The following is a 57671-nucleotide window of genomic DNA, read 5'->3' as shown; positions in this document are numbered from 1 at the left end:
AGGCACCCGCCGACAGGTGCGAGCGGTGACGCGTCGCGCGGTCACTCCCGCATGCGTCGAACGGCCTCGTGCGACTCGCCGTCGAAGACCACGCGACCTTTGCTGAGCAGGATGCCCCGTTCGCAGAGGTCTGCGACCATGTTGAGATCGTGGCTCACGACGACCAGCGTCTTGCCCTGCGCGTGCAGTTCGCGGATCCGAGCGAGGCACTTCTTCTGGAACGGCTCGTCGCCGACGGAGAGGATCTCGTCGATCAGCAGCACATCGACTTCGGTGTGGATCGCCACGGAGAAGGCGAGACGCAGGAACATTCCCGAGGAGTAGTGCTTCACCTCGGTCTCGATGAACTGCTCGATCTCGGAGAATGCCACGATGTCGTCGAATCGGTCATCGATCTCGGCCTTCGTCATCCCGAGGATCGCGGCGTTGAGATAGATGTTCTCCCGCCCTGACAGATCAGGATGGAAGCCGGCGCCGACCTCGATGAGGCCGGCGACACGGCCTCGAGTGGCCACCGTTCCCTCATCCGGCTGCAGCACGCCCGAGATGAGCTTGAGCAGCGTCGACTTGCCGGATCCGTTGAACCCGAGCAGAGCCACGGACTGGCCCTCGGGAATCGTGAAATCCACGCCGTCGAGGGCGTTGAACGTCGTGCTGAGCTCCTTGCGTCGGAGCGCCGCGATGAACGTCTCCTTGAGCGAATGAGTGTGACGGAGCTTGAAGGTCTTCCGAACGCCTTCCACGCGGATGCGTGAACGCGGATTCGAATCAGAGGTCTTGGGCAAAGCGGCCCTCCAGCTTGCGGAACACGATCTGTCCGATGACGAGCATCGTCAATGAGATGCCGAGTGCGATCAGGCTCGTGAACCAGAGCCCGGGGCTCATCGCGTCAGAGTGTTCGGTGGTCGGGAACCAGAATCCGGCATGCATCAGCTCGACGCCGGCGGTCAACGGGTTGATCTGATAGAGGAAGAGCAGCCAATCGGGCAGGACCTTCTCGACCATCGACATCTGGTAGAGGACGGGGGACGCCCAGGTCGCGACCAGCACGATGAGCTCGACGAAGTTCTGCGCGTCGCGGAACGACACGTTCACCGCGCCGAACAACAAGCCGAGGCCGATGGCGAGCGAGAGGACGATGAACGTCCCGAGCAGGATGCCGAGGATCTGGAGCGGTTCGGGACGCCAGCCGACGACCAGGCACACGACCAGCAGCACGACGAGCTGGGGGAGGAAGTTCACGAACGCGACGAAGGTCGACGAGACCGGGAAGAGCTCGCGTGGCAGGTAGATCTTCTTGATCAGCGCAGCATTGTCGACGAGCGATCTCGTGCCGTTGCTGAACGCCTCGCTGAAGAGGTTCACCATGACGAGCCCGCTGAAGATGTAGATCGGGTAGTTCTCGATGGCGCGGTTCTGCTGGAGGAAGACGCCGAGCGCGAGGTAGAAGACCGCGAACTGCGTGAGCGGCTTCACGTACGACCACAGCCAGCCGAGGACCGAGCCGCGGTAGCGGACCCTGACCTCCTTGCGGACGAGGAGGCTCAGCAGGTAACGGCGACCGAAGACGTCGACCAGCCCCGCGCCATGTCCGGGGCGCTCGAACGTGTCCGAGTCGGTGCTGCCCGTACTCATGCCGAGCGTCGATCGAACATCGGCTTGAGCTTGTTCTCGAACATCGAGAGCGCCGATCCGATGGCCATGTGCATGTCGAGGTACTGGTAGGTGCCCAGCCTGCCGCCGAAGAGCACGTCGGGCTCGCCCTGCTGGAGCTCGCGATAGGCGAGGAGTGCAGCGCGGTCGTCTTTCGTGTTCACCGGGTAGTACGGCTCGTCGTCGTGGCTTGCGAATCGCGAGTACTCGCGCATGATGATCGTCTTGTCGCTCGGATACTCCGTGCGCTCGGGGTGGAAGTGACGGAACTCGTGGATTCGCGTATACGGGACGTCGGCTCCGGCGTAGTTCATGACGGGAGTGCCCTGGAAGTCGCCGACCGGGAGCACCTCCCGTTCGAAGTCGAGCGTGCGCCAGGCGAGTTCGCCGCCGGCGAAGTCGAAGTAGCGGTCGACCGCTCCGGTGTAGACGATCGGAATGCGTCCGACGGTGTTCGACTTGGCGGTCTCTTGAGCCGCGTCGAAGAAGTCCGTCCCGAGTCGCACCTCGATGTTGGGATGGTCGGCCATGCGCTCGAGCCACGCCGTGTAGCCGTCGACGGGGAGGCCTTCGTAGGTGTCGTTGAAGTACCGGTTGTCGTAGTTGTAGCGAACGGGGAGCCGGCTGATGACCTCGGCGGGCAGCTCCGTCGGAGGCGTCTGCCACTGCTTCGCGGTGTAGTCGCGGATGAACGCTTCGTAGAGCGGGCGCCCGATGAGGGAGATGCCCTTCTCCTCCAGGTTCGCGGCATCGGAGGTGGAGAACTCTCCGGCCTGCTTCGCGATCAGCTCGCGAGCTTCGCTCGGCGAGTGGGCGGCGCGGAAGAACTGATTGATCGTGCCGAGGTTGATCGGCAGCGGGTAGACCTCGCCCTGGTAGTTCGTGTACACACGGTGCCGGTACGACGTGAAGTCCGTGAAGCGGTTGACGTACTCCCACACCGTGGCGTTCGACGTGTGGAAGAGGTGCGCGCCGTACTCGTGGACCTCGATGCCGGTCTCGGGATCGGGTGCGCTGTACGCGTTGCCGCCGATGTGCGAGCGTCGGTCGATGACGAGCACCTTCAGGCCGAGCTCGTTCGCGGCCCGTTCCGCGATGGTGAGCCCGAAGAACCCCGAGCCCACAACGAGCAAATCGATCGCCACGCAACCACATCCTTTCGAGCGGCGGGCCTGCGAGCCCGACCAACGTTCAAGAATAGCCGATCGGACATGGTCGCTGAACCGGCCGTCGTCGGCAAGATGTGCCAGCATGGATGGTCGTCCCCGGCGCGTTCGCGCGCCCATCGAGCAAGGATTCGCGTGACCATCGACATCATGATGCCGTTCTACGGGCGCATCGATCACTTCAAACTCGCCGTCGAGAGCGTGCTGGCGCAGACCAGCGACGATTGGCGACTCGTGATCCTCGACGACGTCTATCCCGATCTGTCGGCGGGGGAGTGGGCCGCGGCGATCGACGACCCGCGGGTGACCTACATCCGGAACGAGGTGAACCTCCGTCCGAGCGGCAACTACCGGAAGGCCGTCACGCTCATGCAGACGGAGTTCGCCGTGATCATGGGATGCGACGACATCATGCATCCTCGGTACGTCGAACGCGTCTCCGAGCTGATCGCCCGGTTCCCCGACGCCGACGTCATCCAGCCGGGCGTCGACGTGATCGACGAGGACGGGCACCCCCACCGTCCGCTCGCCGATCGCGTCAAGCGCGTGTACCGGCCGCGCGGCACGAGGCCGCGCGAGGTGTCGGGAGAGGAACTCGCGCTCGGCCTGCTGCGCGGCAACTGGACCTACTTCCCGTCGCTGTGCTGGCGGGTCACCGAACTGTCGGAGCACGGTTTCCGGCTCGACCTCGACGTCGTCCAGGACCTGGCGATGCTCCTCGACATCACGACGAACGGCGGATCCCTCGTCGTCGACGAGGATGTCGTGTTCTCGTATCGTCGTCATTCCGGAAGCGTCTCGGCGAAGACGGGCCCCGACGGGTCGAAGTTCGCGCAGGAACGCCAACTGTTCGGCGACGCAGACCGTGCGATGCGCGCCCGCGGATGGAACCGTGCGGCGCGGGCGGCCCGAGTGCACCTCTCATCGAGGCTGAACGCGTTGAACGAAGTGCCGAAGGCCGTGCGTGCGCGGAGCCTCGATGGTGGCAAGGCCCTGGCACGTCACGTCTTCGGCGGCAACTGATCGCTCAGTCGGACTGAGCCAGCCCCGCGACGTACTCGGCGAGTGCCTCGTCGCCGTCACGGGGGGTGAAGCCCGCTCCGACGATCTTCCCGAGATCGAGCGCGCTGTTGGCCGGTCGAGGAGCGATGACGCGATCGGCACCGCTGAAGTACTCCGCGGTGGTGACGTCGCTGACCCGAGCGGGATCATGTCCGGCGAGCCGGAACACCTCGCGTGCGATCTCGGCCCACGACCGCACCGGCCCGGTGCTCGAGAGGTTGTAGACACCGGCCTCCGGACGGGTCTCGAGCAGGTACGCGATCGCGTCCGCGATGTCCGCCGTGAACGAGAGCCGCCCGCGCTGGTCCGACACCACTGCCGGGTCGATCCCTCGCCCCGCGAGCGAGTGCATCGTCCGAACGAAGTTCGCGCCCTCTCCGATCACCCAGCTGGTGCGGAGGATGTAGTGGTCGCGCACGCTCGACGCAGCCAGGTCTCCGGCGGCCTTCGTCTGGCCGTACACGCCGAGCGGCGAGAGGGGAGCGTCCTCACGGTACGCCGCCTCTTCGGTGCCGTCGAACACGTAGTCGCTCGACACGTGCACGAACGTCAGGTTGAATGCTCGGGCGATGTCGGCGAGGCGCGCGACCGCGCTGGAATTCGCGGCCCATGCGTCACGTCGGCCGTCGATGGTCTCCGCCGCATCGACGGCGGTGTAGGCGGCCGCGTTGATGATGGTGGAGTACTCGCGCCAGGGACGGGCGGTCGCAAGATCGGACGCCGTGAGGTCGAGGCTCGAGCGATCTGCGAACTCGACGTCGGCGCGCCCCGCGAAACGTCGGGACAATGCGCGGCCCAGCTGGCCGCCGGCACCGACCACGAGGGTGCGCCGCGGAGCGAACGGCTCCACGTCGGCGAGGCGCGGGTGTGCGGCATCCTTCGCCGACAGCTCGGCCTGGTCCAGCGGAACCGGCCAGGGGATCGCGACGGTCTCGTCCGCCAGGTTGAGGAACGTGTAGTGCGCCTCAGGTGACCAATGGTCGTTCACCAGGTACGAGTACGCCGTGTCGTCCTCGAGGGTCTGATACGCGTTGCCGACACCACGGGGCACGAAGACGGCCCGTGAAGGGTCGATCTCGACGGTGAAGACCGCACCGAAGGTCTCACCCTCTCGCAGGTCGACCCAGGCGCCGAAGATGCGCCCGGTCGCCACCGAGACGAACTTGTCCCATGGTTCCGCGTGGATGCCCCGCGTCGTGCCGCGCGCATCGTTGAAGGAGATGTTGTTCTGGACGGGCCCGAAGTCGGGCAGCCCGGTGGCGAGCATCTTCTCGCGCTGCCAGTTCTCTTTGAACCACCCGCGGTTGTCGCCGAAGACGGGGAGTTCGTAGACGAGGAGGCCGGGAATCGGCGTCGTGGAAGCCGTGAGCTGCTTCGAGAACTCCATGCTGCTACTGCCCCCGAGCCGCGTAGAAGGCCTCGGTGCCGGCCTTGGCGGGCGCCCACCAGTCCTCGTTGGCGCGGTACCAGTCGATGGTCGAAGCGAGACCGGCCTCGAAGTCCTCGAATCGCGGCTCCCAGCCGAGTTCCGTCCGGAGCTTCGTGGAGTCGATCGCGTAGCGGAGATCGTGCCCGGCGCGGTCGTTCACGTGGTCGTACGCGTCGGCGGGGAGGCCCATGGTCGTGAGGATGAGCTCGACGACCTCCTTGTTGTTGCGCTCGCCGTCGGCGCCGATGAGATACGTCTCGCCGATGACACCGCGGTCGAGGATGGTCAGCACCGCCGAGGAGTGGTCGTCGGCGTGGATCCAGTCGCGGACGTTCACGCCGCTGCCGTAGAGCTTGGGGCGTTCTCCGCGCAGGACGTTCGTGATCTGCCGGGGGATGAACTTCTCGACGTGCTGGTAGGGACCGTAGTTGTTCGAGCAGTTCGAGATCGTCGCCTGGACTCCGAAGGATCGCGCCCACGCGCGGACGAGGAGATCGCTGCCGGCCTTCGTGGAGGAATAGGGCGACGACGGATTGTACGGCGTGGCCTCCGTGAAGCGCTCGGGATCGTCGAGTTCGAGATCGCCGTACACCTCGTCGGTGGAGATGTGGTGATAGCGGGTGCTGTGACGGCGAACCGCCTCGAGCAGCGTGTACGTGCCGATGATGTTGGTGTCGAGGAACGGTCTCGGGTTGTCGAGCGAGTTGTCGTTGTGCGACTCGGCGGCGTAGTGGACGACCGCGTCGGCGTCGGCCACCAGGCCATCCACGACCTCGGCATCGGTGATGTCGCCGTGCACGAACGTGAGGCGCGACTCGGGCAGCCCGTCGAGGCTGCGCCGGTTGCCGGCGTAGGTGAGTGCATCGAGCACCGTCACCTGGTGGTCGGTGTGTTCCACGACGTGGTGCACGAAGTTGGAGCCGATGAATCCGGCCCCTCCGGTCACGAGAAGTCGGCCCATCGTCAGCGTCCTCTTTCCAAAGTCTCGAGCAGGTAGGCGCCGTAACCCGACTTGACGAGCGCTTCGGCTCGTGATCGCAGTTCGTCGTCGGAGAGGAAGCCCTGTCGCCAGGCCACTTCTTCAGGCACGCCGATCCGGAGCCCGGTGCGACGTTCCATGGTGCGAACGTAGTCCGCGGCATCCGTCATCTGATCGAAGGTGCCGGTGTCCAGCCATGCGGTGCCGCGGGGCAGCACCTCGACGCTGAGGGCGTCGCGCTCGAGGTAGACACGATTCACATCGGTGATCTCGTACTCGCCCCTGGCCGACGGCGCCAATCCGCTCGCGATCTCGACGACGTCGTTGTCGTAGAAGTAGAGGCCCGGTACGGCGAAGTTGCTCTTCGGCGAAGCCGGCTTCTCCTCGAGCGAGATCGCTCGACCGGATGCATCGAACTCGACGACGCCGTACGCGCTCGGTTCGGCGACCCAGTAGGCGAAGACCGCGCCGCCTCGGACGTCGGCGAATCTCTTGAGCTGCGAGCCGAGGCCGGGCCCGTAGAGCAGATTGTCGCCGAGTGCGAGCGCCACCTTGTCGTCGCCGATGAACGGCGCGCCGATCGTGAACGCCTGCGCGAGGCCGTCGGGCGACGGCTGCACGGCGAAGGTCAGCTCGATGCCGAACTGCGAGCCGTCACCGAGGAGCCGCCTGAAGCCGTCGGCGTCATGCGGCGTGGTGATGACGAGGATCTCCCGGATGCCCGCCAGTATCAGCGTCGACAACGGGTAGTAGATCATCGGCTTGTCGTACACCGGAACGAGTTGCTTCGAGACGCCCAGCGTGATGGGGTGCAGTCGCGTACCGGATCCGCCAGCGAGAATGATGCCTTTCACCCCTCAATCGTGCCATGCGGTCCCCTACGTCGGCGACCGCATGGCGGATGACTGGGAGACGACGCTGAGAATCGACGCGGTTTCGGATGCGGCGACGTCCCTCGCGTACAGTTGGGAGGTCCCGGAGCGGGATCGATTGCGGTGCGAAGGGTGGATGACAGGGTGGCGTGGATCGAATTCCTGGTGCCGATCGGTGCGACGCTGGCGATCCTGATCGGGCCCGGAGCGCTGATCGCCTCGATTCTCGGTCTCCGAGGTCTCTGGCTGTGGGCGAGCGCTGCGCCGATTTCGTTGGGCGTCTTCGCTGTCGCGAGCTTCCTCTCCCCGTTCCTCGGCATCCGCTGGTCGATCCTGCCGTGTCTCGTGCTGACCATCGTCGTGGCGGCCGTCGCCTTCGGTTTCCGCGTCCTGTTCCGCCGTTATCGGCCCGAAGCGCCGCCCATCGGTCCGCGCTGGCCCTTCTTCGTGGGGTTCGCGGTCGGCGCCGTCGTGCTCGTCATCCGCATGGTCATGATCCACGGCACCCCGGATGCGATCTCGCAGTCGTTCGACAACGTGTTCCACCTCAACGCCGTGAGGTACGTGCTGGAGACCGGGAGCGGTTCGCCCCTCGATGTCGGCGGCATGACGGAGATCCCCTTCTACCCGTCGCTCTGGCACGCGACCGTTGCGCTGGTCGTCGACATCACCGGAGCGTCGATCCCCGCCGCGGTGAACGCCCTGACGTTCGTCGCGGCCTCGATCGTGTGGCCGCTCGGCGCCATGCTGCTCGTTCGAACCCTCATCGGCACCGCCCCTGCGGTCACGATCGCGGCGGGCGTGCTGTCGGCCGCGTTCCCTGGATACCCGATCCTGCTGCTCCACTACGGAGTGCTCTACCCGCTGTTCCTCGGTGTCGCGGTGCTGCCGGTGGCGCTCGCGGCGACCCTCGTCATCCTCCGGCTCGGCTCGACGGCGAGCGGGATGACTCGAACGGCGGCGTTCATCGTGCTCGCGCTGCTCATGCCGGGCATGTCGCTCGCCCACCCCGGTGCACTCGTGGCGTGGCTCGCCTTCACGGTGCCGATGGCAGTGGTGCTCCTGGTCCGCTCGTTCCGACGACGTCGATTCCTCGTACCGGTGGTCCTCTTCGCCGTGTACTCCGTCGTCGGAGTCGTCGCCCTCAACGTGCTGCGTCCGCCGGCGAGCCAGATCGTGTGGCCGACGTTGCAGACGGTCGGACAGGCGGTCGGCGAGGTCCTCACGGTTTCCGCGTACTTCATGCCGGTCGCAATCGGCCTGACGGTCTTCATCGCGATCGGCATCCTGACCGTCGTGCTCCGGCGCAGCGAGGCGCTCTGGGTGGCGTTCGGAATCTACGCGATGGCGGCCTTGCTCTTCATCGTGGTCTCCGCGAGCCCGTTCGAGTCGATCCGGCATTTCCTCACCGGCCCCTGGTACAACAACACTCCCCGTCTCGCTGGACTGCTGCCGGTGGCGATGCTCCCGATCGCCGCACTCGGCGTGGGTGCCATCGTCGAATTCGTGGTCGGCCGATCCTGGTGGCAGCAGGTCAGGACTCGAATCCCCAAGGGGTGGGCGATCGCCGGCGTGGGAGCGTCGGTCGTCCTGCTCACGCTCGGAACCCAGGGTTTCGCCATGGCCTCGGCGACGGCTCCGGCGCAACGGGTCTTCCTGCTCGCCGATGACGCCTGGCTGCTCACACCCGATGAGCTCGAGCTGCTCGAGGAGGTTCCCGAGTTCGTTCCTGAGGGGGTCACGATCGCCGGAAACCCGTGGACGGGTGCGGGATTGGCGTTCGCCATCTCCGATCGCCCCGTTCTCATGCCCCATCTGCTGATGGAGACCTCGCCCGACATGGCTGAGATCAACGAGCACCTGCGCGACGCGGTGCCCGGCAGCGACGTCTGCGACGCCGTTGAATCGACGAACACCGGATACGTGATCGATTTCGGTCGACAGCAGGTCAACAACGAGGAACGGCGTATGCCCGGCATCGAGAACCTCGCCGGCTCCGACGCCGTCGAGGAGGTCGCTCGCGTCGGTGACGCGGCGTTGTACCGCATCGTCGCCTGCACCGACTGAGGGAAGTCCTCCGCAGGATCCCGCGCAGCCGCGAGCCTTCCCGGATCCGAGTGGATCGTGCACCATGATGAATGGGTTGCACGCTTGGGGGGAAATAGTCATGTTTGCACGGGGGAAATTTCGATCGCGTGGCGTCACGGCGGTCTTGGCGGCGTTGTCGTTGGTTGCGGTCGCGCTCGTCGGCATCGACGCGACGGTCGGTGACCGCGCTCCGGCTGAAGCCGCGGACCTATCCCAGTTCCGCGCGGGCAACATCATCAGCAACAACGTCTTCTTCAACTCGGGATCAATGGGAGAGGCCCAGGTCCAGTCGTTCCTGAACTCCCGGGTCTCCGCGTGCTCGAGTGGTGCCGTGTGCCTGAAGAACTACGCGCAGTCGACATCGTCGCGCGGTGCCGACTCGCATTGTTCGGCGTATGCCGGTGCCGGCAACGAGCCGGCCGCGCGGATCATCGTCAAGGTCGCGCAGGCGTGCGGAATCAATCCGCAGGTGCTCATCGTCATGCTTCAGAAGGAGCAGGGCCTCGTCACCTCGACGGCGCCGTCGGCGACGAGATACCAGATCGCCATGGGGTACGCCTGCCCGGACACCGCCGCTTGCGACTCCCAGTACTACGGCTTCTTCAACCAGGTCTACTCCGCCGCGCGCCAGTTCAAGGTGTACGGATCGAGTTCGAACTTCACCTGGTACGCACCTGGGCGTACTGCCAACGTGCGGTACCACCCGGATGCATCGTGCGGGTCGAGTCCGGTGTACATCGAGAACCAGGCGACGGCCAACCTCTACTACTACACGCCGTACCAGCCGAACGCGGCGGCGCTCGCCGCAGGATACGGAACCGGGGATCGATGCTCCGCCTACGGCAATCGGAACTTCTTCAACTACTTCACCGACTGGTTCGGAAGCACGCAGACGTCTTCGGGTTCCATCGTGCAAGCTGCCGGACGTGGCGAGATCTACCTGGTGGCCGGTGGTGTCAAGCACCACATCGTCGACTGGGCGGAATACGTCGTCCTGGCTTCGCGGCTCGGCGGGGCGAGCACGGTCGACGTGCGATACGTCGACGGACTTCCGACCGGCCAACCTGTCACGCGGTACGTGCACGAGCCGAGCACGGGCACTCTCTATCTGCTCCAGGGCGATGGTACGAAGCACCGGTTCACCAGCCCGGAGCAGATCGCGCAGTTCGGGTACTCGTTCTCGAGCTACACGAATCTGGATCAGTATCAACTCGACGCGTTCCCGACGGGACCCCAGGTCGGGCCGTTCATGCGGGTGGAGTACCGGCCGGAGTACTATCGCATCTCCGGTTCCGAGCGCAGGTACATTCCCAACACCGTGGCCTGGTTGTACGTCTCGGCTTCAACCAATGGATTCGTGGCGCAGATGTCGGAGAGCGGCGCGAGGGCGCTGACCGAGGGACCCGCCCTGCTGAAGCCGAACAGCCTCGTCAAGGAGGCGAGTTCGGGTGACGTGATGCTGGCCGCCGGCGATCGATCGATCATCCGGATTCCGTCGTTCAGCCTCGCCGGTGAGTTCGGAGCGGGCGAGTATCGCGTCGTCCCCGATGGTGTGCTCGCGCGCAGCACGCGCACCGCTGGCAGCCTTTCGCCGTTCGTCCAATGCGACACTTCCGTGTTCTTCGGGGCTGGGGGGCAAGTCTTCCCGTACACCGGAGCCGTCCCCTCCGGATGGAACGTCACGGTGCTCGCCGCCGACGCGTGCCAGGCGTTCGTGAAGTCCCCGAGCTCGCTCAGTGGATCGGTGTTCGTCCAGCCACGGGGTGGCGGTGCCGTGTACCACCTCTCGGGCGGCGTCCTTCGCCATGTCCGTGCGTACGCCGATCTGATCGCGTTGAACGGCGACCGTCCGCTGAAGGTGCTCAGCTGGGATCCGTCGACCATCAAGGACGTCGGGATCGGCGCGCCGATCCTCGCTGAGGGCTCATTCGTCCAATTCGTCGGCACCGGCGAGGTCTACACGATGAGCGGCGGTCAGCTCCACCACGTTCAGAGCTATCAGTCGTTGGTTCGGCTCGGGGGAGGCCGGGTTCCGCCGATCGAGAGTCTTCCTGCGGCCTTCCTGTCGTCGTACCAGGTGGGGGATCCGATACCCTGATCTAGCCCCGGCCACCTCGACTATGATTGCTTTCACCCATGAGAACTGCTTCAGGCCGCGTACTGGTCATCGTCCCGGCTTGGAATGAAGAGCGAAATGTCGGCGACGTCGTGCGCGAGATCCGCGACGCTTCATCGAACTACGACATCGTCGTGGTCGACGACGGGTCGACCGACACGACGCACGAGGTAGCCACGGCTGCCGGTGCGGTCGTATTGCCGCTCCCGTTCAACATGGGGGTCGGCGGCGCGATGCGCACTGGATTCACCTATGCGAGCCGCCTCGGCTACGAGTCGGCGATCCAGGTGGATGCGGACGGCCAGCACAATCCACAGGACATCGCACAAGTGCTCGCCGCGCTCGAACACGCAGACATCTCGATCGGTGCCCGGTTCGCAGACCAGGGCGACTACGAGGTCCGTGGTCCGCGGAAGTGGGCGATGAAGTTCCTCGCAGGCACCGTTTCGAGGTTGGCGAAGACACCGCTGACCGACGTCACCTCCGGATTCCGCGCGGCGAATTCCCGAGCGATCGAACAATACGTCCGGTACTACCCGGCTGAATACCTGGGAGACACCATCGACTCGCTGGTCGCGGCGATCCACGCCGGGTTGACCGTCACCCAGGTGCCGGTTGCGATGCGCGTGAGAGCCCACGGAAAGCCCAGCCAGAATCCACTCGGAGCCACGGTGTACCTGCTGCGCAGCGTGTTCGCTCTCGGTCTGGCGATGCTCCGGCAGCCTCGTTCCCGTTCAATCGAGCGTCACGCATGATCGTCTTCTTCTCCATCGTCCTCGCGGTCACGCTCCTCGGCCTGGTGCTCACCATGCTGTTGAGGCGACAGCTTCGCGAGAAGTACGCCGTCCTGTGGATCGTCGTCGGACTGCTCGTGCTCATCCTCGGGCTGTTCCCCGGACTGCTCGAGTGGGCGACGCGGATCCTCGGTGTCCAAGTCCCCTCGAACCTTCTGTTCGCGCTGTCGATCATCCTGCTGCTCGGAGTCAGCCTGCATCTTTCCTGGGAGCTGTCCCAGGCGGAGGAGGAGATCCGGCGCAACGCGGAGGAATCGGCGATCGGTCGTGCCGAGATCGACCAGCTGCGAGAGCGCGTCGGGCGCCTCGAGTCCCGGTCGGCGCCGGAAGACTCCGACTCCGCCGCGGACCAGGGAGACGCCGGTTGACCGACCGGACGATCGTGGTGGTGTCGGCGTTCCGTCCCGACGATGGACTCCGCCGAAACCTCGTTCAACTCATGGACGCCTACTCCGTCATCGTCATCGACGACGGCAGCGGTTCCGAGTACGACGACGTCTTCGAGCGACTCGCGGGGCGCAATACGGTCGTGCATCGACTCGACCGGAACAGCGGTATCGCGCGCGCATTGAACGTCGGGGTCAGGGCCGCGCTCGCTGATGCAGCGGATTACGTCCTGATGCTCGACCAGGATTCCGCAGTGGAACCGGCCCTCGTCGATGAACTCATCGCCGCGCATCGCCGTGCGACGACCGCGGACTACACACCCGGCTTCGCCGTGCCGGAGTACTTCGCGGGCGTTCGGCAGGTGTTCCGAGAGCAAGCGGACGGGACGCTGACGACCCGCCACGCGATCCAGTCCGGAATGCTCGTTCCGCGCGTCACCTTCGAGCGCGTCGGTCTGTTGCGTGAAGATCTGTTCATCGACCTCGTCGACACCGAATTCGAACTGCGATGCAGCTGCGCTGGAATGGACGGCGTGGCTGCGCCGGGTACTGCTATGCAGCATCGGCTCGGAACCGCATACCGTCGACCGGGCATTCTCGGCCGGCTGCCGTTCATCCCCGATGAACTGACACTGAGCACGCCGTTCCGTTACTACTACCGTGTCCGCAATCGGATCGTCGTGAATGCTCGTTTCGGCCTCCGCCGCCCAGGATGGATCATCCGGGACTCGATCCTCGAGCTCCTGCACTTCGCCAACGCAGCTTCGGTGGCCCGGCCGCGGCGCGCATTGCTCGCCGTATACCGGCAGGCGATCGCCGACGGCGTGCGAGGTCGAATGGGCCGAATTCCCGATGCGGCTGCGAAGCGCGCCGCGACGGTGCGGTGGGCCGCGTCGGAGCTCGTGCCGCTCCACGAGGCCGGCTGACCGTCGGGATCGAGGCGCAGGGGAATCCGGCTATCCTCATCAGGACGGATTTCATCGGCCATCGTCTACGTGGCGCTCCGTTCGCAGCCGACCACAGGGAGACCATGCAGATGAACGCGCGATCCGCACGCGTCAGCGTGTGCATGGCGACCTACAACGGCGCCGCATACCTCGCCGAACAGATCGACTCCGTGCTCGAGCAGCTCGGCCCTGCTGACGAGCTCGTGATCACGGACGACCGCAGCACCGACGAGACGGTTGCGATCATCCAGTCCTACGCGGATCCGCGGATCGTGCTGCACCGTTCGGGCCGGAATCAGGGCTACGTCCGTGCGTTCGAGGACGCGATCGGGCGTTCGAGCGGTGACGTCGTGCTGCTCGCCGACCAGGATGACGTCTGGCTCCCCGGCAGAGTCGACGTGATGGTCGCCGCCCTCGACCGCAGCGCCGTCGTCGCTTCGAACCTCTCGCTGCTCGGAAGCGGCGCACCACTGAAGTCGCCGATATCGGGCAGACCGTGGCGACTCCGCTCGTCGACCGCCGATCATCGTCGACGGAATCTGGCGAGGATCATCGCGGGGGACGCGCCGTACTTCGGGTGTGCGATGGGCGTGCGGCGGGATGCCTTGGCCTTGGCCGTTCCGTTCCCGGCGTTCCTCACGGAGTCGCATGATCTCTGGATCGCGATCGTCGGGAACGTGTCGCGTTCGATGGGCCACGTCGATGCCGACACACTGCTCCGTCGCGTTCACGAAGCGAACGCGTCGAGTCCGCGCCCGCGAGGGCTCGCAGCGGCCGTCCGCTCACGTTGGATGCTCCTCCGCGCCATCCGCGTCGCGCGTACGCGCGTTCGAGCAGGACACCCGCTGTGAGGTGCATTGATCGGGTCCGGCCTCATGGAGCTTCAGCGTGCCCGGGCTTCCGAGGTCGGAGAGCTACGTCATGACGACGGTGACGACCGCACCCGCGACGACTCCGCCACGAGTCACGACGGAGGCGACGCGCGGCTTCCGTCCGGACATCCAGGCGCTGCGCGCACTCGCGGTCACCCTTGTCGTCCTCAACCATCTCTGGCCGCAGCGCCTCGCAGGCGGCTACGTCGGGGTCGACGTGTTCTTCGTGATCTCCGGATACCTCATCACCTCGCATCTCGGTCGCGAGTTGTTCGCGACGGGGCGTGTCCGGCTCGCGGCATTCTATGCACGACGAGCGAGACGGCTGCTGCCCGCAGCCCTCCTCGTTCTCGTAGTCGGGGTCTTCGTCACCTGGCTGTTGCTCCCTGCCGCGAGTTGGCAGCGAGCTGCCGGTGAGGTCGCGGCCGGCGCGTTCTACGTCGAGAACTGGGTTCTCGCCGCCCTTTCGGTGAACTACTCCGCCCAGAGCGATGCCGCCACCGTGGCCCAGCACTACTGGTCGCTCTCGGTCGAGGAGCAGTTCTACCTGGTGTGGCCGCTCGCGATGATGCTCGCATGGCTCCTCGCCGCCCGATTCCTGCCGAATCGACCCCGGGCAGTGGTGGCGGCGACGCTCCTCGTCATCGCGGCCGCCTCGCTGCTCGCAAGCGTGATGCTCACTGCATCCGAGCCGGCGCAGGCCTACTTCGTCACTCCTACGCGAGCCTGGGAGTTCGCGGCCGGGGCAGTGCTCGCGCTCCTGGCTCATCGCATTCGCCTGCAGCGCGCGATCGCAGAGGTCTCGGCGGTCGCCGGGTTCGCGCTCATCGTCGTCGCGGCGTTCTGGTTCGACCATCTCACGCCCTTTCCCGGCATCGCCGCGCTCGTGCCCGTCGTCGGCACATTGCTCGTGATCGGCGCGGGAGGCGCCGGATACCGGCTGCTCCACGAACGGGTCACGGGACTTCGACCGGTCCAGTGGCTCGGTGATGTCTCGTACTCGGTCTACCTCTGGCACTGGCCGCTGATCGTCATCGCACCATTCGTGCTGCTTCGTCCGGCGACTGCCCTCGACAAGTTGCTCATCGTTGCGGTGACGCTCGCCCTGGCTGCGCTCACGCGGCGGTTCGTCGAGGGTCCAGGGCAACGATCAAGCTGGCTTCGAGCGTCGACCCGGCGCACCTTCCTCGCGATGGTCGCAGGCATGGCGCTCGTCGGCCTCCTCTGCGCCGGCCTTGCCTGGGCGGCCGCCAGAGAAGAGGTCGCACTCGCGGTCCCCATCGCAGTTCCGGAGGCCGGATCGTGCGAGGGGCCGAACGCCGTCGCAGACGGGGCCGACTGCACCGCCCCGTTCGGCATGCCGGCGGAACAGCCTGAGATGGGCGAGCGCAACGCGTACCACCAGACGCCGAAGCCGTGTGCGCTCACCGAGCGGCTCATGGTCGGCGATGCGATGACGACGAGCGTCTGCGACTTCAGCGACGGATCCGGTGAGGCGACCGAAGTCTGGCTCGTCGGCGACTCCCACGCCCAGCAATGGCAGTGGGCCATCTTCGACATGGCTCGGGAGCGCGGCTGGCGACTGACGATCAGCTTCCTCGGCGGCTGCCCGCCGGCCGATGTCGCATTCGTCGGCTACTACGGTGATCGCGCCCCGGACGCCCGTGACCAGTGCCGTGAATGGAGCGCTGCGTCGGTTGCGGAAGTCGAGCACGAGGGGCCGGATATCGTCTTCACGTCCGCCTTCTCGCGTGCGGAGGTCGTCGATGACGGTACGGGGCGCTCTGCGGAGGAGCAGTACGCCGACGGCTTCGGTCGGTCTTGGAGTCGATGGACCGGCGCGGGCGCAACCGTCGTCGTCCTGGGAGATCCGCCGTTCAACGCCGGAGTCCGTGATCCGAATTGCGTCATTCTGAATCCCGACGATCCGCTGCGCTGCGCCAGCGAGCGCGGCCGGGCCCAACCTCCCGACCCGATGATCATGGCCGCACAGGCGAGCAGCGACCCACGGGTGGTGGCGTTCGACCCGACCCGCTACTTCTGCGATGACGCATCCTGCTATGCAGTGGTCGGAGCCGTTCCGGTCTACTATGACGCCAATCACCTCAACGTCGATTTCGTACGTCTGCTGCGCCCGTACCTCGAGCAGGTCGTGCCAGGGCTCGGCGCGGCGCCAGACACGCTCGAACGGTAGGTCCACGAAGGATGTGAGAGCATCGAGACTGGAACCGAATCCGGCCGCATCGGTCGAATCGGCATCTGATCGGCTGGTGAGTCACAAGTCGTGATGCTCTGCGTCGAGTCCCCTCGGAGGCGAGATCGCGTATGCTCGGCCAGTCACTGACGTCGAGCCGGCGCCACAGCGCGTCCGGCGTATCCCCAGAACCGCTATTCAGAGAGACCAGCATGTCATCTTCACCCGCGCTCTCCGCGTCGACGGTCGCACCCGGAGCGCTCCGGCCGACGAAGGATGCTTCGAAGGTGATGCGCGATGTGCAGGGGCTTCGCGCCGTCGCGGTCGCCGCCGTCGTGATCTACCACTTCTGGCCAGAGCGGCTGCCCGGCGGTTACGTTGGCGTCGACGTGTTCTTCGTCATCTCGGGCTTCCTGATCACGGGTCATCTCCTCCGCGAGTTGGAGCGTTCGGGCGGGATCGACGTCTGGAAGTTCTGGGCGCGGCGCGTACGTCGGTTGCTGCCGATGGCGTTCGTCGTGCTCGCCGTCACCGTGGTGCTGGTGCTCACCCTCGTGCCGGGCGCGCAACGCACCGACAATCTCATGCAGATCGTCGCATCGGCGTTCTACTTCGAGAACTGGCTGCTCGCGTCGAACTCGGTCGACTACCTCGCCAGCACGAATCCGCCGACTCTCGTCCAGCACTACTGGTCGCTCTCGGTCGAGGAGCAGTTCTACATCGTGTGGCCACTGGTGCTCCTGGGAGTCGCCTGGGTCGCGGGGCGAGGCCGGCAGCTTCGCACGAAGCGGGTCGTCGTCATCGGAGTCGTGATCATCGCTGCAGCCTCGTTCGCCTACAGCATGTGGGTCACGAGCGCTTCGCCGTCGTGGGCGTTCTTCGTCACGCCGGCCCGAGTGTGGGAGTTCGCCGCCGGAGCCCTGATCGCAGTCTTGGGCCTTCGAGTCCGTGCAGCGCGTTGGTCCGACGGACTGCGGATCGCCGTGAGCTGGATCGGTCTTGCGGCCATCATCGTGTCATGCTTCGCGTACAACGCGGCGACCCCGTTCCCAGGCGCCGCCGCGCTCCTTCCTGTCGTCGGCACTGCACTGGTCATCGTGGCCGGCCAGGTCGACCGGGTCGGCTCGACCACCTGGATCGCGAGCGCTCCCGCCATCCAGTGGGTGGGCGACGTCTCGTACTCCCTGTACCTCTGGCACTGGCCTCTGCTCCTCGTCCTTCCGGCATTGGTGGGCGATCGGTCGGGCGACTCCGTCGTGCTGGTGGTGTTGCTCGCAGTGGTCGTGCTGCTGTCCGCATTGAGCAAGCGATTCATCGAGGATCCGATGCGCGGCTCCGGCGGCCGGCGGCAGCGCAGCGCACCGGTCTTCGTCTCGATGGCGGTCGTCATGGCGCTGCTGAGCATCGTCTGCCTCGGCGCGGTGCGAGGCATCGCGGCGGAGGGCCAGGCCGAGGAGCAGCGCGCGACGGAACTCAGTACCTGCCTCGGTGCCGCTCGCGAGTTCGCGCCGGATGACGCGGACTGCGCATCGCTCGTGGACGATGACGACCTCTTTCCGCTCCCGGCGGCCCGCCTCGATGACACGGAGCTCTACGAGTGCTGGAGCGATGAGCACGAATTCGGGCCCGTCTCGTGCCAATTCGGACCCGAGAACGCCGAACTCAGGGTGGCGCTCATCGGTGACTCGCATGCGGCATCGTTGGTGCCTGCGCTCTCTCCTGCGGCCGAGGCCGGTGGCTGGCGGCTGGACACGTATCTGGGCATCCAGTGCCAGCCGGGCCAGACCGGATGTCGGTACACAGACCATTTCTCCGAACAGGTGCGCGACGGGCAGTACGATGCCGTGATCGTGAGCGGGTACAACAACGACCAGCCGACGCAGGAGCAGCTGACGACGGCGTGGAGCGAGTACCTCGACCAGGGGATCTCGGTGATCCCCGTGGTCGATGTTCCTCATATCAGCGGTGCCGCCTACACCTGCCTGGACCAGGGCACGACCGCGCGAGAGCTGGCGGCGTGTGTGACGCCTCGCGCAGAGGCACTCGAGGACCCCGAGTTCCAGGACCGCTATGGGAGTGCCGCCGAAGCGCTCGGACTCCCCGCGATCGACCTCACGTCGTGGATGTGCGGACCCACCGATTGCCCCGCCGTCATCAACAATGTCATCGTGTACCGGGACTGGCCGGTCTCGCACCTCACAGCGACGTTCGCCCGGAGTCTCGCCCCGGCGATGCAGAGCCAACTCGAGCCCGTCCTCGACGGGCTTCGAACGGAGTGACGCGAACGCCCGGCCGCTCTCGCGGTGCCGGGCGGCACGAGAATCAGAAATCCGCGCTGCGGACCGCTGTCACTTCAGGAGGCGGCGTTCGGACATCTCATCGAGCGAGCGCTGGTAGGAGTCGCCTTCGACGGGCTCCGTCTTCACCCACGCGACGAACTCGGCGACGCCCGCTGCAAACGACGTCTGCGGTGTGAACCCGAGGACGTCCTGGAGCTTGGTCGTGTCGGCGAAGTTGTGCCGGATGTCGCCAAGGCGATAGTTGCCGGTGACCGTCGTGGGCACGGAGACGCCGAATGCTGCGAAGAGTGATTCGACGACCTCCGTCACGGTGGTCGCGACACCGCTGCCGACGTTCATCACGTTGCCGCCGGCCGTTTCGACGGTCGAGGCGAGGAAGGTCGCCGTGACGACATCGTCGATGTAGACGAAGTCGCGGCTCTCTTCGCCGTCTTCGAAGATGTTGATCGGCTTGCCCTGTCGGATGAGCGTCGAGAAGATCGAGAGGATGCCCGTGTACGGGTTCTTCAGCGACTGGCCGGGGCCGTAGACGTTCTGGTATCGCAGCGCTACAGGCTCGATGCCGAGCGTGGGAGCCGTCGTCATGATCAGCTGTTCCTGCGTCAGCTTCGTGATGCCGTAGACCGACGACGGGTGCAGCGCGGCGGATTCCGGAGTCGGGATGACCGCGAGCTCGCCTTCGACGCCCGGCATGTGCACGTCGAAGTCGCCCGATGCCATCGCGGCATCCGCTCGGTGCGGGGGGAACACCGTCGTGCCGTCGGGAGCGCGGTAGGCGCCTTCTCCGTAGATGGAACGAGATGAGGCGACGACGATGCGACGCACCTCGTGCGGGGAGTTGGCGAGGAGGTCGAGCAGGAGCGCCGTGCCGCCCACGTTCGCCGAGACGTAGCGGTCGATCTCGTACATCGACTGACCGGTGCCGGTCTCGGCGGCCAGATGCACGATGGTGTCGATGCCGACGATCGCCTGCTCGAGGTCGTTGCGGGACGTCACGGTGCCCTGGACGAGCTCGACCTCTGCTGGCAGCGACCTCACGAGTGCGCTCGTCTGGGCGGGATCGTCGCCGTGCACCTGCGGGATGAGACTGTCGAGCACGCGCACGCGGTGACCGTGGTCGACGAAACGTTGCGCGAGGCGGCTGCCGATGAATCCTGCGCCGCCGGTGATGAGAATGCTGTTGCTCAAGGGATCCTTCTCCGACATCGTTGGCCGTTGGGACACGGCGTGCCGCGTGCGTTCGGGCATGCGGCGACACCCCAGTGTATCCGGGACGATGCCGGTGCACCGTTCCCCGAAGTCCGCCTCGGGTAGGATCGAGAGTCGCCCTTTGCCGGAACGGGAGCGTCCAGGCCCGAACAGGCGTGGAGCTCTTCCGTGCGAACGGCGGGTTCCACTGTCCCAGAACGGAAGGCACCGCATCTTGTCGCCGAGTACGATCGCCGGGGTCGTCGCGTGCTTCGAGCCGAACGACCTCGCCTCGTTCATGGCCGTCGTCGACCGACTCTCGCTTCGAGAGCAGCGGCTCGCGATCGCCGCTGCGAATTTCCGCGCGCTCTGCCATCCGGCAACGGAGATCGAGCTGATCCTGCACCGCGGCAACGGTGGAGAACGACCGCGGCTGACGAGCGCGCCGGTGCACCGGCACGATGACATCAGGTCCCGGCCCGTCATCGGGACGCTGCGTTTCCGCGCGCATTCCGCAGTTGCGCCCGTCGTCGCGGGTTCGAACGAGACGTTCCACGCCCTGATCAGCCCCGATACCGCGATGGCGGAGGATGACGGCACGCCGATGTCGGCGTACTGGCGGCTGCGCCAGCGCATCGAGCACCGGTTCCCGCTGCAGTACGACCTGTTGCGACAACGAGTGCTCGCTCGTCGCGAGCGGGGACTGCACTCGCGACCGCTGATGCGGCGTCCGCTCACTGACGAGGAACGCGCCGCAGCAGCACTTCCCGTCGTCGACGGGCAGCAGCGCGCGGTCCTCGTCGGTCTGCACTGGCTCGACCTGGGGGGTGCGGAGCGATGGGCCGTCGAGACGGTGAAGCTCGTGCGCGATGCAGGGTTCCTCCCGATCGTGGTGACGGATCGGGAATCGCACCAGCCGTGGATCACCCGGCCGGAGTTCGACGGCGCCGTCGTGATCCCGCTGAGCTTCCCCCTCGACGAACCCGGCGATGAGTCGTTCCTCCGAGCGATCCTCGGCGACTTCGACATCGCCGGCGTGATCGTCCACCATTGCGCCTGGCTGTACGATCGGCTGCCGCTCATCAAGACCTGGTGTCCGGGAGTCCCGGTCGTCGACTCGCTCCACATCATCGAGTACGCCGGCGGTGGCTACCCCGCGAGCGGTGTACACCTCGATCCGTACATCGACCTGCACCATGTGATCTCTCCGCAGCTGGCCGACTGGCTGACGGGCCCGCAGCAGGTCGCCTCCGAGAAGGTGGTGCTGGCGCCGTTGGTCGGGCTGACCGTCGAGCAGCAGCACTCCGGCTTCGTCGACACCGCCGGGGACACGCTTCGGCTCGGTTTCGTCGGTCGCCTGGTGCGACAGAAGCGGCCGTACCTCTTCCTGAAGCTGCTCAGGCGCCTTCACGACGACGGCGTGCCGATCCGGGCCATCATGCACGGCAGCGGTGAGCTCGAGGGCACGGTGAGGCAGCGCATCCACGACTACGGCCTCGACGGCCTCGTGGAGCTTCGCGACCACGAGGCGCCGGTGTCCGAGACACTCGCCGAGATCGATCTCCTCGTCGTGAGTTCGCAGAACGAGGGGATCACGCTCACGACCTTCGAAGCGCTCGCCGCGGGGGTGCCGGTGCTGAGCGCGGATGTGGGTTCCCAGGACACGATCGTGCATGACGAGATGCTGGTGCCGAGGGCACCGCACGGGTTCGTCGACGATGCTGCAGCGGCGATCGCGCACCTCGCGACCGATCCCGAGGCCCGCCGCGAAGCATGGGAACAGGAGATGGCGCGCGCGCGCGCCTTCTCGGCGCAGGAGAGCGCCACCGAATGGATGAGGAGAACCCTGCAAGCATGGAACGCGTAGCCGCAGTCGTCGTGACGTTCAATCGTCTCGAGAAGCTCAAACGGGTGATCGCCGCGATCGAAGCGCAGGACCACGCGCCCGAGTGGCTCGTCATCGTCGACAACGCATCGACGGACGGGACCGGGGAGTACCTGGCAACGCTGAAGTCGAAGCTCCAACTCGAGATCGTGTCCCTGCCGACGAACACCGGTGGGGCGGGTGGATTCTCCACGGGCATGTCGGCCGGCTACGCGGCCGGAGCCGATTTCGTCTGGATCATGGACGACGACTGCTACCCGAATGCCGACGCGCTCTCGAAGCTCGTCCGCGGATTCTCATCGGCCGTCGACGAGCTCGGTCCCGACGTGCCCTTCGCATGTTCGGTCGTCGAGTTCATCGATGGCAATATCTGCGAGATGAACAACCCGGCGCCGACGTGGGACTGGGCACGCCTCATGGTGAAGGGGCAGAACTCCGTCATGGTGAAGTCGTGCTCCTTCGTCTCAGTGCTCTTCCCGCGCTGGGTCCTCGAGCGATTCGGACTTCCCTACTCCGAGTACTTCATCTGGTTCGACGACCATGAGTACACGCTGCGCGTGACCGGAACCTGCCCGGGCATCCAGGTCATGGACAGCGTCGCGGTCCACGACATGGGCGACAACAAGGGCGTGAACTTCGGCATGATCGACGAGCGCAACGCCTGGAAGTTCGCCTACGGGATCCGGAACGAGGGATCGTTCCGTCTGCACCACCAGAGCCTCCTCGCCTACGTGATGTTCGTCGGTCGAGTCAACGTGATGATGCACCGCGGGCGGGTGGCCGGAGGCCTTCGCTGGCGAATGCGGAAGCAGCTTTGGAAAGCGATCGGGTTCAATCCTAGAATCAGGTACCCCGAGGGAGCAGCACGACCCCCGCAATGACCCCGGCGCGTTCTGGTGCAGCGCAGCAGGTGACCTTCTGGGAAGAAACGGAAGTTGTGAAACCCGAACAGAACGGCGGCGATGGTGCCGCGGTCGACGGCATCGACGCTGCCGGCATCGTCTTGTCGACTCCCTCGCAGCCGACCGGCATCCCGATCGACGTCGAGGTCGACGGTCATCGAGTCTGGTCGTTCGTGACGAAGCCCGCCGAGCGGGCGCGCCTGCATGCGTGGCCCGATCAGCTCGCACGGCACATGGACGGGACCGGGACGATCACGGTTCGACGGTCGCAGGATCGGCGGGTCATCGACGAACGATTCGTTCGCATCGGATCCGTCGATACCCCCCGGCGGGTGGTCGACAACAAGGGTCGCTGGATGGCCGTCAACAAGTGGGGCAACCTCGGCGTGCCGCTCGACGGGCATGACGGCCAGTTCGCATCGCGGCTGCTCGAACGCACCGAGGTGCTCATCCGCCATCTCCGGGAGTTCGGCGTGGAGCCGTTCGTCTGCAGCGGGTCGCTCCTCGGGGCCCTTCGCGGAGGGAAGCTGCTTCCCCACGATGACGACGTGGATCTCGGATTCGTGGCACCCACGGAGCATCCGGCCGATCTGAACCTGGTCAGCTATGAGATGCAACGGGCGCTCGAGCGGCTCGACTACACGATCGTTCGGCACTCCGGGAGCCACCTGCAGGTCACGTACCTGCTCGAAGACGGCGGCGTCGATCACTACATCGACATCTTCACCGGCTACTTCCGTCACGAGGAGTACAGCCAACCGTTCGCGATGCGCGGTCCGATGGCGACGAGCTCCATCCTCCCGCTGGGCACGGTCGAGCTCGAGGGTCACCGCTTTCCTGCCCCGGCTCGCGCCGACGACTGGCTGGCGATGTGCTACGGACCGGACTGGCGCGTCCCGGATCCCTCCTTCACGTTCGACGTGCCCCGCTCGACCACGCGACGGTTCGAGGCCTGGTTCGGCTCGTTCAACTACGGTCGAGACCACTGGGAGCAGGTGTACCGCGACCGCCGATCCCTCGACGCCGGGCTCTCGGGGCTCGAATCACTCGTCACCGACGACGAGTTCCTCGTCGACGTGGGTGCGGGGGCCTCGAGCCTCGCACGGAACATCCTCGATCGGGGCGGTCTCGCGTTGGCGGTCGACTACAGTGTCGAGGCGCTCGCGCGCCAGACGGCGGCCGGGGTGCCGAATCGGTATCGCAATGCCAACGATCGACGGGACATGCTGCACCTCGTCGCCGACATCGCCCAGCTCGGACGATCAGCGGTCATCGTCCTCGACGGCGTGATCGAGTGGATGCGCCCGGAGACCAGGGAGAACATCGAGCTCTTGCTCCGCGGAGTGTTCGCCGCGGGCGGGCGGGTGCTCGTTCGAGTGCGGCAGGAGACTGCTCCGACAGGCCAGACGCCGTACTTCGACGGCGCCGCAGACTGGATCACGGCACTGGCCGAACCGTACTCGGTGCGCGAGGTGGCCGACGGCGTGTCCGAGATCCGCGATCCTCGAAAGGGAATGTGACGATGAAGCGTGCAATCGGAAATGCGGCCAGGAGGCTCGCCCCCAAGACGATCGACGGGCTCCACGACCTCGACATGACACGGCAGCGGTTCGGCGACCTCGAGGAGGTCGTCGCCCGGATGGAGCAGGCGAACGCCGATCTCTGGTCGCGGGTCGTGGCGCTCGAGGAGGAGATCGACGAGCTCCGACGTGATGCGCCGCGAACCGCCGAGCTCTACGACGTGGTGCTGACGCGACTCGCGCAGCCGAACTAGCCCGCCTGCGCGACTCGGACGTCGATGACCTGACCGGTGGTCTCGGTCGCGAGCACATCGAGGCACGCCTCTGCGACGGTCTGCGCGGTCAGCAGCGACCCGCTCGGCTCGTCGCCGAAGGCCCGCCGTCGCATCGGCGTGTCGGTGCGCTGGGGGTTGATGCAGTTCACACGGACGCCGTCCTGGTGCCATTCGTCGGCCAGCGCTTGGGTGAGATTGACGATCGCAGCCTTCGTGGCGGAGTAGAGGCTGTAGTTGGCGCGTCCCCGCGTGTACGAACTCGACGTGAAGAAGACGAGTTGGCCGCGGGTCTCCGCGAGGGCGGGGAACGCCTCCTGTGCGATGATCGCCGGACCGGTGAGATTCGTCTTGATGATCGAGCGCAATCGCCTCGGCGACATGCGGAGGAGCGGTCCGATCGTCAGCTCCCCGGCCGTGACGACGACGTGGTCGATCGCCCCGTTGCGACCCGCTTCGTCCATCGCGCGACGAACCTGCTTCCGCGACCGGATGTCGGTCCCGGTCGCAGCACGACTGAACGCGTGCACGTCGGCGCCCCGTTCCCGAGCCAGCTTCACGATGCTCTCGCCGATGCCCGAGGTGCCGCCGAAGACGACGATGGTCTTGCCCTCGAGCGACTCGCGGTGGGCGAGTTCCGAGACGGGGGTGCTGGCGAGCTGGAAGAGTTTGTCGGCGATGTGGACGTCGACGGGATCGGTCACCTTCATGTTCTCGGCGGAGCCCTCGACGACGTAGATGGGGATCTCGGGCAGGTAGTGCCGGACCACGCCGCAATCGTCGGTCGCGACGAAGTCGGGGTCGAGGGACGCGGCACGGTACGCCGCCATCAGCACAGCGCTCCGGAACGCCTGAGGAGTCTGGCCTCGCCGAAGGCGCGAGCGGTCCGGGATGTCGGAGATCGTGCCGTCGTCGTTCAGCGCGATGATCGTGTCGGCGGAGGGGATCGCAGTGTCGACGGCATCGTACGTGTCGAGTGCCCGGATGCAGTCGCGGATGATCCGATGGTCCACGAACGGCCGCACAGCGTCGTGAAGCAGGATGTTGACGTCCTCGTCGAGCCAATCGAGCGCGAGCTGCGTCGTGGCCGCCCTCGTCGGTCCGCCCGCGAGCACAGCGCGCACCTTGGGATGCGCGGACGGCTCGGCATAGATCCGCGAGTCATCGAGCGAGTCGGGATGCATCATGAGGATGATGTCGTCGATCTCCTCGCATGTCTCGAAGACCTCCAGCGTGTGCTCGACGATCGGCTTTCCCGCGATCCTCAGGAACTGCTTCGGAATACCGGCGCCGACGCGTGTTCCGGTGCCGCCGGCGAGGATCACGGCGACGGTGCGCAGCGCTGAGGGCATGGGCTCTCTTTCGTGGGGATTCGAGGGCGGAGACGGATCCTCATGAGCCTACCCATGCGGAGCGGACGAGCCGTATCTCAGCGTCCTCGGCCTCCGGCGTCCGACAGTGCGTCGCGCCAGCTCATGTCGCGCGCCGCCTTGACCGCGCACACCACGAGCAGCATCCAACCGCCCTCGAAGAGCGCGAAGCTCTCGGCGAACGAGGTCACCGCGATCGCGACGAGCATGAGCGCCGGCCACACGTACACGACGCTTCGACGTGTCGAGGCGAGCAGCCACGCGCGGACGAGCGCGAGGCCGAGCAGGCCGATGAACAAGAGGGCGCCGATCACGCCGACCTGGAAGTACACGTCGATGTACGCGTTCAGGCCGGAGCCGTGGGCGCGGCCCGTGGCGAGATCGATCCACGTGTACGGCGGGGCATCCGGCCATGGCCCCACCCAGCCCCAGCCCTGCAATGGATTCAGGTTGAGGTACCGCGACATCTCCCGCCAGACCTCGAGGCGAACGTCGAACTCGTCACGCGCGTCGATGATCTCGATGATGCGGATGCGGAAGATCCATCCCGCGACGATCGTCACGACGCCGGTGACGAGCAACGCGATCTGCCAGCGCCACCTCGTCGGTGCAGAGGCCTTCCGCAGTCCGTAGAGGGCCACGAGGGCGACGAGTGCGGCGCCGAGCGCGAACCAGGTCGTCGGCGATCCGGAGAAGACGAGGCACAGCCCGGCGAGCGTGAGGGAGAGGATGGCGCGAGTGCGCTGCACGATCTTCATGCGCCACTCGACGAGGAAGGTGAGGAGGGCGATGAGCGCGACGAAGCCGAGCATGTTCCGCGAGCCGAAGATGCCCTGGATCGGTCCGAACTGCGCGATGCCGCCCTGGATTCCGAGCACGCGGATCGGGATGTCGAGGATGATGCCGGACAGCACCTCGAGTGCGAGGGAGGCGCCGAGGAGCGCGCGCATGACGTCGCCGAAGGCGCGAACGATCTGGATGGTGTCGCGCATGAGGGCGATGTACACGCCGATGAACGCGAACGCGATGAGGTAGAAGAGACGAGCGAGCGAGGTGAGCGCCGGCAGGCTGCTCCAGAGCACGGACGCCGCACACCACCCGATGAACACGAGGATCGAGAGCGGCAGGATGCCGTACCACTCGACGGCCCTCCATCGGGCGACGAGCGACGCGCTGCAGAGCACGAGGAGACCGGCGATCGCGGCGACGAGACCGGGTGTGCCGATGATGCTCCGCACGGCATGCGTCGAGAACGCGAGGCCGACGGCGAGGAGGGTGAGTGCCTGGGCGAACCGCGCAGATCCGGCGAAGTCGCGCAGCGCAGCGCTCAGCTGCGAGCCACGGGTGCTGCCGTCGCCTCGACCGGCGCCGGCCCCGGGAACGCTCATCGGTCAGCGACCTCGGCGCGCGAGGCTCGGTTCATCGAGCGACCTCGGGCGGCGGCATCCGCGATGCCGGTATCGGCACCGGTTCGGCCGGCAGCGGCTCGTGCTCCCACTGCCGTCGCTTCGTCGACCAAGCGATCGCGATGAGCAGGAGCCATCCGCTCTCGATCAGGAGCCGGCTCTCGGCGAAGCTCTGTCCGATGAGCGCCACGAGCAGGAGCAACGGCACGAGCGCGGCGGCCGAGTGGGGGAGCGGTCGCCCTGACGCGTCCATGGGTCGATCGACGGCGAGGAACCAGGAACGCCACAGTGCACCGATCACGATCGAGGCGAAGGCGATCACTCCGATCACGCCGAGCTGCATCCAGACGTCGAGCCATGCGTTGTGAGCCTGCAGGTAGGTGACGCCCTTGCGCACTGCGAGGCCCTGGAACGGCTCCACCCACGGCACCCAGTAGCCGACCCAGCCCCAGCCGAACCACGGCCGTTCCGTGGCGAGGCCGATCACCGAGTTCCAGATGTCGAACCTGCCGGTCAGGTCCTCGCTCTTGCCGAAGAGGTCGAGCAGCCGGTCCCACAGGCCGATCAGCAGGGCGACGGATGCCACGAGCGTCGCGCCGGCCGTCCAGTAGACGCCGCGACGGCGGTCGGGGCCGACCCTCCGAGCCCAGAGGGCGAAGCCGAGTGCGACGAGCACGATGACGGCGACGAGGACCACCGTCGCCGATCGGGTGAGCGCGAAGACAACACCGGCCACGACGATCCAGACGATGCCCGAGGTGCGCCGCACGCTGCCGGCCGCGAGCATCGCGCCGAACACGACGAGTCCGAGCAGCGCGGCCATCGCGAGGAGGTTGCGGCTCGCGACGATGCCCTCGATCGGGCCGCCGTCGAAGAGGAGTCCGCGCGACCAGTAGAAGGCCATGGGCAGTTTCTCGGCCGTGGTATCGAAGTCGGGGAAGTTCGGCAGCAGCGGCCCGCCGACGAAGAGGGCGACCCAGAGCTCGAATGCGAGCGAGAGTCCGAGCACCCATTTGAGCGCACCGCCGAGGCATCGGACGAACTGCGTCCAGCTCAGGCACAGCACGAGGGCGATGGCGGTGAAGGTCGTCGCGAGCGTGATGCCGACGCCGAGCGCGGATGCCCCGGGGTAGTACGACCAGGCGATCGAGGCCGTCGCGAGCAGCACGAAGACGAGGGTCGACTTCGGCACGCGGCGCCAGATCCATGTCGGCCGCACCTGCGCGACCATGACGACGGCGCCGATCAGCACGAGCGCCGCGATGATGCCGAAGCCCCACCAACCGAGGAGGTTGCGCCAGAACTGGCCGGCGAGCACCGTGAACAGGGCGAATGTCGCGTACGCCGTGATCCAGCGTCGTCGATCGGTGCTCATGGGGTACAGGCTATCGCGGGCTCCATTGCGAACAGATGACGGATGCGGCGTCGGGCTCGATCCCGCGGCCTTGGTAGCTTGGACGCAGACGACCGAGAGGACCCCTCGCACATGTTCACGGCGATCGGCAACACCCCGCGCGACTACGCGTGGGGCTCCACGACGGCGATCGCGGGATTCCGCGGGGTCGAGGCATCCGGAGCGCCGGAGGCCGAGCTCTGGCTCGGGGCGCACCCGGGGTCGCCGGCGCAGGTGCTCGACCCCGAGGCCGTCGGACACGCCGATCTCGCGGCCTGGATCGCGGCGGCGCCCGCGCAGGTGCTCGGCGCTGGCCTCGCCGAGCACGGCGCGCGCCTCCCGTTCCTGCTCAAGGTGCTGGCGGCGGCCGCACCGTTGTCGCTGCAGGCGCATCCCACGCCCGAGCAAGCACGCGCGGGCTTCGCGCGCGAAGAGGCCGACGGGGTGCCGCTCGACGCCTACGACCGCAACTACAAGGACGAGTTCCACAAGCCCGAGCTGATCGTCGCGGTGAGCGACACCTTCGACGCCCTGTCGGGCTTCCGTCCGCTGAGCGAGGTGCACGGGGTCCTCGAGGTGCTGCGAGCAGCGGATGCCGCGGCTCCCGACCCCGACTCCGGCGCACTCGACCTGCTCGAGTCCCGCCTGTCGGGCGAGCACGCGCTCCGCGACACCGTCGAGTGGCTGCTGCGCGACGGTCGCGGCGGCGACACCGGCGAGGCGACGTGGGTGATCGACCGGGTCACCGCGCTCGCGGCATCCGAGATCGCGCTCGCCTCGCCGTACGCGCTCTCGTTCGAGACCGTCGGCGCGCTCGCCGAGGCCTACCCCGGCGACCCCGGTGTCGTGATCTCGCTGCTGCTGAACCGCGTGCGCCTCGCGCGAGGCGAGGCGCTGTACCTCGCGGCCGGCAACGTCCACGCGTATCTCGACGGACTCGGCATCGAGCTCATGGCGGCGAGCGACAACGTGCTGCGCGGCGGCCTGACGCCGAAGCACATCGACGTCACGGAGCTCCTCGACGTGCTCGACTTCACGCCGATCTCCGCGCCGTACCTCGCGCCGATCGAGGTCTCGCCCGGGGTCGAGGTGTTCCGCCCCGACGTGCCCGATTTCGAGCTGTACCGCGTCGAGCCCGCTGCGGAGGCCGCCCATGTCGCACTCGACGGGCCGGCGATCGTGATCGTCGAAGGCGGCGGCGTCACGATCAGCGGGTCCACCGGGGCATCCGTCTCACTCGATCGTGGAGCGTCCGCCTACATCACCCCCGACGAGGGCGAACTCTCGATCTCCGGCCGGGGCATCGCCTGGATCGCGACCACGGGTTCGGCAGCACGGGTCGACGCCTAGGAGGCGACCCGCATCCCGAAGAGCCGGCGGTACGCGGTCGGCGTCGTCTGCAGCACCTTCACGAAGTGATGCCGCATGACGGCTGCGGCCCCGAATCCCGTGTCGCGGGCGATCTCCTCGAGCGTGAACGAGGTCTCCTCGAGCAGCTGCTGGGCGCGCAGCAGTCGCTGACGGTTCAGCCATGCGTTCGGGGTCGTGCCCGTCTCCGCACGGAATCGGCGTGCGAAGGTGCGGGGAGACATGAGCGCCTTGCGAGCGAGGAGGTCGACCGTGAGGTCTTCGTCGAGGTGCTCGACCATCCATTCGGTGATCTTCGCGAACGAGTCGCTGCGGCACTCGGCGACAGGGCTCTGGATGAACTGGGACTGGCCGCCGTCGCGCTGCGGCGGCACGACCATGCGGCGGGCGATCATGTTCGCGGCGCCCGCGCCGAGCTCGGTGCGCACGATGTGGAGCGCCGCGTCGATGCCCGCAGCGGTGCCCGCACCCGTGACGACCTTGTCGTCCTGCACGAAGAGGACGTCGGCGTCGACGTCGACGCGCGGGAACATCTCGGCGAGCCGTTCCGTGTACATCCAGTGCGTCGTCGCGCGGCGGCCGTCGAGCACGCCGGCCCGGCCGAGCGTGAACGCGCCGGAGCACACCGAGAGCACCCAGGCACCGCGTTCGACGGCGTCGCGCAGCACCTCGGACACCCGCTCGTCGACGGGCTCGTCGATGAGGGCGGCCGGCACGGCGACCAGGTCGGCGGTTCGAGCGACGTCGAGACCCTCGTGCACGATGATGTCGAAGCCGAGCTTCGTGGTGATGGGGCCGGGGTCGGCCGCGACGACGTGGAAGTCGAAGGTCGGGCCGCCGGTGTCGCTGCGATCAATGCCGAACACCTCGCAGAGCACGCCGAACTCGAACGGCGCCATCTGCGGCAGGGCGATGCAGGCGATGGTCTTGAGCACGGCGGCCTCCGTTGGCAGGAATCGATCGATTGCTGTCCACTCTGCCACTTTCGGCAGGATCTGACAAGTCATAGATTTACTGCCATGACCACGATCATCTTCCTCGTCCTTGCGGGACTCGCCATCTGGGGCGTCCTCGCCACCGTGCTCCGCCTCGACACCGATGGCTACGGTCGGCCCGAGATCCGCGACCGCACCCGCCACATCGAGCACCAGCCCACGCGCCCCGCCTGACCCGGTCGGGAGCGGCCCGGTCCCGCTCCGGATACGATCGACTCCGGCGGGGAGGTACCGCGCCGGAAGGTGGGAACATGAGCTGGCTGGTCACCGGGGGAGCGGGCTACATCGGCGCGCACGTCGTGCGCGCATTCGAGGCCCAGGGCATCGGCGCCGTCGTGCTCGACGACCTCTCGACGGGCAAGGCCGACTTCGTCCCCCACGGGACCCCGATCGTCCACGGCAGCATCCTCGACGGGTCCGTGATCGAACGGGCGATCGAAGAGCACGGCGTCACGGGCGTCGTCCACCTCGCGGGGTTCAAGTACGCGGGAGTCTCGGTCGAGCGCCCCCTGCACACGTATCGGCAGAACGTCACGGGCACCGCCACGCTCCTCGCAGCGATGGAGTCGAAGGGCGTCGACCGCATCGTCTTCTCATCGAGCGCGGCCGTGTACGGCACTCCCGACGTCGATCTCGTCACCGAGGCCACGCCGAAGCATCCCGAGTCGCCCTACGGCGAGTCCAAGCTCATCGGCGAGTGGCTGCTCGCCGACCAGGCCAAGGCCGCCGGCCTCCGGCACACGAGCCTGCGCTACTTCAACGTCGTCGGCTCGGGCACGCCCGAGATATTCGACGTGAGCCCGCACAACCTCTTCCCGCTCGTGTTCGACGCCCTCCTCGCCGAACGCACCCCCCGTATCAACGGCGGCGACTACCCGACCCCCGACGGCACGTGCGTGCGCGACTACATCCACGTCGCGGATCTCGCCGAGGCGCACGTCGTCGCCGCGCGTCGTCTCGACGCGGGCGACGGTCTCGAACCCGTCTACAACCTCGGTTCCGGCGACGGCGTCTCGGTCGGCGAGATCATGCGGGCGGTCGCGGAGGTCACCGGCATCGAGTTCGCTCCCGAGGTCGGCCCGCGCCGCGGCGGAGACCCCGCCCGCATCGTCGCCTCGGGCGAACTCGCGGCCCGCGACCTCGACTGGCGGATGCGCCACACGCTCACCGAGATGGTCGACAGCGCCTGGCAGGCTCGCCGCGCGGCATCCGATTCATAACGTCTCCTCAACGTCCCGGCGTGTCGACACGGCCATCAAGCCTCGACGGTCGCTTGAGGGTTTACCATCTGCGACTTGACTCACGGGAATTACACCGGTGTAATTGGTCGTGACACACCCTCTGGGTGGTCGGTACAACTGGGTGGGAGACGATATGAGCAATCCTGAATATCGTTCTGGAGTACCTGACGATTGGTTCGTCGATCCTGTCAGGCTGGGCGTTCCGGGGGTTCGCTCAGTCTCAGACGATGACAATCCGTTGGCATGGCAGAGCGACGCGCTGTGCGCGCAAACCGATCCTGAGGCGTTCTTCCCTGAAAAGGGCGGATCGACACGGGACGCGAAGAAGATCTGCACCGGATGCGAGGTACGCAATCAGTGCCTCGAGTACGCCCTCGGCAACGACGAGCGTTTCGGCATCTGGGGCGGGCTCTCCGAGCGGGAGCGGCGCAAGCTCCGCAAACGAGCAGTCTGAGTCGCGGAGCTCGCCACGGCGAGCTCCGCGCTCGTGACCTCACGGTTCGAGACGCACGACGAGTCGACCTCGAGGCATCCGGACATTCGACCGGATTTTCGAGGCACGCCCGCATCGGTGACGGATGCCGCCGGGTGTGCCGCTTAGGCTGACCCCGATGTTCCCCAGAGTCACCGCCGTCCTCGTCGCACATCACGGTGGCGACCACCTCAGACGCTCCCTCGAAGCGATTCGAGCACAGGGTCGTGCTCCAGACGCCCTCGTCGTCGTCCTCACCGAGGCCGACGCCGAAGCTCGCGAGATCGCTGCGTCCTCATCGCCGACGCATATCGTGGAGCTCTCGCAGCGGCTCTCGTTCGGCGACGCCGTGCGCGCCGCGGACCGGGTGCTCGACGCTCCGGCGTCGGACGCCGACGCGCTGTGGCTCCTCGCGGAGGACACCGCGCCGGAACCCGATGCGCTCGAGCGCCTCGTCGCGACGCTCGAGACGGCGAAGTCCGTCGCGATCGCGGGACCCAAGCTCCGCGAGTGGGACGACCCCGACCGCATCGCGACCTTCGGTCGGACGATCACGCGCTTCGGTCGCAGCGTCTCGCTCGTGGCGGGCGAACTCGACCAGGGTCAGCACGACGGCCTGAGCGATGTCCTCGGCCTCGACCCGGCCGCCATCCTCGTTCGGCACGCCGTCTGGCGCGGGCTCGACGGATTCGACCCGGCGCTGCCGACCGTCGACGACGCCCTCGACTTCTCGATCAGGGCGCGCCTGGCGGGCCACAGGGTCTCGGTGGTGCCGGACGCCCATGTGCGATTCGCCGGTGATGGGGTCGTCGGGCCGCCGTCCGACCCGCGCGCCCGAGCAGCGAGGCGACGTACTCGCGCCGCGCGGGCGGCCGCGCTGCACCGCAGGCTCGTGTACGCGCCCGCCGTCGCCGTTCCGGTGCACTGGCTGAGCTTCCTGCCGCTCGCGATCATCAGGTCGATCAGGCTGCTGCTCGTGAAGTCGCCCGGAGCGATCATCGGTGAGTTCGCCGCGGCACTCGGAACGATGTTCTCGGGCATGCGCGTTGCCCGCGCCCGGCGCCGGTTGAAAGCCGCGCGCACGACGGGCTGGTCGGCGATCGCTCCGCTTCGGATGGCGCCCGACGAGGTGCGCCGGCGTCGACAGCACGCCGCCGAGGAGCGGCGCGCGAGAGCGCGGGGCCGAAAGCACGAGCTGCAGTTCATCGGGACGGGCGGCGGCTGGGTGCTGCTCGTCTCCGTCGTGGCGAGCGTGGCACTGTTCTCCTGGCTGCTCGGTGCCGGGGGACTCAGCGGCGGCGGCATCCTGCCGCTCTCGAACGGTCTCGACGAGCTGTGGCACAACGCGGCCTACGGGTGGCGAGACATCGGCGCGGGCTTCGTCGGCGCCGCCGACCCGTTCGCGGGCGTGCTCGCGGTGCTCGGGTCGATCACCTTCTGGGCGCCGTCGTTCGCCCTCGTGCTGCTCTGGCTCGTCGCGGTGCCGGTCTCGACGCTCGGTGCGTGGTTCGCCGCCTCCCGGCTGACCGAACGGGGCTCGGTGCGCGCCGTCGCCGCGCTCGTGTGGGGGCTCGCGCCTCCGCTGCTCGTGGCGCTCGGCGACGGGCGCCCCGGCGCCGTGCTGGCCCACATGCTGCTCGGCTGGCTCGCCTTCGCCGTGTTCGGTGCGGCGACGTCGTGGGCCGCCGCGGCGACGGCCTCCCTCCTGTTCGCGGCCGTGGTGGCGGCGGCGCCGAGCCTCGCGCCGGCACTGCTCGTGGCGTGGCTGGTCAGCCTCGCGGTGAGCGGACGCGCCGCGGTTCGCCTCGCGGGCCTGCCGCTGCCGGCCTTCGTGCTCTTCGCACCGCTCGTGCTCGCGCAGTTCGGTCGCGGCACCCCGATCGCATTGCTCGCCGACCCCGGGCTGCCGCTCCAGAGCATCGTTCCGTCGTCGTGGCAGCTCGCGCTCGGATTCCCGGGGGCGCCGTGGGGCGGCTGGCCGGAGCTCCTCGGCAGCGGCTCCGCGATCGACCCGAAGCTGGTCGTGACGCTCCTCGTCGTGCCGTTCATCGTGGCCGCGCTCGCCGCAGTGCTCGCGCCCGGCATCCGGGGGGCGGTGCTCAGCCTCGGCGTGGCGCTGCTCGGCTTCGCGACCGCCGTCGCCGCCGGCCACGTCGCGGTCGCGGTCGCCGGACCCGAGGCGGTGCAACTCTGGACGGGGCCCGGACTGAGCCTCGCATGGCTCGGGCTCGTGCTCGCCGCGGTCATCGCGTTGAACGCCGTGCGTCGGGGCGGTGCCGTGCTCGCATGGCTCGTCGCCGCGACGACGATCGCCGCGGTCGTGCCGACGGGGCTCGCGATCGCGACCGCCTCGACCGCGATCTCCCCGGCTGCCGAGCGCACACTGCCGGCATTCGTCGGCGCCGAGGCCCAATCGGATCCGAGGGTGACGACGCTCCGGATGCAGCCCGAGGTCGACGGCAGCATCCGGTCGACCCTCGAGCACGGCACGGGCACGACGCTCGATGAGCAGTCGACGCTCGAGCAGACCCTGGTGGAGATGAGCGAGTCGGAGGCGCAACTCGCGGAGGTCGCGGGCAACCTCGCCTCCCGCAGCGGATTCGACCCGGATGCGGCGATCCGGGAGTTCGGCGTCTCGTTCGTGCTCCTCGCCCCGCCTGTCGGTGACGACCGCGAGGCCGAGGCCACCGCGAACCGTGCGCGTACCGCGCTCGACGGCAACTCCGCATTGATCGCGGTCGGTGAGACCGACTTCGGCACGCTCTGGCGATTCAGCGCTGCCGAGTCCGACGCGCCGGCCGCGCAGATCCCTGCGAACGCCGGCGGCGCGTTGACCGGACTGATCACCGCCGCGCAGATCATCGTGCTCGGCGCAACGCTCCTGCTCTCGATTCCGACCGGGGCCGGGCGCGAGGCCGATCGACGCCCGGTGCGACGCCGCCCTCGGAAGCCTGCGAAGGTGCGGAAGAAGCCTGCTCCCGACGAAGCGCCCACCGACGCCACCGGCGCCGGTGAGGCCGCCGATGTCGCCGAGCCCGATGACGAGAGCCGGCCTGCTGAGGCGAGCGAGCACCCAGCGGACGGCGTGCCCGATGAGGTCGACGAATCGGGGGGTGACCCGGACCCGGCATCCGAGGCGCCGGACGAACGCGTGACGGATGCCTCGGAGCCCCCGTCGGCCGAGGAGCCGCCGCCGCCCGCGGCAACAGACCGAGACGAACCGACCGAGACGAGGGGAGACGACGATGTCCGCTGATCGCGCACGCACCTTCGCCCGCATCGGCGGTCGCGCCGCAGGACTCCTCGTGGCGGCCGCGCTCGCCGTCGCCGCGCTGGGAGCCGCCGCGCTCGTGCCGTGGCCGGAGCACCAGGTGGCACCACCGTCGCTGGTCGTGCAGCCCGCGGAGAGCCGTCAGCAGCGCGTCTGCCCCGGCCCGCTGCTCACGCTCGCCGACGATGCCGCCGCCGCCACGACCGCGTCCTCGATCGGCGAGGCCGAGATCACCGTCGGCGCCGAGCCCGACGACGCCGAGATCACCGAGACACCGCTCGACGCGCCCGGCAACCCGCGCGCCGACCGCGACGGCACCCCCGTCGTGATCGAGGTCGAGCCCGGCACCGTGGATGCCGGCATGATCGCGGGGGCCCAGTCCCAGTCGGCCGACACCGAGACGATCGCGGGATTCGCGGCGACCGCCTGCGCCGAGGCGACCGCCGAGTCCTGGCTCGTCGGCGGCGCGACGACGCTCGGCCGCACGAGCCTCGTGACGCTCGCGAACCCCACCGCTGTCGCTGCGACGGTCGACGTGCGCGTGATCGGCGAGACCGGCGCGGTCGAGGCGGGCTCGGCGCTCGGCATGATCGTGCCGGGCGGGAGCCAGCGGGTCGTCTCGCTCGCCGGGCTCGCACCGAACATCGCCTCGCCGGTCGTGCACGTGACGAGCACGGGCGGCACGATCGCCGCCACGCTCGAGCAGTCCGCGGTCGACGGTCTGGCTCCTGCCGGCGTCGAATTCACCGGTCCGGCGGCGATGCCCGCCAACACGCAGATCATCCCCGGATTCGTGGTCGCCGAAGCCGGCGGCATCGATCCCGCGGACGACCACGCGGAAGGCGACGCGTTCCCTGCCGTGCGCCTGCTCGCCACGGGCGACGAGCCCGTCGACGTGACGATCGGGCTCGTTCCCGAGGCGGGCAGTGCCGACGGCTCCACGATCGAGGCGACCCTGCAACCGGGCCGGGCGACCGATGTCCCGCTCGGCGTGCTCGAGGCCGGCGCCTACACCGTGCGAGTCGAGGCCGACGGACCCATCCTGGCGGCCGCCCGCGCCTCGATCAGCGTTCCGGCCGACGAGACGCCGTCGGCATCGGCGGATGCCGCGGCAGCGGGTGACTTCGCCTGGACGGTGTCGACATCGCCGCTGCTCGACGATGCGGTCATCGCGGTCCCCGACGGCCCCTCGCCCGTCCTCCACCTCGCGAACGAGGGCGAGGGCGAGGCCGAAGTGCAGCTCACGCTCGACGGCGAGACGCGCGCCATCACGATCGACGCGGGCGGGGCGGCATCCGTCGAGGTCGATGCCGGCTCGATCGTCACGCTCGCCGGAGTCGCCGGGGTGCACGCCTCGGTGTCGTTCAACGACGTGGCCGGACTCGCCTCGTTCGGGGTGCAGCCGCCCGGGCCGCTCGACGCGCCCATCCGAGTGTTCCCTCGGTAGGCGGTGACGGCGCGCCTCGCGGCGTCGCTCAGAGGTGGCGGTAGCGCCCCGGAGCCAGCTCCCACGGGTCCTTGCCGAGAAGGTCGGCGATGGCACGGAAGACGCAGCTCTCGATGAGCAGCTTCTCTTCGCGCTCCTCGCCCTCCTGCAGCCGCAGGAACCGCACGATCGGCAACCGGTAGAAGACGATGCGGCGTTCGTCGTGGAAGACCTTCCACCGGTCGACGTGGTCGTCGTGGATCGCCTCGGCCGGCCCCTGCGCGACCTCGAACACCACGCCCTCGAGTTCGGGCCAGAGTCCCCGAAGATACGCCGCGGTGGTCCCGACGGTGACGTCGAACTCGTCGAGGCGATTGTGGAGCATCGGCAGGTGCGGCCCGGTGACCGCCGAGCGGAGCCCACGGCCGTGGCGGTCGCGGGCGAGCCGTCGGGGCGAGCGCGGCTCTGAGGCGACGCGGCGGGAGCGGGGCATACCGTCCATCGTACTGAGTCGTATCCACCGAACGGCCGAGATGCTCGCTACTCTGGTCAAGCCATGAGACGTTGTTCGCGCACTGCCTGCGCTGCCGAAGCGGTTGCCACGCTGACGTTCGACTATGCCGACTCGATGGCCGTGCTCGGCCCGCTCGCGGCCACCCGCGAGCCGCACGGCTACGACCTCTGCGCCAGGCATGCCGAGCGCACGTCGGCACCCGTCGGCTGGCAGGTCGTGCGGCACGTCAGCCTCGGTGAGGTAGGTTTCAAGGCATGAATTCCGCTGACTCCTCCGGATCTCGAGCGCGCCTCGATGCGATCGTGAAGGCCTACGACGTCCGCGGAATCGTCGGGGAGGGGCTGACCGCCGAGACGGTCGAGGCGCTCGCCGCGGCGTTCGTCGACGAGGTCGGCGCCGGCGGCGGCCAGGTCGTCGTCGGGCACGACATGCGCGACTCCTCGCCAGGATTCGCCGAGGCATTCGCCCGCGGTGCGGCTGCCCGCGGTGCCGATGTCATCTCGATCGGGCTGTGCTCGACCGATGAGAACTACTTCGCGTCGGGGTCGATGGACGCGCCCGCGGCGATGTTCACGGCGAGTCACAACCCGGCCGCGTACAACGGCATCAAGTTCTCGCGCGCCGGAGCGCAGGGCATCTCGCTCGACACGGGCCTGGCTGCGATCCGCGATCGCGCCGCCGCCTACCTCGAAGCGGGCATCGCGTCCGTCGCCGCGCCCGGCGCGGTCTCGACGGTCGACGTGCTCGCCGACTACGCGGCCCACCTCCGCTCGCTCGTCGACCTCAGCGGCATCCGGCCCCTCAAGATCGTCGTGGATGCCGGCAACGGCATGGGCGGGCTCACCGTGCCGGCCGTGCTCGGCACGGCGGCAGCGCTCCCGGCCCTGCCGCTCGAGATCGTCCCGCTCTACTTCGAGCTCGACGGCACCTTCCCGAACCACGAGGCGAACCCCCTCGACCCCGCGAACCTCGTCGACCTGCAGCGCGCCGTCGTCGAGCACGGTGCCGACCTCGGCCTGGCATTCGACGGCGACGCCGACCGCTGCTTCGTCGTCGATGAGCAGGGCGGCGCAGTCGACCCCTCTGCGGTGGCGGCCATCGTGGCCCTCCGCGAGATCGCCCGGGTGCAGGCCATGGGCGAAGCGGATGTCTCGGTGATCCACAACCTCATCACCTCGCGCTTCGTACCCGAGGCGATCGAGGCCGCAGGGGCGACGCCGGTGCGCACCCGGGTCGGCCACTCGCTCATCAAGGACCAGATGCGCGCCACGGGCGCCGTCTTCGGCGGCGAGCACTCGGCGCACTACTACTTCCGCGACTTCTGGAGCGCCGACAACGGCATGCTCGCCGCCATGCACGTGCTCGCCGAGTTCGGTGCGCAAGCGGCCCCGCTCTCCGAGATGTCGAACCGCTTCACTCCGTATTCGCTCTCGGGCGAGATCAACTCGGTCGTCGACGACGTGCCCGCGGCGTACACGCGCATCGTCGAGGCGTTCACCGACCGGGCGGAGTTCGACGAACTCGACGGCCTCACGGTGACGGGCATGACCGCCGGCGACGAGGCGTTCTGGTGGTTCAACGTGCGGCCCTCGAACACCGAGCCGCTGCTGCGCCTGAACGCGGAGGGCGGGGATGCCGTGACGATGGCGGCCATCCGCGACGAGGTCCTCGCGCTCATCCGCGAGAGCCCGCGCAGCGCGTAGCTCCTTCACACGGAGGATCGCCCGGAGCCGAGCTGGCAGAATGGTCGCATGACCACGCTGCCCGCGACCACCGCCCTTCCGTTCAAGGTCGCCGACCTCTCGCTCGCCGAGGCCGGTCGGCACCAGTTGAGGTTGGCCGAGAACGAGATGCCGGGCCTCATGGCGCTCCGCGCCGAGTTCGGCGAGTCGAAGCCGCTCGCGGGTGCCCGCATCGCCGGCAGCCTGCACATGACGGTGCAGACCGCCGTGCTCATCGAGACCCTCGTCGCGCTCGGCGCGCAGGTGCGCTGGGCGAGCTGCAACATCTTCTCCACGCAGGACGAAGCCGCCGCCGCGATCGCCGTCGGCCCCGAGGGCACCGTCGACGCGCCGGCCGGCGTGCCGGTGTTCGCGTGGAAGGGCGAGTCCCTCGAGGAGTACTGGTGGTGCACCGACCGCATCTTCGACTGGTCGACTGAGGCCGCGGCGTCCGGCGCCGACTGGATCGGCCCCAACATGATCCTCGACGACGGCGGCGACGCGACCCTGCTCGTGCACCGCGGCCGCGAGTTCGAGGCCGCCGGTGTCGTGCCCGCGGCGACGGAGGACGCGAGCCACGAGTACCGCGTCGTGCTCGACACCCTGCGGGCGAGCCTCGAGCTGAGTTCCGACCGCTGGACGCGCATCGCCGAGGAGCTGAAGGGCGTCACCGAGGAGACCACGACCGGCGTGCACCGCCTCTACGAGCTGCATGCGGCGGGCGAGCTCCTCTTCCCGGCCATCAACGTCAACGACTCGGTCACGAAGTCGAAGTTCGACAACAAGTACGGCATCCGCCACTCGCTGCCCGACGGCCTGAACCGCGCGACCGACGTGCTCATGGGCGGCAAGGTCGCGTTCGTCGTCGGCTACGGCGACGTCGGAAAGGGTGCTGCGGAGGCGCTTCGCGGTCAGGGAGCCCGTGTCATCGTCTCGGAGGTCGACCCGATCTGCGCGCTGCAGGCGGCGATGGACGGCTACCAGGTCGCCCGCCTCGACGACGTCGTCGGCGAGGTCGACATCTTCGTCACGTGCACCGGCAACAAGGACGTCGTGCGCGTCGAGCACATGCTCGGCATGAAGCATCTCGCGATCGTCGCGAACGTCGGCCACTTCGACAACGAGATCGACATGGCGGCGCTCGAATCGCTCGAGGGCGCCGTGCGCGTCGAGATCAAGCCGCAGGTGCACGAGTGGCGCCTGCCCACCGGGCGCTCGATCCTCGTGCTCTCCGAGGGACGCCTCATGAACCTCGGCAATGCCACGGGGCATCCGTCGTTCGTGATGTCGAACTCGTTCACGAACCAGGTGCTCGCCCAGATCGAGCTGTGGACCCGGCCCGAGCAGTACCCGGTCGGCGTCTACGTGCTGCCGAAGCACCTCGACGAGAAGGTCGCGCGACTGCACCTCGACGCGCTCGGCGTCGAGCTCACCGAGCTCTCGCCCGAGCAGGCCGCCTACATCGGCGTGCCCGTCGAAGGCCCGTACAAGGTCGACCACTACCGGTACTGAGACGGCGACGGATGCCGCGGTCCGCGGCAGCCGTCCGTCCGGCGTCAGCGCTCGGGGAAGCCGGGCGGCGTCGCCGTGAGCACCGGCGCGAGCGACGCCATCCGGGCGTCGACGAGCGCGAGCGCGACCGCGTCGCGCTCGCGCCGGAGCGCTGCGACGCCCGCGAGGAAGCGTTCGGGCGAGGCGTCGGGCAGCGGCGACACGAACGGCGCCACCTCGGCGGCGAGCGATGCAGCGACGCGCTCGCGACTCTCGGGCACGAGGTGCGCCGCGTTCGCGAAGAAGGCCGCGACCCGGCGCGCCAGTGGATCGGGGAGCCGGGCGACGTCGGCGATCGCCGCCCACGAGACGAGCTCGGGCGGAACGCCGAACGCGGTCGACGGAAGCTTCGGCACGCGCTCGACCTGCCCGTGCGTTCCTGCGAGCAGGTCGCCGAGCCGCTTCGACGACGGGTTCAGGAACCCGACGAGCACGGCGAGGCCGCCGAAGGTCAGGTAGATCTCGACGACTCCGGTCAGCGCGCGGATGAACGCGTGCCGGAAGCCGATCGCGCCCCCGTCGTCGCGCACCACGCGGAGGCCCAGTGCGAGCTTGCCGAGCGAGCGACCGTGCGAGGCCGTCTCGACCGCCGTGGGAACGATCACGATGCACGTCACGATGCCCGCGATCAGGATGGCCTGGAAGCCCTTCTCGTCGATGCCGAGTCCCGAGAGGGCCAGGAGGAGGCCGAGGATGAGGAGCACCGAGACGAGCACGTCGATGATCGCGCCGCCCGCCCGGATGATCGCGCTCGCGGGTCGTACATCGAGCGTCACGGCCTCGCCGGTGACCACGCCCTCGTCGTCGAATCGGGCGGCGCTCGGGGCGACGGCTGGGGCATCTGCCATGGGTAGTATTCAAGCAGATGGACCTCGATGCGCTCGCCTCCGCCCGCCAAGACGACTGGCAGCGCCTCGACGCGCTCGCACGTCGTCGTCGTCTCGACGGCGCCGAGGCGGACGAGCTCATCGAGCGGTATCAGAGCGCCGCATCCGATCTCTCCCTCGTGCAGGCGACTGCGGGCTCGACGGCGCTCGGCGACCGGCTCTCGGTCACGCTCGCCAGAGCCCGCCTGGCGTTCACGGGCGCGCCCGAGAACCCGTTGCGGCAGTTCACCCGGTTCGCGGTCGTGAGCCTGCCCGCCGCGCTCTACCGGTTGCGGTGGCTCACCCTCGCGGTTGCAGTCGTCACGGTCGTGGTCGCCGCCCTCTACGCGTGGTGGATCGGAGCGGACCCGCGTGTGCTCGCGGCGCTCGGCAGCGAGGAGGAGCTGCGCCAGATCGCCGAAGAGGGCTTCGTCGCCTACTACTCCGAGAACCCGGCGGCCTCGTTCGCGGGGGCGGTGTGGACGAACAATGCGTGGATCGCCGCCCAGTGCGTGGCGTTCGGCATCCTCGGCGTGTGGGTGCCGTGGGTGATCCTGCAGAACGCGCAGAACCTCGGCATCAACGCAGCGGTCATGTTCGCCTACGACGAGGCCGACACCTTCTTCCTCTACATCGCGCCGCACGGGCTGCTCGAGCTCACATGCGTCTTCGTCGCAGCAGCGGCCGGCCTCCGCATCTTCTGGGCGTGGGTGGCGCCGGGGGCTCGACCGCGGGGCGTCGCGCTCGCCGAAGACGCGCGGGCGCTGTTCAGCGTCGCGATCGGGCTCGTGTTCTTCCTCTTCGTCTCAGGACTGATCGAGGGCTTCGTCACCCCTGCGCCCTGGCCGTGGCCGGTGAAGATCGGCATCGGGGTCGCGGCGCTCGGCGGATTCCTGGCGTACATGCTCGTGCTCGGCGGCCGCGCGAGTCGTGCGGGCGAGACCGGCGACCTCGTCGAATTCGACGCGGGGTCGCAGCGCATCGTCGCCGGCTGAGCTGCATCACGTTCGGAGCGGTGAGACGACGATGGCGGATGTCCCGTGGGACATCCGCCATCGTCGAGCCAGAGGTTACGCGGCGAGTTGCTTCGAACGGTCGAAGACGAGCTTGTAGATGAGGCCGGCGATCACGGCACCGAGGATCGGGGCGACGATCGACACCCAGAGCTGGGTCCATGCGATGCCGCCGCCGTAGAGCGCGGTGGCGATCGAGCGGGCCGGGTTGAACGAGGCGTTCGATACGGGGATCGCGATGAGCGCGAGCAGGGTCAGCGTGAGGCCGATCGCAAGGGGAGCGAAGCCGACGGCCGCGCGGGCGCTCGTGACGCCGAGGATCACGAGGAGGAAGATCGCGGTCGCGACCGTCTCGATGAGGAAGACCGAGCCGAGGCCGAAGCCGCCGGGGGAGAGCTCGTCGTATCCGGTCGAGGCGCCGGTGAACTTGGCGATGTCGAACAGCGGACCGGCCGAGAGGATGCCGAGCAGCACGGTCGTCGCGAGGATGCCGCCGAGGATCTGCACTGCGATGTACGGGCCGACCGCCTTCCAGGCGAACTTGCCCGCGACGGCGAGGCCGATGCTCACTGCTGGGTTGAAGTGCCCGCCCGAGACCGGGCCGAACGCGTATGCGCCGACGACGACCGTGAGACCGAGCGCCAGCGAGACACCGAGGAATCCGACGTTCAGGCCGCCTTCGCCGCCGTCGAATCCGGCCGCGAACAACACGGTGCCGATGACACCGAAGACGAGGATGAAGGTGCCGATGAACTCGGCGGTGAGCTTCTGCGCGGTCGAGGGAGCCTCGACGGTCGTTGTTGCGTCAGACACTGGGGTCCTTTCGTAGGGAAGACAAGACGGAATCGGCACCAACCCCCTGGTGCCTGAAGCGAACCTATCGACGGCTCGGGCCGGTGCGCGGGAACTTCGCGCGAATGTTGTGAATCGGCTGGGTATCGACGACGCGCCCCGTCATGCGCCGTCGTGCGGCGTCAGAAGCCGTCATCCGGGCACGTCACACGGGGCCGCGGGGCGGTCGCGCACCGTCAGAGTCTGCCGGTCGCCTTCAGCTCGAGGTAGAGGTCGGCGAGGGCGGGTGGAAGGTCGTGCGGGGCCGCGGTCACGGTGAGCGCGCCGAGTCGTCGCACCGCCGCGCCGACCCGCTCGCCGTCGAGCAGACCGCGCTCGGCCGCCGCAGCAGCGTAGACCTGCTCGAGGTCGTCGCGCTCGCGGGCGGCGTCGATGAGGCCGGGGTCGGTGACGGATGCCACGACGACGGTGTGCCGTGCCGTCAACTGCGGCAGCACCGAGAGGAGCCCTCGGGCGGTCCCGGGCGAATCGGCGGCGGTGAGCAGTACGACGAGCGCGTGCCGACTCGTGATGCGGCGCACCTGCGCGGGCACTGCGGCCCAGTCGGCCTCGATCAACTCGGCCTCGATGCCGGCCATCGCGTCGACCATCCGCGCGAGGAGCGCCGGGCCGCTGGCGCCGTGCACCCGGCCGCGGAGCCGGCGATCCCACGCGAGGAAGTCCACCTTGTCGCCGGCGTGCGAGGCCAGCGCCGCGAGCAGGAGCGAGGCCTCGAACGCGGTGTCGAGGCGGGGCTCGTCGGCGATGCGCGCGGCTGCGGTTCGCGACGTGTCGGTCACGATCACGATGCGACGATCGCGCTCGGGACGCCACGTGCGGACCATGAGCCGAGTACCGCCTGGCACCTCGGGGTCGGTGTGCCGCGCCGTGGCGCGCCAGTCGATCGAGCGCACGTCGTCGCCGCGCACGTAGTCGCGGATCGAGTCGAACTCCGTGCCCTGGCCGCGGATGAGCAGCGGTGTGCGCCCGTCGAGCTCGCGCAGGCGGGTGAGACGCGACGGCAGGTGCACGCGCGAGTGGAAGGGCGGGAGCACGCGGATCCGGCCGGGGGCCGAGAGCGTCGCCTGCCGCGACCACAGCCCCAGCGGTCCGGCCGAGCGGATCGTGACCTCGTCGCTGCGTCGGTCGCCCCGCCGCCACGGCGTGAGACCGAGCGTGACGCGTCGGCGTTCGAACGGGGGCACCCGCAGCGAGGTGCGATTCCGGCCGGCGACTCCGGCCGAGGGCTCCCAGCCGTCGCGCACGGTCGCGCGGAGCATCCGCTGCCCGAGGTTCTCGACGGTCAGCACCGACATGACCTGCTCACCGAGGCGCACACGGTCGGGCAGCTCGCGGCGCAGTGCGACGCGCCGCGGCGAGGCCGCGAGCGACAGGTCGAGCACACCCGCCCCGACGACGAGCACGAGCCAGCCGACGAGTGCGAGCCATGCCTCGGGCGCGCCGACATTCCCTGCCACGACGACGGGAACGACGCCGAGCGCGACGAGGAGGGCGAACCGTCCGGTCAGTGCCATCAGAGGATCCGGGTCATCTCAGAGCGGCACCTGCACCTGTTGCACGATCGACTGCAGCACCGCGTCGATCGAGACGCCTTCGAGCTCGGCCTCGGGCCGGAGCTGCACTCGGTGGCGCCAGACGGGCAGCAGCATCGCCTGCACGTGGTCGGGGGTGAGCGACTCGTAGCCCGTGAGCCACGCCCAGGCCTTCGCCGCGGCGAGCAGGCCGGTCGTGCCGCGCGGACTCACGCCGAGCCGCATCGACGGGCTGCGCCGCGTCGCGCGTGCCAGGTCGACGAGGTAGCCGAGCACGTCGTCCTCGACACGCACGGCGGATGCCGCTGCGCGCGCCGCTGCGAGCTCGGCGGCGCCCAGCACGGGGGTGACGCCCGCGGCGGCGAGGTCGTGCGGATCGAATCCGTCGGCGTGGCGGCGGAGGAGCGAGAGCTCGGCCTCGCGCTCGGGCACATCGAGCACGAGCTTCAGCAGGAACCGGTCGAGCTGCGCCTCGGGCAGCGAGTAGGTGCCCTCGTACTCGATCGGGTTCTGCGTCGCCGCGACCATGAACGGGTCGGGCAGCGGCCGGGTGACCCCGTCGGCCGAGACCTGACGCTCCTCCATCGCCTCGAGCAGGGCCGATTGCGTCTTCGGCGGCGTGCGGTTGATCTCGTCGGCGAGCAGGATGTTCGTGAACACCGGTCCCTCGCGGAACGCGAACTCGCCGGAGCGCGGGTCGTAGGCGAGCGAGCCGGTGACATCGCCCGGCATCAGGTCGGGCGTGAACTGCAGGCGGCGGGTGTCGAGCTGCAGGGTGCGGCTGAGCGTCCGCACGAGCAGCGTCTTCGCGACGCCGGGCACGCCCTCGAGCAGTACGTGGCCGCGCGTCAGCAGGGCGATGATGAGGCCCGTGACGGCGCCGTCCTGACCGACGACGGCCTTGCCGACCTCGGTGCGCACGCGGTTGAGCGCGGCGCGCAACTCGTCGTCGGTGGCAGCGATCGCCGGAGCGGTTGTGGGATCGGTCATGGTCGCCTTCCTGTGGGGTCGTCACGATCGGTGGGCGCGCCGCCGCGTGGGTCGAGTGAGCGCTGCACCTCGGCCTCGAGCTCCGCGAGCCCCGCGGCGCGGTCGACGAGCGCGCGGTCGTCGACGGGCAGGTCGTCCGCCAGCAGCCGGTGCACGGATGCGCCGTCTCGGCCGGTCGCCCGCGCCGCGGCATCCGTGACCTCGTCGACGCCTGCGGACCGGGGGAGTCGGAGCATGCGCGCGATGCGGATGACCGCGCCGATTCGCAGCTGGTCGAGCGCATGCGTGCGAGACGCCGTGCGGGCGTAGAGCCGCGCGCGACCCCCGCTCGTCTCGCCCGCCGGTACGTGCACCGGCAGGCGCTCCACGACGAGCGGCCCGAATCTGCGGCCCTGCCAGATGCCGGCGACGATGACCACGACGAACGCGAGCACCATCACCGGGCTCACCCACCCCGGGGTGAGTTCGGCCAGGGACGGGGCGTCGGCGCCGTCGGCATCCGCCGGGCCGGGCAGGTACCAGACGAGTTCGTCGGTGGCACCCGTGAGCCCGATCGCGAGCGCGGCATTGCCGGCCTCGGTGATGGTCTGGTTCGCGAACACGCTCGTCGAGCCGACGATCGTGAGCTCGGCACCGCCCGGAGCGGGTCCGGTCGCGACCGCGAAGCCGAAGTCGCCATCGCGGAAGCAGCCCTGCCATCCGGCCTCGACCGCCGCATCGTCGACGGTGACGAGCCGCTGCCCGTTGGAGAGCGAGCCGGCCAGCTCCGCGGGGCCCAGGTCGCACGCGACCTCGTCGAGCGGCCCGCTCGCGGCGCCCGCGAAGCGGACTCCCGGTGCGAGCGTCTCGAGGACGGTGAACCCCGGCTCGACGACGATCAACCGATCGGCGGCCTCGGACAGCTCCGTGAGCCGACGCTCGTCGAGGATCGCGTACTCGTCGTAGAGCAGCACCGTCGCCGTGTCGTCGGCGGCGTCGAGCGCGGCGTCGAAGGAGCGCGACTCGGTGACGACGACCCCGTGATCGCGGAGCACCTCGACGAGCGCCTTCGCGCCGGCGGGTGCGGGGTTGTCGGCCGCGAGCGGGGAGCCGGGCGTGCGTGCGCCGCCCTGGATCACCATCACGAGCAGCGCGCCGAGCACGAGCACCGCGGCGATCACGATCCAGGCGCGGCTTCGCTTCAGGAACCCTCGCACGGTGGGGGTCACTGCGGGCGCGGAGGCACCGTCGTCGGGGGGTGTCGGAGGGCTCGCAGGTGTCGCAGCACCCGCGTCGCGGGCTTCGATCGTCGCGCTCATCGAACGGCCCCGACGCCGTCGCGTTCGGGAGCGGGCGCCTCGGGGCCGCCGCGCCCCGCAGGACGCGCGTCGGCGATGCGTCGCTCCAGCTCGGTCACCCGGGCGTACTCCTCGGGTGAACCCTCACGACCGAGGTAGCGCACGCCGTCGAATCCGCTCGCCGAATCGCGCAGTCCGGCGGCCAGATCGGGGAAGGAGCGCGCCGCTGCATCCGCGAACGCACGCGCGGTCGTGCCGGGGTGCACCGTGACGACCTCGCGCTCGACGAGTCCGCGCACGACCGCGCGGAACCGCTCCTCGATCGCGAGGGGCCAATCGCCGGCGGCCGCAGCCGAGGTCGCGGCTCGTCGCAGGGTCTCGAGATCCCTGAGATCGTGGTCGTCGAAGAGCGGCACCTCGCTCCGTCGGCGTCGCCGGAGTCGTGGCAGCCCGAAGACGATGAGTCCCACGATCACGACGGCGACGGCGAGCAGCACGAGCAGCAGGATGAGCACGGGTCCGGGCAGGCCCGTGGCGCCGTCGAACAGCCCGACGAACCAGTCCCGGATCGCCTGCATCGCGAGATCGAACGGGCTCGGCTGGGCCGCCTGGTACTCGGGCCCGGTCAGTTCGTCTTCGAGCCACCGACGCGCCTCGGGCGCGTCGGGATCGAGCGGCGTCGCGGGCAGCCGGATCACGGCCATGCGGGAGCGGAGGCCGGGTCGGGGTTCGTCGTCGCGGCCGCCGGGGCGCGGTAGGGGTCGCTCGTCGCCATGCCGGCATCGCGCTGCTCGATGTGCCGCACGAGGTCGAGGTCGAGGGCCTCGGTGCGCATCCGCAGGTCGATGTAGATGACGGCGACGAGCGCGGCCTGCACGACGGCCGTGAGCGCGCCGATCAGCAGCGAGAGCACGAGGGTGACGACGGCGGTGACGACCGTGATCGCGATCGCCGCACCCGTGCCGGTCGGGTCGATGATCGCGGCGAGGATCGTGCCGATGAGCGAGACCGGCTGCACGACGACCTGAGCCGCGAGGTTGAGGATGAACCCGACGAGCAGCAGCGTGCCGAAGGTTCGCCAGAAGAACCCGTCGGTGAGGCGCCACGAACGCTTCATCGCCGTGCCGATTCCGGCGCCTTCGAGCACGATGACGCTCGGCACGAGCGAGAGCTTCGTGCCGAGCCATGCAGCGACGACCGCCACGCCGAGCGCAGCGATGATCATGACGAGGATCGTCACGATGACGGTCACGGGGTCGAAGAAGGTCGCGGCGACGATGACCGCGATGAAGAGCGCGAAGGCCACCAGGATCGCGCCGGTGACCATCGCGGTCCAGCCGAGGAGCGGCCAGAAGCGCTTCGCCGCGGCCTTCCAGAGCGCGGCGAACCGGAGCCGTTCGCCGAGGGTGCCGCTCGCGACCTCGACGACCATCACTCCCTGCAGGAACGCGCCCGCGATGAGCGAGAAGGCGAGGGGAACGAGCATCAGCAACAGGAAGCCGCCGACCGCACCCGACATCAGCGCATCGGCGTCGGCGGAATCGGTCGCACTCTCCACCCGGGAGAAGACGAAGACCATGAACGGCACGAAGACCGCCATCATCGCGACGACCGAGACGAGCTGCACCACGAGACCGGTGCCGAACGTCGCCGCGGGGTTTCGCCGCAGCACCTTGAACGGAGCCCAGAGCACCGTGCCGAAGCCCAGCGGATGCAGCGGGAGGAGGCCCGGCTTCGGCGGCGGCGTCCAGCCGAGCGGCGCGCCGGGTGCCGGCGCTCCGCCGTATGCCGGGGGCGCTGCGGCCGTCGGCGGCGGGAAGCCCGACGTGGGCGGCGCGGCGACCGGCGGCGGGAAGGCCGACGGGTCGAACCGGGGCGTGCCCGACGCATCCGGTGTCGGTGTCGGAGCGGGAGCACCGCCGGGCGCCTGCCAATCGTGGTTCGACACCTGTGGGGCTCCTTCCGGCGGATTCCCACCATGCTCGCACATTTCGCCGACGCGCCGGGCACCCCTCGAACGCCCGTCCGGTGGTCTTCTCGCCCTGACCGACTACGCTTTAGGCACTGGTTTCAGCCGTGACCCGGCGGTGCTGACAGGAATGAAGGATGAACCCACGCGTACTCGTCGTCGATGACGACACGGCCCTCGCCGAGATGATCGGCATCGTGCTGCGCACCGAAGGGTTCGAACCCTTCTTCTGCGCTGACGGCACCGGGGCGCTCGCCGCCTTCCGCGAGTCGAAGCCCGATCTCGTGCTGCTCGACCTCATGCTCCCCGGAATCGACGGCATCGAGGTGTGCGGGCGGATCCGTGCGGAGTCGGGCACACCCATCATCATGCTCACCGCGAAGACCGACACCGCCGACGTGGTCAAGGGACTCGAATCGGGCGCCGACGACTACATGGTCAAGCCCTTCAACCCGAAGGAGCTCATCGCGCGCATCCGCACGCGGCTGCGGCCGACGCCCGATCAGGCCGTGTCGACGCTCAACATCGGCGACCTCACGATCGATGCCGCCGGTCATGAGGTGCGCCGCGGCGACGCCCGCATCAACCTCACCCCGCTCGAGTTCGACCTGCTCCTGACCCTCGCGTCGAAGCCGCAGCAGGTCTTCACTCGAGAGATGCTGCTCGAGCAGGTGTGGGGCTATCACTACAAAGCCGACACCCGGCTCGTGAACGTGCACGTGCAGCGGCTCCGCGCCAAGGTCGAGCACGATCCCGACAACCCCCGCATCGTGATGACCGTGCGCGGCGTCGGGTATCGAGCCGGCGCGACCACCTAGGGGCACGGATGTCGCAGGCGGAGGCCCCGGCCCGGTTCCGGGTCGGTTCGTGGCGCGAGGTCCGGCATACGCTCGCCTCGCTGCCGCGCCACGCGCTCGAGTTGTGGCGGCGATCGCTGCAGTTCCGCACCGTCGTCATCACCTTCGCCCTCTCGTCGCTCGCGATCCTCGTGATCGGGCTGTACATCTCGTTCAGCATCGCGTCGAACCTCTTCAAGACCCAGCTCGACAGCGCCCTCGGCGACGCCAACCTGGCGACGATCGCCGCCCAGCGGATCCTCGAGGGTTCCGAAGCCGCCGACCGGGCGTCGTTGCAGGACACGATGGCCTCGGTCGTGCAGACGGTGCGCAGCGTGTCGGGCAGCTCGGCGATCGCGTATTTCCAGCCCGATGATGTGTCGAGCCTGAACGCCCCGCCCACGCGAATCGCCCCGAGCCTTTCCGGGGTCATCACGCCGGAGCTCCACGAGCGCGTGCGCGCCGATCCCGGCGGCCAGTACTGGCAGTCGGTGGCACTCGAGGGCACCGATGGCGGGGAGGATCCGGGCGTCGTCGTCGGCAGCTCCATCGGGGTGCCGGGGGTCGGCGAGTACGAGCTGTACATCGGCTACAACTTCGCCGCCGCGCAGGAGACGCTCGCGTTCATGCAGCTCGTCGGCACGATCGGCGCGATCGCGCTGCTCGTGCTGCTGAGCGCGATCACGCTGCTCGTCGTGCGATGGGTGATCGAGCCGATCCGTTCGGCCGCGACGACGAGCCGGCGGCTCGCGGCCGGCGATCTCGGCGTGCGCATGCCCGAGAAGGGCGAAGACGAGCTCGCGACGCTCGCCGCCTCGTTCAACGGCATGGCCGACAGCCTGCAGGCGCGCATCCGCGAACTCGCCGAGCTCTCGGTCATGCAGCAGCGGTTCGTCTCCGATGTCTCGCATGAGCTGCGCACCCCCCTCACGACGATCCGGCTCGCGGGCGACGTGCTGTACGGCCAGCGCGACGATTTCCCCGGTCCGACCTCGCGCACGGTCGAGTTGCTGCACACGCAGACGGAGCGTTTCGAGACCCTGCTCTCCGACCTGCTCGAGATCAGTCGCTACGACGCGGGTTCGGTCGAGCTCGCGACCGAGCCGACGAACCTCGTGCACCTGGCGGGCGACGCGATCGAGTCGATGCACGAGCTCGCCCGCAGTCGCGGCAGCGAGCTGCGACTCGAGGCGCCGGGCGGCCACCTCGACGCGAGAGTCGATCCCCGTCGCATCCGCCGCATCGTGAGGAACCTGCTCGGCAACGCGATCGAGCATGGCGAGGGGCGCCCGATCGTCGTCTCCGTCGACAGCAACGAGTCGGCCATCGCCCTGTCGGTTCGCGACTACGGGCTCGGCATGACCGCCGAGGAGTCGGCCCGCGTGTTCGACCGGTTCTGGCGGGCCGATCCGAGCCGTACGCGCACGATCGGCGGTACCGGGCTCGGACTCGCGATCGCGCTCGAGGACGCCGTCGCGCACGGCGGCACCCTCGAAGTGTGGTCGCGACGTGGTTCGGGCACCGTGTTCCGCCTGACGCTGCCGCGCTCCGGCGTCGCCTTCGACGAGGCGATCGCCTCTCCGCTGCCGCTCGAGCCCGATGACATCGACGCCACGGGGCCGCCGGCGACCGGAGTGGTGCGCGCCGTCGACACCGAAGCGACGGTCGAGACGGATGCCGCGGGGCGCGCCGCGGCGAAGCGGGCCGGCGCCGGCGGATGGGAGGCGCACGATGCGTAGACGCGTGTTCGGGGCATCCGTCGTCGTCGCGGTGACCGCGCTGCTCGCCGGTTGCGTGTCGATTCCGAGTTCGGGTGGGGTCAACGCTGGGTCACCGCCGATCGTCGAGGAATCGCTCGAGCTCGATACGATCGTGCCGCCGCCCGTGAAGGACGCGACGCCGCAGCAGATCGTCGAGGGCTTCCTCGAGGCTGCGGCCAGCCCGCGCAACAAGTACCAGGCCGCGAGGGACTTCCTCACGCCCGCCTTCGCCGACGAGTGGAACCCGAACGCGGCCGCCACGGTCGACGTGCTCCGCGACCGCGAGTTCACCGAGGTCGGTGACGCGGTGATCGTCGTCGACGCGACTCCGGCCGCGCAGCTCTCGGACACTGGCGAGTACGACACCTCGGAATCGACCGCGATCGAACTCGGCTACGAACTCGAGCAGAACGAGGAGGGTCAGTGGCGCATCTCGCTCGCGCCTGACGGACTGCTGATCGACGAGACGACCTTCGCCCAGACCTTCCGCAGCTATCCGCTCTACTTCTACTCAGCGGACTTCGACTACCTCGTGCCCGACCTGCGCTGGTTCGCCGGCCGAGACTCGGCCCAGACGAGCATCGTGCGGGCCCTGCTCGTCGGTCCCTCCGAATGGCTGAAAGCCGGAGTCCGCTCGGCGTTCCCCGAGGGGTCGCGCCTCGACTCTGGATCCGTCCCCGTGGCCGGCCGGGTGGCGAGCGTCGACATATCGGGGGCGACCGACGACGATGTCACGAGCGTGCAGCGCATGGAGTTCCAGTTGCAGGAGAGCCTCGACGGGGTGCGGAACGTCGACTCCGTCGTCTTGGCGCTGAACGGCGTCGAGCAGGATGTGCCGGAGCTCTCACCCGTCCCCGTGAAGAACCCGCCGGTCGATCCCAGGCAGGTCGTCTACGACGGCACGACCTTCGGCTACCTCGCACCCTCGGGTGAGGCCATCGAGCAGATCCCCGATCTCTCCCCGCAGGTCGAGGCGATGGCCCCGATCGGGGCCGCGCTCGGCGCGAGCGGCGAGGTCGCCGCCGTGCTCGCGGCAGATGGGGTCTCGGTCGTGCGAACGGGCGAGGAGCCCGAGCTGCTCGACCCCAGGGGCGGACTCATCGTGCCTGCGATCGACGGCACCGACGCCGTCTGGTCGGTGCCGGCCGGGCTTCCCGGGCAGCTCGTCGTCTATCCCGGCGACCGGTCGCTCGATGCCATCCAGCTCCCGGTGCCATGGGCCGGTTCGTCGATCGCGGCGCTCGAGATCTCACGCGACTCGTCGCGACTCGTCGCACTCCTCGGCGACGGCAACGCGACCCAATTCGTCGCCGCCTCGATCCAGCGCGACGCCGCCGGCACGCCGACGGCGCTGAGCGCGGTGACACTCGGGCTCTCCGATGTCGCGGGCACCCCGCGCGACGTCGCGTGGCTCGACGCAGGCACGGTCGCCTCGCTCACCGAGCTGCCCGATGGCACCACCCGGGTGATCACGCAGGTGCTCGGCGGCCTCGCCGTTTCACGGCCGGGGCCCGACGGCGGCCGCGCGATCGACGGGGGCAACAGCGTCAGCGATCTCCGACTCCTGACCGGCGACGGGTTCCTCGAGGCGCCCAGCGGAGTCGGTTGGCAGGCGCGGGCGGAGGGCATCCGGCTCCTGGCCTCGCAGCAGCCCGACTGAGCGGACTCGTCCTCCACAGCGGCTGACGTCGCGGTGCCGGCCTTCCGAGCGGCTCGCCGAAGCTCTGGAGCCGCCGCGATCCGCGAGGCTCGGGGGATGGCCGAGATCAGCACCCTGTGATGGCGTGGGAACGCACGGCAGTACTCGCAGTCGTGCGTGAGTCCGTGCGAGATGCGCTCGCGGTGCTCCTTCCGGTGGCCTGCTCCGGGTGCGGCACCGGCGACCGTGCCGTCTGCGCGTCGTGCCGCGTCGCCCTCGTCCCGGAGCCGCGGCGCATCGATCGCGCCGGTCTCGCCGTCTGGGCCGGTCTCGAGTACGCGGGCGCGGTCGCATCGGTACTCGGCGCCTTCAAGGACGGGGCCCGAACGGATGCCGCGACCGCTCTCGTACCGGCACTGCGCGCATCGTTGCAGGCCGCGCTCGCCGGCGTCCCGCACGGCGCAGCGGTCGAGGTGTGCACGATCCCGTCGACGCCGGCCGCCCGTCGCGCCCGCGGATTCGTTCCCGTCGAGGTGCTGCTCCGGCGCTGCGGCATCCGGCCGGTGCCGGTGCTCGCCCTCGCGAGGGAGCGCGCCGACCAGGCCGGGCTCGGCGCGGCGGAGCGGCGACGGAATGCCGCGGGCGGGCTGGTCGCAAGGCCGCGCGTTCGCACGTTCCCCCGCACCCGGAGACCTCTCTTCGACCCCCTCGCCCCACTCGCGGGGCGGCGCTTCCTCCTCGTCGACGACATCGTCACGACGGGCTCGACCCTCGCTGAAGCGGTGCGGGCGCTCGCCGCGGCCGGCGGTGAGACGGTGGCGATCGCGGTGCTCGCCGAGACGCCGCGCAGGTTCCCGCGACACGCAGGCAGCTCACGGCAAACTCTCCGTGACATCGCCGCGCAAGGGGGCTACGGTGGCAGGACAGGCGTGGTCGATCCACCCTTCAGAACCGGGTGACACGTCGGTGAACGGAGGTCGTCATGGAACTGAACATCGTCGGACGAAACCTGGGGATCACGGACCGATTCCGCGCCTACGTGGCGGAGAAGTCCGAGAAGGTGTCGCATCTGGCAGAGCGCGCGATCTCACTCGACGTGAAGCTCAGCCGGCACAACGAGAAGAACGGCAACCCCGGGCCCGACCGCGTCGAGCTCACCCTGGTCGGCAAGGGGCCCGTGGTCCGTGCCGAGGCTGACGGCTCAGACAAGTACGCGGCGTTCGACGTCGCACTCGGGCGATTGCTCGAGCGCATCCGGCGGGCGAAGGATCGCCGGAAGGTCCATCGCGGGGGTTCCCGGCGACCGACCTCGCTCCGCGAAGCCACCGACGCCGGATTCTCCGAGGTCGGCGTCCAGGCCGCGGCGCCCGAGGTGCTCGCACAGGTGCGCACCGGCAGCATCCCCGTCGTCGACGAGTTCGAACCGCATGTCGATGAAGACGAGGTGTACACCCCGGTCGTCATCAGGCGGAAGGTGTTCGCGGCGACGCCCATGACGGTCGACGACGCGCTCTACTTCATGGAGCTCGTCGGGCACGACTTCTACCTCTTCGTCGACGCCGAGTCGGGTCGCCCGAGCGTCGTCTACCGTCGGAAGGGATGGGACTACGGGCTCATCGGTCTCGATGAGCGGGCGGAGACACGATCGCCGGCCACGTCTCCCGTGGAGCTCCAGCGCGCCACCGCGTGACGTCGACCTCCTGAGTCGTAGCGCTCATCGACCCCGTCGGACGGATCGGCTTCGGCCGGGGCGTCCGATGGGGTCGGGAAGGCGCAGCCCGTTCACCGATAGCATGGCTAAGATAGCCGTCTGCATGGCGGCAGCGGGCGTGCCCGGACTGCATCCGCGGCCGTGCGCCCAACGACAACGGGAGAACATTCGTGGCTTCGATTCTGGAAAGGGTCCTCCGCGTCGGTGAGGGCCGCACCCTCAAGCGGCTGGAGAACTACGCAGCGGCGATCAACGCCCTCGAAGACGGTTTCCAGGCGCTCAGCGACGACGAACTGCGCAACGAGACCGTCGAACTCCGCGAGCGCTATTCGAACGGCGAATCGCTCGACGACCTGCTGCCCGAGGCGTTCGCCGCGGTGCGCGAGGCGAGCCGCCGGACGCTCGGCCTCCGCCACTTCGACGTACAGCTCATGGGCGGGGCAGCGCTCCACCTCGGCAACATCGCCGAGATGAAGACGGGTGAGGGCAAGACCCTCGTCGCCACCACCGCCGCCTACCTGAACGCGCTCACGAGCCGGGGCGTGCACGTCATCACGGTCAACGACTTCCTCGCGAGCTACCAGTCCGAGCTCATGGGTCGCGTCTTCCGCGCACTCGGCATGACCACCGGATGCATCGTGGCGGGGCAGAACCCGCAGGTGCGCCGCGAGCAGTACGCCGCCGACATCACCTACGGCACGAACAACGAGTTCGGCTTCGACTACCTGCGCGACAACATGGCGTGGCAGGCGACCGACATGGTGCAGCGCGGCCACCACTTCGCGATCGTCGACGAGGTCGACTCGATCCTCATCGACGAGGCCCGCACGCCGCTCATCATCTCGGGCCCGGCTTCGGGCGAGGCGAACCGCTGGTTCACCGAGTTCGCGAATCTCGCGAAGCGACTCGTGCCCGACGTCGACTACGAGGTCGACGAGAAGAAGCGCACCGTCGGCGTGCTCGAGTCCGGCATCGAGAAAGTCGAGGACTACCTCGGCATCGACAACCTCTACGAGTCGGCGAACACGCCGCTCATCTCGTTCCTCAACAACTCGATCAAGGCCAACGCGCTGTTCAAGCGCGACAAGGACTACGTCGTCATGAACGGCGAGGTGCTGATCGTCGACGAGCACACCGGCCGCATCCTCGTCGGCCGCCGCTACAACGAGGGCATCCACCAGGCGATCGAGGCGAAGGAGGGCGTGCAGGTCAAGGCCGAGAACCAGACTCTCGCGACCGTCACGCTGCAGAACTACTTCCGCCTCTATTCGAAGCTCTCGGGCATGACGGGTACCGCCGAGACCGAGGCATCCGAGTTCATGTCGACCTACAAGCTCGGCGTGGTGCCGATCCCCACGAACAAGCCGATGGTGCGCATCGACCAGCCCGACCTCGTCTACAAGAACGAGGAGGCGAAGTTCGCCCAGGTCGTGGAAGACATCGTGGAACGCCACAAGCAGGGTCAGCCCGTGCTCGTCGGCACCACGAGCGTGGAGAAGAGCGAGTACCTGTCGCGACTCCTCGCCAAGAAGGGCGTGCGGCACGAGGTGCTGAACGCGAAGAACCACGCTCGCGAAGCCGCGATCGTCGCACAGGCCGGCCGCCACGGCGCGGTCACGGTGGCGACGAACATGGCCGGTCGTGGCACCGACGTCATGCTCGGCGGCAACGCCGAGTTCATCGCCGTGCAGCTCATGCACGAACGGGGTCTCAGCCCGGTCGAGACTCCCGAGGAGTACGAGGCCGCATGGGACGAGGTGTTCGACAAGGTCAAGTCCGAGGTCGCCGTCGAGGCTGAGAAGGTGCTCACGGCCGGCGGACTCTACGTGCTCGGCACCGAGCGGCACGAGTCGCGACGCATCGACAACCAGCT

The 57671-nt window shown here is 68.7% G+C and carries 48 protein-coding genes and 1 pseudogene (2 of these 49 cut by a window edge); 30 read left to right on the top strand and 19 right to left on the bottom strand.

Going from position 1 to position 57671, the window contains the following annotated elements:
• On the top strand, position 1 holds a 1-nt sliver of the coding sequence (locus tag ACFCVM_RS04250; protein ID WP_375834259.1) for a glycosyltransferase. It extends 830 nt beyond the left edge of the window; only 1 of the gene's 831 nt is visible here; its start codon lies off the left edge, out of view; its stop codon straddles the left edge of the window (only 1 of its three bases is visible, at position 1).
• Positions 2–41: 40 nt separating this feature from the next.
• Here the strand turns inward: ACFCVM_RS04250 and ACFCVM_RS04245 are convergent, their stop codons facing one another.
• Genes ACFCVM_RS04245 through glf form a run of 3 tightly spaced genes read right to left on the bottom strand, consistent with a single transcriptional unit; the run spans position 42 to position 2798 of the window.
• A complete protein-coding gene (locus ACFCVM_RS04245) occupies positions 42–785 on the bottom strand; it encodes an ABC transporter ATP-binding protein (RefSeq protein WP_375834256.1) in 744 nt (247 codons plus the stop codon).
• Complete coding sequence (locus ACFCVM_RS04240; RefSeq protein WP_375834253.1) at positions 769–1635, bottom strand: ABC transporter permease; 867 nt, start codon at positions 1633–1635, stop codon at positions 769–771. Before ACFCVM_RS04240 ends, ACFCVM_RS04245 begins: the two co-directional genes overlap by 17 nt.
• On the bottom strand, positions 1632–2798 hold the full coding sequence (glf, locus tag ACFCVM_RS04235; RefSeq protein WP_375834251.1) for a UDP-galactopyranose mutase: 1167 nt from the start codon (positions 2796–2798) through the stop codon (positions 1632–1634). Before glf ends, ACFCVM_RS04240 begins: the two co-directional genes overlap by 4 nt.
• 156 nt (positions 2799–2954) lie before the next feature.
• On the opposite strand from glf, the gene ACFCVM_RS04230 reads away from it, so the two are divergent.
• Positions 2955–3842 carry a glycosyltransferase gene (locus ACFCVM_RS04230; RefSeq protein WP_375834248.1) on the top strand — a complete coding sequence of 296 codons (888 nt, stop codon included), beginning with the start codon at positions 2955–2957 and terminating at the stop codon, positions 3840–3842.
• 4 nt (positions 3843–3846) lie between these two features.
• Here the strand turns inward: ACFCVM_RS04230 and ACFCVM_RS04225 are convergent, their stop codons facing one another.
• The 3 genes from ACFCVM_RS04225 to rfbA are packed head-to-tail and all read right to left on the bottom strand — an operon-like array spanning position 3847 to position 7143.
• Complete coding sequence (locus ACFCVM_RS04225; RefSeq protein ID WP_375834245.1) at positions 3847–5268, bottom strand: sugar nucleotide-binding protein; 1422 nt, start codon at positions 5266–5268, stop codon at positions 3847–3849.
• A gap of 4 nt (positions 5269–5272) precedes the next feature.
• Positions 5273–6271: a dTDP-glucose 4,6-dehydratase gene (rfbB, locus tag ACFCVM_RS04220; protein ID WP_375834242.1), complete on the bottom strand. Its 999-nt coding sequence runs from the start codon at positions 6269–6271 to the stop codon at positions 5273–5275.
• Between the two features lie 2 nt (positions 6272–6273).
• Entirely contained in the window at positions 6274–7143 is an 870-nt protein-coding gene (rfbA, locus tag ACFCVM_RS04215) for a glucose-1-phosphate thymidylyltransferase RfbA (protein ID WP_375834240.1), read from the bottom strand.
• A 162-nt stretch (positions 7144–7305) separates the two neighbouring features.
• On the opposite strand from rfbA, the gene ACFCVM_RS04210 reads away from it, so the two are divergent.
• The 8 genes from ACFCVM_RS04210 to ACFCVM_RS04175 all read left to right on the top strand — a co-directional run bounded on the left by ACFCVM_RS04210 (position 7306) and on the right by ACFCVM_RS04175 (position 18837).
• A complete protein-coding gene (locus tag ACFCVM_RS04210) occupies positions 7306–9228 on the top strand; it encodes a DUF6541 family protein (RefSeq protein ID WP_375834237.1) in 1923 nt (640 codons plus the stop codon).
• Positions 9188–11347 (top strand): hypothetical protein, encoded by a 2160-nt coding sequence (locus tag ACFCVM_RS04205; protein WP_375834235.1) that lies wholly within the window; start codon positions 9188–9190, stop codon positions 11345–11347. Before ACFCVM_RS04210 ends, ACFCVM_RS04205 begins: the two co-directional genes overlap by 41 nt.
• Before the next feature lie 38 nt (positions 11348–11385).
• Positions 11386–12120, top strand: coding sequence for a glycosyltransferase family 2 protein (locus ACFCVM_RS04200; protein WP_375836650.1), 735 nt, complete (start codon positions 11386–11388; stop codon positions 12118–12120).
• A complete protein-coding gene (locus tag ACFCVM_RS04195; protein WP_375834233.1) occupies positions 12117–12527 on the top strand; it encodes a DUF2304 domain-containing protein in 411 nt (136 codons plus the stop codon). The genes ACFCVM_RS04200 and ACFCVM_RS04195 overlap by 4 nt, the downstream gene beginning before the upstream one ends.
• Positions 12524–13471, top strand: a complete 948-nt coding sequence (locus ACFCVM_RS04190; RefSeq protein WP_375834231.1) for a glycosyltransferase — start codon at positions 12524–12526, stop codon at positions 13469–13471. Before ACFCVM_RS04195 ends, ACFCVM_RS04190 begins: the two co-directional genes overlap by 4 nt.
• Positions 13472–13581: 110 nt before the next feature.
• The gene (locus ACFCVM_RS04185; protein ID WP_375834228.1) at positions 13582–14343 is read left to right on the top strand and encodes a glycosyltransferase; all 762 of its coding nucleotides are present in this window, start codon (positions 13582–13584) and stop codon (positions 14341–14343) included.
• Between the two features lie 70 nt (positions 14344–14413).
• Positions 14414–16558, top strand: coding sequence for an acyltransferase family protein (locus tag ACFCVM_RS04180; protein WP_375834225.1), 2145 nt, complete (start codon positions 14414–14416; stop codon positions 16556–16558).
• A gap of 212 nt (positions 16559–16770) precedes the next feature.
• Positions 16771–18837 carry an acyltransferase family protein gene (locus ACFCVM_RS04175; protein ID WP_375834223.1) on the top strand — a complete coding sequence of 689 codons (2067 nt, stop codon included), beginning with the start codon at positions 16771–16773 and terminating at the stop codon, positions 18835–18837.
• Between the two features lie 69 nt (positions 18838–18906).
• Here the strand turns inward: ACFCVM_RS04175 and ACFCVM_RS04170 are convergent, their stop codons facing one another.
• Positions 18907–20046, bottom strand: a complete 1140-nt coding sequence (locus tag ACFCVM_RS04170) for an NAD-dependent epimerase/dehydratase family protein (protein ID WP_375834220.1) — start codon at positions 20044–20046, stop codon at positions 18907–18909.
• Between the two features lie 235 nt (positions 20047–20281).
• Here ACFCVM_RS04170 and ACFCVM_RS04165 point away from each other — a divergent pair, with 235 nt between their 5' ends.
• From ACFCVM_RS04165 to ACFCVM_RS04150, 4 genes are read left to right on the top strand one after another with little or no spacing between them, the layout of a single operon-like run.
• The gene (locus ACFCVM_RS04165) at positions 20282–21913 is read left to right on the top strand and encodes a glycosyltransferase (RefSeq protein ID WP_375834217.1); all 1632 of its coding nucleotides are present in this window, start codon (positions 20282–20284) and stop codon (positions 21911–21913) included.
• Positions 21901–22812 carry a glycosyltransferase family 2 protein gene (locus ACFCVM_RS04160; protein WP_375834215.1) on the top strand — a complete coding sequence of 304 codons (912 nt, stop codon included), beginning with the start codon at positions 21901–21903 and terminating at the stop codon, positions 22810–22812. Before ACFCVM_RS04165 ends, ACFCVM_RS04160 begins: the two co-directional genes overlap by 13 nt.
• A gap of 56 nt (positions 22813–22868) precedes the next feature.
• Positions 22869–24353: a hypothetical protein gene (locus ACFCVM_RS04155; protein ID WP_375834212.1), complete on the top strand. Its 1485-nt coding sequence runs from the start codon at positions 22869–22871 to the stop codon at positions 24351–24353.
• 2 nt (positions 24354–24355) lie between these two features.
• Complete coding sequence (locus ACFCVM_RS04150) at positions 24356–24607, top strand: hypothetical protein (protein WP_375834209.1); 252 nt, start codon at positions 24356–24358, stop codon at positions 24605–24607.
• On the opposite strand, the gene ACFCVM_RS04145 is transcribed toward ACFCVM_RS04150, so the two are convergent.
• The 3 genes from ACFCVM_RS04145 to ACFCVM_RS04135 form a co-directional block, all read right to left on the bottom strand.
• Positions 24604–25977 carry a D-ribitol-5-phosphate cytidylyltransferase gene (locus ACFCVM_RS04145; protein ID WP_375834206.1) on the bottom strand — a complete coding sequence of 458 codons (1374 nt, stop codon included), beginning with the start codon at positions 25975–25977 and terminating at the stop codon, positions 24604–24606. The genes ACFCVM_RS04150 and ACFCVM_RS04145 overlap by 4 nt on opposite strands.
• A 77-nt stretch (positions 25978–26054) precedes the next feature.
• A complete protein-coding gene (locus ACFCVM_RS04140; protein WP_375834204.1) occupies positions 26055–27383 on the bottom strand; it encodes an O-antigen ligase family protein in 1329 nt (442 codons plus the stop codon).
• 31 nt (positions 27384–27414) lie between these two features.
• Positions 27415–28776 carry an O-antigen ligase family protein gene (locus tag ACFCVM_RS04135; protein ID WP_375834202.1) on the bottom strand — a complete coding sequence of 454 codons (1362 nt, stop codon included), beginning with the start codon at positions 28774–28776 and terminating at the stop codon, positions 27415–27417.
• Between the two features lie 111 nt (positions 28777–28887).
• On the opposite strand from ACFCVM_RS04135, the gene manA reads away from it, so the two are divergent.
• Positions 28888–30144 (top strand): mannose-6-phosphate isomerase, class I, encoded by a 1257-nt coding sequence (gene manA, locus ACFCVM_RS04130; protein ID WP_375834200.1) that lies wholly within the window; start codon positions 28888–28890, stop codon positions 30142–30144.
• On the opposite strand, the gene ACFCVM_RS04125 is transcribed toward manA, so the two are convergent.
• Positions 30141–31097 (bottom strand): GlxA family transcriptional regulator, encoded by a 957-nt coding sequence (locus ACFCVM_RS04125; RefSeq protein ID WP_375834198.1) that lies wholly within the window; start codon positions 31095–31097, stop codon positions 30141–30143. The two genes, manA and ACFCVM_RS04125, sit on opposite strands and share 4 nt — an antisense overlap.
• An 84-nt stretch (positions 31098–31181) precedes the next feature.
• Between ACFCVM_RS04125 and ACFCVM_RS04120 the strand changes: the two genes are divergently transcribed.
• The 5 genes from ACFCVM_RS04120 to ACFCVM_RS04100 all read left to right on the top strand — a co-directional run bounded on the left by ACFCVM_RS04120 (position 31182) and on the right by ACFCVM_RS04100 (position 37588).
• On the top strand, positions 31182–31331 hold the full coding sequence (locus tag ACFCVM_RS04120) for a hypothetical protein (protein ID WP_375834195.1): 150 nt from the start codon (positions 31182–31184) through the stop codon (positions 31329–31331).
• Positions 31332–31408: 77 nt separating this feature from the next.
• A complete protein-coding gene (gene galE / locus ACFCVM_RS04115; RefSeq protein WP_375834193.1) occupies positions 31409–32377 on the top strand; it encodes a UDP-glucose 4-epimerase GalE in 969 nt (322 codons plus the stop codon).
• A gap of 154 nt (positions 32378–32531) precedes the next feature.
• Complete coding sequence (locus ACFCVM_RS04110; protein WP_074258598.1) at positions 32532–32852, top strand: WhiB family transcriptional regulator; 321 nt, start codon at positions 32532–32534, stop codon at positions 32850–32852.
• Between the two features lie 157 nt (positions 32853–33009).
• Positions 33010–36126, top strand: coding sequence for a glycosyltransferase family 2 protein (locus ACFCVM_RS04105; RefSeq protein WP_375834191.1), 3117 nt, complete (start codon positions 33010–33012; stop codon positions 36124–36126).
• Positions 36116–37588, top strand: a complete 1473-nt coding sequence (locus ACFCVM_RS04100) for a DUF5719 family protein (RefSeq protein ID WP_375834189.1) — start codon at positions 36116–36118, stop codon at positions 37586–37588. The genes ACFCVM_RS04105 and ACFCVM_RS04100 overlap by 11 nt, the downstream gene beginning before the upstream one ends.
• A gap of 28 nt (positions 37589–37616) precedes the next feature.
• On the opposite strand, the gene ACFCVM_RS04095 is transcribed toward ACFCVM_RS04100, so the two are convergent.
• Positions 37617–38060: a hypothetical protein gene (locus tag ACFCVM_RS04095; RefSeq protein ID WP_074259402.1), complete on the bottom strand. Its 444-nt coding sequence runs from the start codon at positions 38058–38060 to the stop codon at positions 37617–37619.
• 63 nt (positions 38061–38123) lie between these two features.
• Between ACFCVM_RS04095 and ACFCVM_RS04090 the strand changes: the two are divergent.
• From ACFCVM_RS04090 to ahcY, 3 genes and pseudogenes are all read left to right on the top strand, one after another.
• A pseudogene (locus ACFCVM_RS04090) lies at positions 38124–38303 on the top strand (DUF3499 family protein); the annotation flags it as partial.
• A 32-nt stretch (positions 38304–38335) separates the two neighbouring features.
• On the top strand, positions 38336–39784 hold the full coding sequence (locus ACFCVM_RS04085; RefSeq protein ID WP_375834185.1) for a phosphomannomutase/phosphoglucomutase: 1449 nt from the start codon (positions 38336–38338) through the stop codon (positions 39782–39784).
• A 48-nt stretch (positions 39785–39832) separates the two neighbouring features.
• Positions 39833–41314, top strand: a complete 1482-nt coding sequence (ahcY, locus tag ACFCVM_RS04080; RefSeq protein WP_375834182.1) for an adenosylhomocysteinase — start codon at positions 39833–39835, stop codon at positions 41312–41314.
• A 44-nt stretch (positions 41315–41358) separates the two neighbouring features.
• Here ahcY and ACFCVM_RS04075 read toward each other — a convergent pair whose 3' ends face one another.
• Positions 41359–42201, bottom strand: a complete 843-nt coding sequence (locus ACFCVM_RS04075) for an RDD family protein (protein WP_375834180.1) — start codon at positions 42199–42201, stop codon at positions 41359–41361.
• A 17-nt stretch (positions 42202–42218) separates the two neighbouring features.
• On the opposite strand from ACFCVM_RS04075, the gene ACFCVM_RS04070 reads away from it, so the two are divergent.
• Positions 42219–43214 (top strand): stage II sporulation protein M, encoded by a 996-nt coding sequence (locus tag ACFCVM_RS04070; RefSeq protein ID WP_375834177.1) that lies wholly within the window; start codon positions 42219–42221, stop codon positions 43212–43214.
• A gap of 75 nt (positions 43215–43289) precedes the next feature.
• On the opposite strand, the gene aqpZ is transcribed toward ACFCVM_RS04070, so the two are convergent.
• From aqpZ to ACFCVM_RS04040, 6 genes are all read right to left on the bottom strand, one after another.
• Positions 43290–44045, bottom strand: coding sequence for an aquaporin Z (aqpZ, locus tag ACFCVM_RS04065; RefSeq protein ID WP_375834175.1), 756 nt, complete (start codon positions 44043–44045; stop codon positions 43290–43292).
• A gap of 215 nt (positions 44046–44260) precedes the next feature.
• Positions 44261–45598, bottom strand: coding sequence for a DUF58 domain-containing protein (locus tag ACFCVM_RS04060; RefSeq protein WP_375834172.1), 1338 nt, complete (start codon positions 45596–45598; stop codon positions 44261–44263).
• 18 nt (positions 45599–45616) lie between these two features.
• On the bottom strand, positions 45617–46606 hold the full coding sequence (locus ACFCVM_RS04055) for an AAA family ATPase (RefSeq protein ID WP_375834170.1): 990 nt from the start codon (positions 46604–46606) through the stop codon (positions 45617–45619).
• On the bottom strand, positions 46603–47904 hold the full coding sequence (locus tag ACFCVM_RS04050) for a DUF4350 domain-containing protein (RefSeq protein WP_375834167.1): 1302 nt from the start codon (positions 47902–47904) through the stop codon (positions 46603–46605). Before ACFCVM_RS04050 ends, ACFCVM_RS04055 begins: the two co-directional genes overlap by 4 nt.
• On the bottom strand, positions 47901–48587 hold the full coding sequence (locus ACFCVM_RS04045) for a DUF4129 domain-containing protein (protein ID WP_375834164.1): 687 nt from the start codon (positions 48585–48587) through the stop codon (positions 47901–47903). Before ACFCVM_RS04045 ends, ACFCVM_RS04050 begins: the two co-directional genes overlap by 4 nt.
• The gene (locus tag ACFCVM_RS04040) at positions 48578–49831 is read right to left on the bottom strand and encodes a hypothetical protein (protein WP_375834161.1); all 1254 of its coding nucleotides are present in this window, start codon (positions 49829–49831) and stop codon (positions 48578–48580) included. Before ACFCVM_RS04040 ends, ACFCVM_RS04045 begins: the two co-directional genes overlap by 10 nt.
• A gap of 158 nt (positions 49832–49989) precedes the next feature.
• On the opposite strand from ACFCVM_RS04040, the gene mtrA reads away from it, so the two are divergent.
• The 6 genes from mtrA to secA form a co-directional block, all read left to right on the top strand.
• Positions 49990–50670, top strand: a complete 681-nt coding sequence (mtrA, locus tag ACFCVM_RS04035) for an MtrAB system response regulator MtrA (RefSeq protein ID WP_375834159.1) — start codon at positions 49990–49992, stop codon at positions 50668–50670.
• 8 nt (positions 50671–50678) lie between these two features.
• Positions 50679–52427: an MtrAB system histidine kinase MtrB gene (gene mtrB, locus ACFCVM_RS04030; RefSeq protein WP_375834156.1), complete on the top strand. Its 1749-nt coding sequence runs from the start codon at positions 50679–50681 to the stop codon at positions 52425–52427.
• Entirely contained in the window at positions 52420–54108 is a 1689-nt protein-coding gene (locus ACFCVM_RS04025; protein ID WP_375834154.1) for a GerMN domain-containing protein, read from the top strand. The genes mtrB and ACFCVM_RS04025 overlap by 8 nt, the downstream gene beginning before the upstream one ends.
• 152 nt (positions 54109–54260) lie before the next feature.
• Positions 54261–55046, top strand: a complete 786-nt coding sequence (locus tag ACFCVM_RS04020) for a ComF family protein (RefSeq protein ID WP_375834151.1) — start codon at positions 54261–54263, stop codon at positions 55044–55046.
• 23 nt (positions 55047–55069) lie between these two features.
• Entirely contained in the window at positions 55070–55777 is a 708-nt protein-coding gene (gene hpf, locus ACFCVM_RS04015; RefSeq protein WP_375834148.1) for a ribosome hibernation-promoting factor, HPF/YfiA family, read from the top strand.
• A 191-nt stretch (positions 55778–55968) separates the two neighbouring features.
• Positions 55969–57671, top strand: partial view of a preprotein translocase subunit SecA gene (secA, locus tag ACFCVM_RS04010; RefSeq protein WP_375834145.1) — the 5' portion only. The gene runs 1081 nt beyond the window's last position; 1703 of the gene's 2784 nt are visible here — the first part of the coding sequence; the start codon lies at positions 55969–55971; the stop codon falls past the right edge of the window.

The organism is Agromyces sp. NPDC056389, from assembly GCF_042262385.1.
In the GTDB taxonomy this organism is placed as follows: Bacteria; Actinomycetota; Actinomycetes; order Actinomycetales; family Microbacteriaceae; genus Agromyces.
The sequence above is the reverse complement of the archived record's forward strand: the minus strand, read 5'-3'. Positions and strand labels throughout refer to the sequence as shown.

Excerpts from the sequence above, each read along its gene's own strand:
- ACFCVM_RS04225 (WP_375834245.1), bottom strand. The coding sequence starts at position 5,268 with ATGGAGTTCTCGAAGCAGCTCACGGCTTCCACGACGCCGATTCCCGGC.
- manA (WP_375834200.1), top strand. The coding sequence starts at position 28,888 with ATGTTCACGGCGATCGGCAACACCCCGCGCGACTACGCGTGGGGCTCC.
- ACFCVM_RS04100 (WP_375834189.1), top strand. The coding sequence starts at position 36,116 with ATGTCCGCTGATCGCGCACGCACCTTCGCCCGCATCGGCGGTCGCGCC.
- ACFCVM_RS04085 (WP_375834185.1), top strand. The coding sequence starts at position 38,336 with ATGAATTCCGCTGACTCCTCCGGATCTCGAGCGCGCCTCGATGCGATC.
- ACFCVM_RS04055 (WP_375834170.1), bottom strand. The coding sequence starts at position 46,606 with ATGACCGATCCCACAACCGCTCCGGCGATCGCTGCCACCGACGACGAG.
- ACFCVM_RS04050 (WP_375834167.1), bottom strand. The coding sequence starts at position 47,904 with ATGAGCGCGACGATCGAAGCCCGCGACGCGGGTGCTGCGACACCTGCG.
- ACFCVM_RS04025 (WP_375834154.1), top strand. The coding sequence starts at position 52,420 with ATGCGTAGACGCGTGTTCGGGGCATCCGTCGTCGTCGCGGTGACCGCG.
- hpf (WP_375834148.1), top strand. The coding sequence starts at position 55,070 with ATGGAACTGAACATCGTCGGACGAAACCTGGGGATCACGGACCGATTC.
- mtrB (WP_375834156.1), top strand. The coding sequence starts at position 50,679 with ATGTCGCAGGCGGAGGCCCCGGCCCGGTTCCGGGTCGGTTCGTGGCGC.
- ACFCVM_RS04200 (WP_375836650.1), top strand. The coding sequence starts at position 11,386 with ATGAGAACTGCTTCAGGCCGCGTACTGGTCATCGTCCCGGCTTGGAAT.
- ACFCVM_RS04095 (WP_074259402.1), bottom strand. The coding sequence starts at position 38,060 with ATGCCCCGCTCCCGCCGCGTCGCCTCAGAGCCGCGCTCGCCCCGACGG.
- ahcY (WP_375834182.1), top strand. The coding sequence starts at position 39,833 with ATGACCACGCTGCCCGCGACCACCGCCCTTCCGTTCAAGGTCGCCGAC.
- ACFCVM_RS04160 (WP_375834215.1), top strand. The coding sequence starts at position 21,901 with ATGGAACGCGTAGCCGCAGTCGTCGTGACGTTCAATCGTCTCGAGAAG.
- ACFCVM_RS04175 (WP_375834223.1), top strand. The coding sequence starts at position 16,771 with ATGTCATCTTCACCCGCGCTCTCCGCGTCGACGGTCGCACCCGGAGCG.
- ACFCVM_RS04145 (WP_375834206.1), bottom strand. The coding sequence starts at position 25,977 with ATGCCCTCAGCGCTGCGCACCGTCGCCGTGATCCTCGCCGGCGGCACC.
- ACFCVM_RS04150 (WP_375834209.1), top strand. The coding sequence starts at position 24,356 with ATGAAGCGTGCAATCGGAAATGCGGCCAGGAGGCTCGCCCCCAAGACG.
- ACFCVM_RS04075 (WP_375834180.1), bottom strand. The coding sequence starts at position 42,201 with ATGGCAGATGCCCCAGCCGTCGCCCCGAGCGCCGCCCGATTCGACGAC.
- ACFCVM_RS04070 (WP_375834177.1), top strand. The coding sequence starts at position 42,219 with ATGGACCTCGATGCGCTCGCCTCCGCCCGCCAAGACGACTGGCAGCGC.
- ACFCVM_RS04135 (WP_375834202.1), bottom strand. The coding sequence starts at position 28,776 with ATGAGCACCGATCGACGACGCTGGATCACGGCGTACGCGACATTCGCC.
- ACFCVM_RS04120 (WP_375834195.1), top strand. The coding sequence starts at position 31,182 with ATGACCACGATCATCTTCCTCGTCCTTGCGGGACTCGCCATCTGGGGC.
- ACFCVM_RS04185 (WP_375834228.1), top strand. The coding sequence starts at position 13,582 with ATGAACGCGCGATCCGCACGCGTCAGCGTGTGCATGGCGACCTACAAC.
- galE (WP_375834193.1), top strand. The coding sequence starts at position 31,409 with ATGAGCTGGCTGGTCACCGGGGGAGCGGGCTACATCGGCGCGCACGTC.
- ACFCVM_RS04110 (WP_074258598.1), top strand. The coding sequence starts at position 32,532 with ATGAGCAATCCTGAATATCGTTCTGGAGTACCTGACGATTGGTTCGTC.
- mtrA (WP_375834159.1), top strand. The coding sequence starts at position 49,990 with ATGAACCCACGCGTACTCGTCGTCGATGACGACACGGCCCTCGCCGAG.
- ACFCVM_RS04195 (WP_375834233.1), top strand. The coding sequence starts at position 12,117 with ATGATCGTCTTCTTCTCCATCGTCCTCGCGGTCACGCTCCTCGGCCTG.
- rfbB (WP_375834242.1), bottom strand. The coding sequence starts at position 6,271 with ATGGGCCGACTTCTCGTGACCGGAGGGGCCGGATTCATCGGCTCCAAC.
- ACFCVM_RS04140 (WP_375834204.1), bottom strand. The coding sequence starts at position 27,383 with ATGAGCGTTCCCGGGGCCGGCGCCGGTCGAGGCGACGGCAGCACCCGT.
- ACFCVM_RS04060 (WP_375834172.1), bottom strand. The coding sequence starts at position 45,598 with ATGGCACTGACCGGACGGTTCGCCCTCCTCGTCGCGCTCGGCGTCGTT.
- ACFCVM_RS04105 (WP_375834191.1), top strand. The coding sequence starts at position 33,010 with ATGTTCCCCAGAGTCACCGCCGTCCTCGTCGCACATCACGGTGGCGAC.
- ACFCVM_RS04240 (WP_375834253.1), bottom strand. The coding sequence starts at position 1,635 with ATGAGTACGGGCAGCACCGACTCGGACACGTTCGAGCGCCCCGGACAT.
- ACFCVM_RS04045 (WP_375834164.1), bottom strand. The coding sequence starts at position 48,587 with ATGGCCGTGATCCGGCTGCCCGCGACGCCGCTCGATCCCGACGCGCCC.
- ACFCVM_RS04180 (WP_375834225.1), top strand. The coding sequence starts at position 14,414 with ATGACGACGGTGACGACCGCACCCGCGACGACTCCGCCACGAGTCACG.